General features: G+C 69.6%; 45 protein-coding genes, 1 tRNA gene and 1 pseudogene. 30 read left to right on the forward strand and 17 right to left on the reverse strand.

Translation table 11 applies throughout. The features are described 5' to 3' along the window. Positions 1 to 185 (reverse strand): aldehyde ferredoxin oxidoreductase N-terminal domain-containing protein (locus U4E84_RS08015; RefSeq protein ID WP_322531579.1); only part of this gene is annotated, 185 nt, incomplete at its 3' end. A 160-nt stretch (positions 186 to 345) separates the two neighbouring features. On the opposite strand from U4E84_RS08015, the gene U4E84_RS08020 reads away from it, so the two are divergent. Next, positions 346 to 1,224, forward strand: coding sequence for a hypothetical protein (locus U4E84_RS08020; protein WP_322531580.1), 879 nt, complete (start codon positions 346 to 348; stop codon positions 1,222 to 1,224). Between the two features lie 559 nt (positions 1,225 to 1,783). Here U4E84_RS08020 and rdfA read toward each other — a convergent pair. Beyond that, the gene (rdfA, locus tag U4E84_RS08025) at positions 1,784 to 2,401 is read right to left on the reverse strand and encodes a rod-determining factor RdfA (RefSeq protein ID WP_322531581.1); all 618 of its coding nucleotides are present in this window, start codon (positions 2,399 to 2,401) and stop codon (positions 1,784 to 1,786) included. 100 nt (positions 2,402 to 2,501) lie between these two features. Further along, positions 2,502 to 4,445, reverse strand: coding sequence for an archaea-specific SMC-related protein (locus tag U4E84_RS08030; protein WP_322531582.1), 1,944 nt, complete (start codon positions 4,443 to 4,445; stop codon positions 2,502 to 2,504). Positions 4,446 to 5,173: 728 nt separating this feature from the next. On the opposite strand from U4E84_RS08030, the gene U4E84_RS08035 reads away from it, so the two are divergent. Then, positions 5,174 to 5,626 carry a hypothetical protein gene (locus tag U4E84_RS08035; protein ID WP_322531583.1) on the forward strand — a complete coding sequence of 151 codons (453 nt, stop codon included), beginning with the start codon at positions 5,174 to 5,176 and terminating at the stop codon, positions 5,624 to 5,626. Between the two features lie 66 nt (positions 5,627 to 5,692). On the opposite strand, the gene U4E84_RS08040 is transcribed toward U4E84_RS08035, so the two are convergent. Beyond that, on the reverse strand, positions 5,693 to 6,568 hold the full coding sequence (locus U4E84_RS08040) for a hypothetical protein (RefSeq protein WP_322531584.1): 876 nt from the start codon (positions 6,566 to 6,568) through the stop codon (positions 5,693 to 5,695). A gap of 148 nt (positions 6,569 to 6,716) precedes the next feature. Here U4E84_RS08040 and U4E84_RS08045 point away from each other — a divergent pair, with 148 nt between their 5' ends. Continuing rightward, complete coding sequence (locus U4E84_RS08045; RefSeq protein WP_322531585.1) at positions 6,717 to 7,310, forward strand: class I SAM-dependent methyltransferase; 594 nt, start codon at positions 6,717 to 6,719, stop codon at positions 7,308 to 7,310. Positions 7,311 to 7,331: 21 nt separating this feature from the next. Here the strand turns inward: U4E84_RS08045 and U4E84_RS08050 are convergent, their stop codons facing one another. Continuing rightward, entirely contained in the window at positions 7,332 to 7,838 is a 507-nt protein-coding gene (locus U4E84_RS08050; protein ID WP_322531586.1) for an OsmC family protein, read from the reverse strand. A 166-nt stretch (positions 7,839 to 8,004) separates the two neighbouring features. Here U4E84_RS08050 and U4E84_RS08055 point away from each other — a divergent pair, with 166 nt between their 5' ends. From U4E84_RS08055 to U4E84_RS08130, 16 genes are all read left to right on the forward strand, one after another. Further along, on the forward strand, positions 8,005 to 8,328 hold the full coding sequence (locus U4E84_RS08055) for a BolA family protein (protein WP_322531587.1): 324 nt from the start codon (positions 8,005 to 8,007) through the stop codon (positions 8,326 to 8,328). Between the two features lie 10 nt (positions 8,329 to 8,338). Continuing rightward, positions 8,339 to 8,752 (forward strand): EamA family transporter, encoded by a 414-nt coding sequence (locus tag U4E84_RS08060; RefSeq protein ID WP_322531588.1) that lies wholly within the window; start codon positions 8,339 to 8,341, stop codon positions 8,750 to 8,752. A 122-nt stretch (positions 8,753 to 8,874) separates the two neighbouring features. Then, entirely contained in the window at positions 8,875 to 10,284 is a 1,410-nt protein-coding gene (locus U4E84_RS08065) for a class II fumarate hydratase (protein WP_322531589.1), read from the forward strand. Positions 10,285 to 10,498: 214 nt separating this feature from the next. Then, on the forward strand, positions 10,499 to 11,158 hold the full coding sequence (locus tag U4E84_RS08070) for an NAD(P)H-binding protein (RefSeq protein ID WP_322531590.1): 660 nt from the start codon (positions 10,499 to 10,501) through the stop codon (positions 11,156 to 11,158). Next, positions 11,155 to 11,565 (forward strand): DUF6069 family protein, encoded by a 411-nt coding sequence (locus U4E84_RS08075; protein WP_322531591.1) that lies wholly within the window; start codon positions 11,155 to 11,157, stop codon positions 11,563 to 11,565. Before U4E84_RS08070 ends, U4E84_RS08075 begins: the two co-directional genes overlap by 4 nt. Continuing rightward, on the forward strand, positions 11,562 to 12,467 hold the full coding sequence (locus U4E84_RS08080) for an SDR family oxidoreductase (RefSeq protein ID WP_322531592.1): 906 nt from the start codon (positions 11,562 to 11,564) through the stop codon (positions 12,465 to 12,467). The genes U4E84_RS08075 and U4E84_RS08080 overlap by 4 nt, the downstream gene beginning before the upstream one ends. A 76-nt stretch (positions 12,468 to 12,543) precedes the next feature. Next, positions 12,544 to 13,161 carry a class I SAM-dependent methyltransferase gene (locus U4E84_RS08085; protein WP_322531593.1) on the forward strand — a complete coding sequence of 206 codons (618 nt, stop codon included), beginning with the start codon at positions 12,544 to 12,546 and terminating at the stop codon, positions 13,159 to 13,161. A 73-nt stretch (positions 13,162 to 13,234) separates the two neighbouring features. Then, positions 13,235 to 14,380, forward strand: a complete 1,146-nt coding sequence (gene sucC, locus U4E84_RS08090; RefSeq protein WP_322531594.1) for an ADP-forming succinate--CoA ligase subunit beta — start codon at positions 13,235 to 13,237, stop codon at positions 14,378 to 14,380. Beyond that, a complete protein-coding gene (sucD, locus tag U4E84_RS08095; protein ID WP_322531595.1) occupies positions 14,377 to 15,246 on the forward strand; it encodes a succinate--CoA ligase subunit alpha in 870 nt (289 codons plus the stop codon). The genes sucC and sucD overlap by 4 nt, the downstream gene beginning before the upstream one ends. A 105-nt stretch (positions 15,247 to 15,351) precedes the next feature. Continuing rightward, on the forward strand, positions 15,352 to 17,910 hold the full coding sequence (locus tag U4E84_RS08100) for a GAF domain-containing protein (RefSeq protein WP_322531596.1): 2,559 nt from the start codon (positions 15,352 to 15,354) through the stop codon (positions 17,908 to 17,910). A gap of 117 nt (positions 17,911 to 18,027) precedes the next feature. Then, positions 18,028 to 18,345, forward strand: a complete 318-nt coding sequence (locus U4E84_RS08105) for an ArsR family transcriptional regulator (RefSeq protein WP_322531597.1) — start codon at positions 18,028 to 18,030, stop codon at positions 18,343 to 18,345. Between the two features lie 172 nt (positions 18,346 to 18,517). Next, positions 18,518 to 19,189: a deoxyribose-phosphate aldolase gene (gene deoC, locus U4E84_RS08110; RefSeq protein ID WP_322531598.1), complete on the forward strand. Its 672-nt coding sequence runs from the start codon at positions 18,518 to 18,520 to the stop codon at positions 19,187 to 19,189. Positions 19,190 to 19,327: 138 nt separating this feature from the next. After that, entirely contained in the window at positions 19,328 to 19,735 is a 408-nt protein-coding gene (locus U4E84_RS08115; RefSeq protein WP_322531599.1) for a DUF2267 domain-containing protein, read from the forward strand. 82 nt (positions 19,736 to 19,817) lie between these two features. Beyond that, positions 19,818 to 19,902 (forward strand) — tRNA-Ser (locus U4E84_RS08120). A gap of 169 nt (positions 19,903 to 20,071) precedes the next feature. Beyond that, complete coding sequence (locus U4E84_RS08125; protein ID WP_322531600.1) at positions 20,072 to 21,379, forward strand: tRNA (N(6)-L-threonylcarbamoyladenosine(37)-C(2))-methylthiotransferase; 1,308 nt, start codon at positions 20,072 to 20,074, stop codon at positions 21,377 to 21,379. Positions 21,380 to 21,437: 58 nt separating this feature from the next. Further along, entirely contained in the window at positions 21,438 to 22,652 is a 1,215-nt protein-coding gene (locus U4E84_RS08130) for a threonine synthase (protein WP_322531601.1), read from the forward strand. A gap of 81 nt (positions 22,653 to 22,733) precedes the next feature. On the opposite strand, the gene U4E84_RS08135 is transcribed toward U4E84_RS08130, so the two are convergent. Next, entirely contained in the window at positions 22,734 to 24,812 is a 2,079-nt protein-coding gene (locus U4E84_RS08135; RefSeq protein WP_322531602.1) for a long-chain fatty acid--CoA ligase, read from the reverse strand. Positions 24,813 to 24,920: 108 nt separating this feature from the next. Between U4E84_RS08135 and U4E84_RS08140 the strand changes: the two genes are divergently transcribed. After that, the gene (locus U4E84_RS08140) at positions 24,921 to 26,828 is read left to right on the forward strand and encodes an ATP-dependent DNA helicase (protein WP_322531603.1); all 1,908 of its coding nucleotides are present in this window, start codon (positions 24,921 to 24,923) and stop codon (positions 26,826 to 26,828) included. Between the two features lie 277 nt (positions 26,829 to 27,105). Next, positions 27,106 to 27,297, forward strand: a complete 192-nt coding sequence (locus U4E84_RS08145) for a UPF0175 family protein (protein WP_322531604.1) — start codon at positions 27,106 to 27,108, stop codon at positions 27,295 to 27,297. A 91-nt stretch (positions 27,298 to 27,388) separates the two neighbouring features. Here U4E84_RS08145 and U4E84_RS08150 read toward each other — a convergent pair whose 3' ends face one another. Next, entirely contained in the window at positions 27,389 to 28,495 is a 1,107-nt protein-coding gene (locus U4E84_RS08150) for a 60S ribosomal export protein NMD3 (protein WP_322531605.1), read from the reverse strand. A gap of 147 nt (positions 28,496 to 28,642) precedes the next feature. Between U4E84_RS08150 and U4E84_RS08155 the strand changes: the two genes are divergently transcribed. The 5 genes from U4E84_RS08155 (at position 28,643) to U4E84_RS08175 (ending at position 32,681) form a co-directional block, all read left to right on the forward strand. After that, positions 28,643 to 28,993 (forward strand): DNA-binding protein, encoded by a 351-nt coding sequence (locus tag U4E84_RS08155; protein ID WP_322531606.1) that lies wholly within the window; start codon positions 28,643 to 28,645, stop codon positions 28,991 to 28,993. Beyond that, positions 28,994 to 29,587, forward strand: coding sequence for an asparagine synthase-related protein (locus U4E84_RS08160; protein WP_322531607.1), 594 nt, complete (start codon positions 28,994 to 28,996; stop codon positions 29,585 to 29,587). Positions 29,588 to 29,679: 92 nt separating this feature from the next. Then, the gene (locus U4E84_RS08165; protein WP_322531608.1) at positions 29,680 to 30,135 is read left to right on the forward strand and encodes a ferritin-like domain-containing protein; all 456 of its coding nucleotides are present in this window, start codon (positions 29,680 to 29,682) and stop codon (positions 30,133 to 30,135) included. Between the two features lie 83 nt (positions 30,136 to 30,218). Next, on the forward strand, positions 30,219 to 31,541 hold the full coding sequence (hisS, locus tag U4E84_RS08170) for a histidine--tRNA ligase (RefSeq protein WP_322531609.1): 1,323 nt from the start codon (positions 30,219 to 30,221) through the stop codon (positions 31,539 to 31,541). Positions 31,542 to 31,604: 63 nt separating this feature from the next. Then, entirely contained in the window at positions 31,605 to 32,681 is a 1,077-nt protein-coding gene (locus U4E84_RS08175; RefSeq protein WP_322531610.1) for a hemolysin family protein, read from the forward strand. Between the two features lie 30 nt (positions 32,682 to 32,711). Here the strand turns inward: U4E84_RS08175 and U4E84_RS08180 are convergent, their stop codons facing one another. Both U4E84_RS08180 and U4E84_RS08185 read right to left on the reverse strand, forming a co-directional pair. Beyond that, complete coding sequence (locus U4E84_RS08180; RefSeq protein ID WP_322531611.1) at positions 32,712 to 33,119, reverse strand: DoxX family protein; 408 nt, start codon at positions 33,117 to 33,119, stop codon at positions 32,712 to 32,714. Positions 33,120 to 33,161: 42 nt separating this feature from the next. After that, positions 33,162 to 33,755: a DJ-1/PfpI family protein gene (locus U4E84_RS08185; RefSeq protein WP_322531612.1), complete on the reverse strand. Its 594-nt coding sequence runs from the start codon at positions 33,753 to 33,755 to the stop codon at positions 33,162 to 33,164. A 171-nt stretch (positions 33,756 to 33,926) separates the two neighbouring features. On the opposite strand from U4E84_RS08185, the gene U4E84_RS08190 reads away from it, so the two are divergent. Next, complete coding sequence (locus tag U4E84_RS08190; protein WP_322531613.1) at positions 33,927 to 34,973, forward strand: AI-2E family transporter; 1,047 nt, start codon at positions 33,927 to 33,929, stop codon at positions 34,971 to 34,973. A 37-nt stretch (positions 34,974 to 35,010) separates the two neighbouring features. On the opposite strand, the gene U4E84_RS08195 is transcribed toward U4E84_RS08190, so the two are convergent. Further along, a complete protein-coding gene (locus tag U4E84_RS08195) occupies positions 35,011 to 35,913 on the reverse strand; it encodes an acyltransferase (RefSeq protein ID WP_322531614.1) in 903 nt (300 codons plus the stop codon). 160 nt (positions 35,914 to 36,073) lie between these two features. Between U4E84_RS08195 and U4E84_RS08200 the strand changes: the two genes are divergently transcribed. Beyond that, positions 36,074 to 37,147 (forward strand): aldo/keto reductase, encoded by a 1,074-nt coding sequence (locus tag U4E84_RS08200; protein WP_322531615.1) that lies wholly within the window; start codon positions 36,074 to 36,076, stop codon positions 37,145 to 37,147. Positions 37,148 to 37,440: 293 nt separating this feature from the next. Here the strand turns inward: U4E84_RS08200 and U4E84_RS08205 are convergent, their stop codons facing one another. Continuing rightward, positions 37,441 to 37,596: a hypothetical protein gene (locus tag U4E84_RS08205; protein ID WP_322531616.1), complete on the reverse strand. Its 156-nt coding sequence runs from the start codon at positions 37,594 to 37,596 to the stop codon at positions 37,441 to 37,443. 173 nt (positions 37,597 to 37,769) lie between these two features. On the opposite strand from U4E84_RS08205, the gene U4E84_RS08210 reads away from it, so the two are divergent. Then, a complete protein-coding gene (locus U4E84_RS08210) occupies positions 37,770 to 38,402 on the forward strand; it encodes a hypothetical protein (protein ID WP_322531617.1) in 633 nt (210 codons plus the stop codon). A gap of 110 nt (positions 38,403 to 38,512) precedes the next feature. Here the strand turns inward: U4E84_RS08210 and U4E84_RS08215 are convergent, their stop codons facing one another. From U4E84_RS08215 to U4E84_RS08230, 4 genes are all read right to left on the reverse strand, one after another. After that, positions 38,513 to 39,463 carry a hypothetical protein gene (locus U4E84_RS08215; RefSeq protein ID WP_322531618.1) on the reverse strand — a complete coding sequence of 317 codons (951 nt, stop codon included), beginning with the start codon at positions 39,461 to 39,463 and terminating at the stop codon, positions 38,513 to 38,515. Positions 39,464 to 39,555: 92 nt separating this feature from the next. After that, on the reverse strand, positions 39,556 to 40,398 hold the full coding sequence (locus U4E84_RS08220) for a translation initiation factor eIF-2B (protein ID WP_322531619.1): 843 nt from the start codon (positions 40,396 to 40,398) through the stop codon (positions 39,556 to 39,558). A gap of 207 nt (positions 40,399 to 40,605) precedes the next feature. Continuing rightward, entirely contained in the window at positions 40,606 to 40,962 is a 357-nt protein-coding gene (locus tag U4E84_RS08225; protein ID WP_322531620.1) for an RNA polymerase Rpb4 family protein, read from the reverse strand. Position 40,963: 1 nt separating this feature from the next. Beyond that, the gene (locus U4E84_RS08230; RefSeq protein ID WP_322531621.1) at positions 40,964 to 41,257 is read right to left on the reverse strand and encodes a 50S ribosomal protein L21e; all 294 of its coding nucleotides are present in this window, start codon (positions 41,255 to 41,257) and stop codon (positions 40,964 to 40,966) included. A 188-nt stretch (positions 41,258 to 41,445) separates the two neighbouring features. On the opposite strand from U4E84_RS08230, the gene mptA reads away from it, so the two are divergent. Further along, positions 41,446 to 42,375: a GTP cyclohydrolase MptA gene (mptA, locus tag U4E84_RS08235; protein WP_322531622.1), complete on the forward strand. Its 930-nt coding sequence runs from the start codon at positions 41,446 to 41,448 to the stop codon at positions 42,373 to 42,375. 30 nt (positions 42,376 to 42,405) lie between these two features. On the opposite strand, the gene U4E84_RS08240 is transcribed toward mptA, so the two are convergent. After that, positions 42,406 to 43,212, reverse strand: coding sequence for a TrmB family transcriptional regulator (locus tag U4E84_RS08240; protein ID WP_322531623.1), 807 nt, complete (start codon positions 43,210 to 43,212; stop codon positions 42,406 to 42,408). A 143-nt stretch (positions 43,213 to 43,355) separates the two neighbouring features. After that, positions 43,356 to 44,121 (reverse strand): annotated as a pseudogene (locus U4E84_RS08245) (thioredoxin domain-containing protein); the annotation flags it as partial.

The following is a 44,121-nucleotide window of genomic DNA, read 5'->3' on the forward strand; positions in this document are numbered from 1 at the left end:
GCGAGCCGGTTGTCCGGTCCCAGCGGGTCGACGTCCGGCCCGGCGTCGAAGAGATACCTCACGCCGAGCCCGCGCGCCCCGATGTATTTCTGCGCATCCTCGTCGTCGATCCCCTGATAGTTGACCGCTCCGTCCCCGAGATCGACCTGTGCGACTCGGTCTCTGTATCCGCCCATTTCAGTCATGGCAGTGTACGGTGCCGTGTTAGCGCTTCTGTATGTTAATTGTTGGCATCACGTGACCGCCTCATCGACGCTGTTGGGTCGAGAGACGCCCGCCGAGGCGCTGCGAGTCGTCGCGGGCCACGCGCCGTACGTTTATCACGCTCGGCGGGTATCTCCGGACATGAACGACTCGAACGCCGTGGTGGACCGGCTTCGGCGGCCGGAGTACACGGGCGAGAATCGGTGTGTGCCGTGCACGGTGCTGAACGTCGCGCTCGCAGTCGTCGCCGCGGTCGCGGCCGCGATCGGCGGGCTCGCCGCGGGTGGACCCTTCGTCGCCGCCGGCACCGGCGGCGGCGTGTTCGCCGTCTCCCTCGGGGCGATTGCGTTGCGCGGCTACCTGGTCCCCGGGACGCCCGCGATCACGCGCCGCTACTTCCCCGACCGGGTTCTCGAAGCGTTCGGCAAGGCCGACTCCGCGCGTCCTGTGCTCGAGTCGGTCGACGACGAGGCGATCGTGTCGACGCTGTCGCGGGCGGGCGTCCTGGCCGAGGCGGGCGACGCCGTCGTGCTCACCGACGAGTTCCGGACGGAGGTTCACGACCGCATCGAGACGGACGGGCCGGACGCGGACGACGTTCGCGGGGCGCTGCACGCGGACGACGTCGAGCCGCTCGGACCGACGTCGTTCGAGGTCGACGGCGAGGGGATCGAGCGCTGGGTCTCGCCCGAGGCGGTCGCCGTGGACGTGGCGCTCGCGGCCGAGCTCGACGACCGTCTCGACGGCTGGACCGACGTCGACTCCGGCGACCGACGTGACGTCTTGGCCGGACTCCGGCTGCGAATCGAGCGCTGTCCCGCGTGCGACTCGCCCACCGAAACCACGGTCGAGCACCTCGACCACTGCTGCCGTCGCCCGCACGTCGCCGTCCAGGCGTCGTGTCTGGAGTGTGATACCCTGCTCGGGGACCACGTGGTGGCCGAGTCCGCAGCGCACACGTGGGTCGAGCGCGTGGACGACGGCGCACCCGCCGACCGGTCAGCGCCGCCATCGCCCTGAGACCACGGGAGAGCGACGCGACCCGCGCCGTCGCCCTCTCCCTACGCGTGACAGAACGAAAGTAATAGTACTCTGATTAGTATTCGTATCTTTGTGTAATATGACACATATACTGACGTGGGGATCTGCAGAAGAGACCACTAAATACAGGTGAATAGAACATAATGTTTGAATTATGATCCGATAATAACGACGGATTGTGTGTAGATCGGCAGATACTAACAAAACACGAGACCCGTCGTCGCCGCGGGCGGTTCAGTTTCGGGTAATACGTCGCGAGTTCGGCAATAGCTACGGTTCGGGACGGTTCTCGCCCGTCTAGACACGGAGTACCGTCGAAGCCGCTCCGCCGAGTACCGGCTGTCGCGCATAACACATCATTTTAACGCACAATATCGTTTTTCGACATATTTGGCGTGTCGAGCTCGATTCACCGATCACAGTCGGGCGACGAGCGACCGACGGCTTGGGAGTGACGGCCACACGTCTTCCTCGACGCGCCCGGATCCCGGAGACGAGTTCGAATCGGGCGCCCGCCTGAGAGGGAGACGCGCTCGAGTCAGTCGTCCGCCGACGTCTCCGACGCACAGCCGCAGCCGCCTCGGCGGATGAGTTCCCCGACCGGCGCGTCCGCTCCGCAGCTGGGACAGACGGCGCGGACGTCGACGAGCACGTCGTAGTCGTCCCGGTCCAGCTCGTCGGCGTTCGCGAGCGACGCGAGCGACGACTCGGTGACCGCGGAGATCCGCCCCTGCAGCTTCTCGATCGTCTCGACCTTTCGGTCGGCGAGCCCCTCGTCGTCGGGGAGACTCGCCCCGCGGTCCCGCGTGAGGTACGTGTGGATCGCCTGGTGAGTGACGAAGTCCCCGGTCAGTCCGTCGACGTCGACTCCCTCGCGTTCGAGGCGACGCCGCGCCCGCGTCGCCTCCGACCCGGCGTCGCTCCGGAGCGCCTCGTACGTACTCGGCACCTCCACGGCGAGCGACGCGACGCCGGCGTCTCGAAGCGCCGCCTCCAACACCGCCTCGTTGAACTCGTCGGCTAGGTCCCGCAGGCTCGTTCGTTCGCCCGTCTCGCCGGTCCACGCGGCCTCCAGCGTCGCGCCCATTCCGCCGAGGCCGCGCTCGTCGATCACCCGCGCGACCTTCGTGTTCGAACCCCCGCGCTCGTCGGCCATACCCGACGTTCGGGAGCTTCCATTACAAATGTAACGATGTAACGTTCTGTAGCGTTCGAAGGGGGAGCGAGCCGCAGTCGACCCGGGGGCCCAGGGCCGGTCAGTCTATCTGCTCGACGTACGCGTACTTCTCGGGCAGCGCGGCGGCGTCCTCGGGCAGCAGCGCGGCGACGAGGTACTCCGCGTGTTCGCGGAAGTAGTCGACCACCCGCGCGATCCGGTCCGAGTCGATCGCTTCGAGCGAGTCGAGGATCACGAACGGCACCGTCTCGTGGACGTCGTGAACCAGGTACCCCGCGAGCGCGAACACCAGCCCCGTCACCTCTCGCTCGCTCTCCGACAGGTGCTCGACCGCGTCCTCGTAGCCCGTCCCGTCCGACGACGAGCGCACGATGTGTAACTCGAATTTGGTGCGCGTCACTTTCCGGCGCCCCTCGCGGACCTCCGTCTCCCGACGCTCGATCCAGATCCGATCGAGGTTCTCGTACTGCAGGATGTCGAGCACCGTCGCCATGTGCTGGTTGAACGCCTCGACCGCCTCCTCCTCGATCCGGTCGACCCGCGTGCGCAGCTCCGTCAGCCGCTCTGCGAGCTCCTCGCGGTCGGCCGCTAGCTCCTCCCGCTCGTCGATCGCCGCCTCCCGCTCGTCGATCGCTTCGTCGAGCTCGTCGAGCTCGTCCTCGAGCCGTTCGATCCGCAGCTCGATCCCGTTCGCCTCGCGGTACAGCTCCAGCGTCTCGTCGTACCCCTCCGTCTCGATCGACTCGGCGTCCGCCTCCAGTTCCGCGATCTCCTCGCGTTTCGCCTCGATCCGCTCTTCGAACTCCGCGATGCGCGACTCGGTCTCGCCGATCTCCGACTCGACCGCGTCGAGCCGCTCTTCGGCGCGCTCGATCTCGCGGTGCGTCTCGCGGATCGCGGACTGCTCGTCGGTGAGCTCCTGGATCTCGGTGCGGACCTCGTTGCGCTCGTCGAGCTTGTCCGACCGAAGCCCCCGAAGCCGGTCGATGGTCGCCTCGATCTGGTCGGTCTCGACCTCGGAGCCGCAGGTCCAACACACCGTCCGGTCGCCGGCGGTCAGGGCGTCCGTCGGGTCGTCGACGACCGTGTCCGCCGCGACTCGATCCCCGTCGACGGCCGGGGGCGATCCCTCCAGTATCTCCTCGTTGAAGCTGATGACGCTGCCGAGCTCGTTGATCGTGTCGTCGAGCGCGCGCTGACGGCGGCGCAGCTCCTCGATACGACCGGCGAGCCGGTCCGGGTTCTCGTCGGGCTCGTCCGCCGACTCGATCGTCTCCTGGAGCTCCTCGCGTTCCGCCTCCAGCTCCGCGAGCGTCGAGCGCTCCGTCTCGAGGTCGAACTCGAGGTCATCGAGGTCGGAGCGCGCGTCACGGACCCGCTGGAACGCCTCCTCCAGCTCCCGCTTGCGCGTCCGACTCTCTTCCACGCCGGAGTCGAGCTCGTCGAGCTCCGCTCGCACCGACTCCAGCTCCGATTCGGCCGCCTCCAGCTCGTCGGCCGTCTCGCGGCGCTCGGCCTCCAGGTCGGAGAGCTCGCGCTCGAGGCCGTCGAGCCGCTCGATCTCGTCCTCGAGCTCGTCGCGTTTTCGCCTGCACTCGCGGATCTCCGCGTCGATCGCGTCGGTGTCGATGGGCCGCATGATGATCTCCCGGAGGTCGTCCCCGCGGGCGACCGCGCGGCGCGCCTCGTTGTTCTCCAGGAGGAACGCGAACAGGTCCGCGAGCTCGGGGTCGTCGAGGTAGGGATCGCCGCCGAACGCGACCGAGTCGCCGCGACGGGTCAGCGTCCGCGTGTACGTCTCGCCGTCGAGTTCGAGCGTGACGGCGCCCTCCTCTGCGTCCGCCTTCAGCGAGCTCCGGCGGCTGCCGAGCCCGGCCATCAACGCCTGAAGGAAGGATGTCCGGTTCGTCGCGTTTCGCCCGGTCAGGATCGAGACGCCCTTCGAGAGGTCGACCGACGCCTCGTCGATCCCGCCGACGTTCCGCACGTCGACGTGGACGACCGGTTTCGTGACTTGATCCATCAATATGTTCCGGTAACGACACTCACGATGTTAAATCTATCTTTTATCCACGTGAGATGCGCGCGTGACCTCGGACCCGTCATCACGGTACTCGGCGATCACGGGCGTCTCGCGAGCGCCCCGGCCCGCCGTCGCTGAGAGAGACGCGTCGCGAGACGGCGCTGTCGGGACGCTCTCGAGACTACCTTATAAATAAATATTACTGATATGAAACCGGAATCATAGTAAATAGTATATGAAATCGAGTGGGAGAGCGCCAGGGTCATCTCTGCGGTGTCGCATCTGACGAAGCCTCCATTCGCCCACTAGATCGAGCGGAAGTGAAGTCGTACCGGACGGGAATCGTTATCGCAGCGACTACACCAGATCGGTGAGGGTAACCTCAGATGTGTACGGAAGATACGACTATGCCTTACATAAAACGTATTATAAACTAAAAATGTCCTTATTTTATGGAGAATTAGGCAGAAAAAATGAAATGGTCGAAAAACACATCCGGCTGTGGAACGACGGCACGCCGCTCGCCGGAGAGCCGCGTCTCTTCCAAAGTATAATTTATATATTATAACTTGGATATTGATATATAGCAACGATCCGTTGTCCGTCGTCCGTCGGTCCGTACGACGGGTACACCGTAATCCGCCCGCCGAACGTCGTTTCCGAGAGGCGACGATTCGATTCGAGCGTCTGACAAAAATGTAATACGGATGGGGGTGTCTCGTGAACGCATGGTGAAGAGTACGGTTCGGTTTCCCGAGGCGGTGATCGGCGAGATCGAATCGCTCGTCGAGAGCGGGCAGTTCGAGAGCAAATCCGAGTTCTACCGGTTCTCGACGGACTACGTGCTGAATCAGGTGCTCGACGACTACGAGCCGGAGACGATCGATTACGAGGACATCAAAGCGGAGGTGATGCCGCGCGCGGAGCGAGAGCTCGGGGGCGACGCCGACGCAGACCACCCGCCCTTCTTCGAGTCCGTGTCGTTCGTCAGGAAGCTCGCGCTCCGCGGGAACGTCAGCGACGCCGAGGACTTCATCGACCACCAGTACGTCCCGAGCGACCGCCACGCGATCGTGCTCGAGGAGCTGCTCCGGCTGTATCGCGCCGAGGCGGCCGCCTTGCCGAGAGGGGTCGCCCCGGAACGCGAGCCGCGTGGCGCGCCGGAGGATCCGCAACGGTGACCGCGCCCCGTCGGTGACCGGCGACAGGCGCGCGCTGTTCGCGAGTCAGTCGCGTCGAATCGATAGTCAGTCGCGTCGCATCGAGATCCCGGAGTAGCCGCAGGCGTCACACGAGAGTGTCTCGCTGGCGCCGAACCGGTAGGTCGACAGCGACGCGCCACAGCGCGGACAGGGATCGCCCGCCGCGAGGGGCGGGGCGTGACGGACGCCGGCGACGACGAGCCGGACGGCGAGCGCGTCGGCGGCCGTCTCGTCGACCGTACCACCCCAGATCACGTTGGCGTCGTCGCCGATCCGCTCGCGCACCGCCGCGATCACGTCGGTCGCGGCGGCGATGCTCGTGGCCGGGTCCACGACGACGTCGACGAGCACCGCGCTCGCGTCGGTCGCGTCGATGCCGGCGGGGAGCCCGTCGAAGGCCCTCGAGACCGCGCTCGCCGGCGCATCGCGGTCGGCGGTCCCCGTTCCCAGCGCCGCGACGCCCGAAGAGAGTACCGTCTCCGCGTCGGTGAGGTCGAGGTTGACGAAGCCGGGCTCCTGGACCGTCGCGAGGAACGAGCCGATCGCCGCCTCGACGTCGGCGCCCTCGGCGAGCAACACCGCGTCGACGGCCTCGCGAACCGCCGACAGCGCGTCGGCGCCGGTCCCCGATGGGACGACGGCGACCGTGAAGGCGTCGAGCCCGGCGAGCGCGCGGAGGCTCTCGGTCGACTCGCCGAGACCCTCGGGATCGAGGGCGACGACGACCGCCGCGGTCGGAGACGCGGTGGACCCTTCGGTCGACGCACCGGTCGGTTCGGCGAGGAGCTCCGCCACCGGCGCGTACCGCGCGTTTCGAAACGTCGAGCCGGCGAGCCGGTCGGCGTAGGCTCCGAGGCCGCAGACGACGACGGAGCCGCCGAGGGCGTCGGCCGCCTCGCGCAGGTCGTCCCGGTGGGACATCTGGGAGGGTCGTTTCGGCTCCGACGACAAACCCCTTCCCACTCGCGCGTCGAGCGAGCCGGGCGGCTCTCGGGTTCGGCGTCGCGCGGACCCAGACCGCTAAGCGCAGGACCCCAATCGCTAAGCCCGGCCGATCGCTACGCTCCGCATGGACCGCTTCCGGAACACGGGACAGCCGGACTGGGACTGGTGGGGACGGATCTGGCCGACGCCGGGCGACACCCTCAGGCGGCTCGGCGTGACACCGGGCGACCGCGTCGCCGAGATCGGCTGCGGGAACGGCTACTTCGCCCTGCCGGCCGCGCGCATCGCCGGTCCGGCGACGGTCTACGCCGTCGACCTCGACGAGTCGCTGCTCGCGGAACTGGCGGGGCTCGCGGAGGCGCAGGGGATCGAGAACGTCGTCCCGATCCGCGGCGACGCCAGAGAGCTCGACGTCCTCCTCCCCGAGCCGGTCGACCTCGCGCTGCTCGCGAACGCCTTCCACGGGATCGACGACCGGGCCGCGTTCGTCGCGGGCGTCGCCGCCGCGCTCGCCCCCGACGGGCGGTTCGTCGTCGTCAACTGGCGCGACCGGCCGCGCGAGGAGACGAGGGTCGGCGGCGAGCCGCGGGGACCGCCGACCGAGCTGCGGACGGGTCCCGACGAGACGCGGCGCGCGGTCGAGGACGCGAGCGACCTGCGGCTCGCCCGCGAGGTCGACCTCCCGCCGTTCCACTACGGGCTCGTCTTCGAGCGGTGAGGCGGGTCGGATCGCGGCACCCTACGAGAACTCCCACGTGGTCTCCGGCTCGGGCGCGTCCGCGAGCGTCTGGTGCACCACGCAGTACCGCTCGGTGTACTTCTGAAGCGCCGCGCGGGTGTCCTCGTCGAGGTCGCCGTCGACGGTGACGTCGAGGCGTATCTCCTCGAAGCCGACCCGGACGTCGTCGTCGATGCCGAGCGTCCCGCGGAGGTCGAGGTCGCCGCTCGCCTCCACGCTGACGTCGACGTCGACGCCGAAGTTCTCCGCGACGGCCTGCGCGGTCAGCTGCGAGCAGGCCGCCAGCGCGCCCAACAGGAGGTCGCCCGAGCACGCCGCCGCGCCGGGACCGCCCGCGCCCTCGTGGAGCTCCGCCTCGTAGATCGCGCGGCCGATGTCGACGCTGCAGGATCGCACGTCGTCCTGCTCCGCTCCCGTCGCGGTCAGGGTGATCTTGGCCGCGTCCGGGTTCTCTTCGTACTCGCGTTTCAGGGGCTCCTGCTCCTCTCGTAAGTTAACGTCTGACATGCTCGTCTCCCGATACCGGGACCGGCGAAAAGAAGCTTGCGCCGCCACCTCCCGGGCGGTGACCGCCCGCGGCGGCCAGGCGACCGCTCGGGGCCGCCACGCGAGGGTCCGTCGCCGCCACGCGACCATGCGGTCGCTTTTTGCCGCGCCGGGCCCGAGTCGGAGTATGACAATCGAGCCGGCCGAAGTCGAAGCGCTCGTCGAAGCGGGGATCCCTGACGCCGTCGCCCGCGTGACGGCGCCGCGCGTGCACGACGACGAGGAGGAAGACGCGCACTTCGCGGCGGTCGTGGTCTCGCCCGTCTTCGCGGGCGAGTCACTCGTCGACCAGCACCGACGCGTGTACGACGCCGTCGGCGATCACATGACTCGATCGGTTCACGCGCTGGAGATCAAGACGTACACGCCCGAGGAGTACGCCGAGTACGGCGACGGACGCCTCGCGTCGGACCTGCGCGAGGCCGGGCTGTTCCCGATCGAGGGGGAGTGAGGTCCGACCGGTGAACCACGTCGTCGGACTCGCGCTCATCGGCGCGGTCGCGTGGGGGTTCTGGGCGGTACTGGCGGACGTGGCGACGCGGTCGATGGCGCCGGAGGCGGCGATGGTCGTCTCGTACACGGTCGGCATCGGCGTCGCCGGTCTGTACATCCTCTACCGGGGGACGACCGTCCTCGGGACCGACCCGACCGCGATCGGGATCGCGGCGATCGCGGGCGTCGCCTCCGGGATCGGCGCGATCGCGTACTACGCCGCGCTGGAGGCCGGCGCCGCGGGCATCGCGACGACGATCACGGCGCTGTACTTCGTCGTCGCCGCCGTCCTCGGCGTCGTCTTCCTCGGGGACTCGGTCGCCGCGAGCGACGTCGCCGGCGTCGGCGCCGCCGTCGCCGCGGTCGTGCTGATCGCGTACTGACCGGCGGCCGCGACCGCGGTCGCGCACTGACCGGACACGGCACCGCGGTCGCGTCTTCCGCCGTCCCGGCGGGGCAACCCGCATTCAATACCTTTTACACCGTCTCGCGGGAAGCGTCGCGCATGGGCGAGGACTACCGCACGGAGGAGGACAGCCTCGGCGAGATGCAGGTGCCGGCCGACGCCTACTGGGGCGCACAGACCCAGCGCGCCGTCGAGAACTTCCCGATCTCGGGGATCCCGATGAGTCGGCGGTTCATCCGCGCGCTCGGCGTCGTCAAGAAGGCGGCCGCGCAGGCGAACCGCGACCTCGACCTGCTGGAGGCGGACACCGCGGAGGCGATCGTCGCCGCCGCCGACGAGGTGATCGCCGGCGACCACGACGACCAGTTCCCGGTCGACGTGTTCCAGACCGGCTCGGGCACCTCCTCGAACATGAACGCCAACGAGGTGATCGCCAACCGCGCCGCCGAGATCGCCGGCGCGGAGATCGGCGACCGCGTCGTCCACCCGAACGACCACGTCAACTACGGGCAGTCGAGCAACGACGTGATCCCGACCGCGATGCACGTCGCCGCGCTCGAGGCGGTCGAGAAGGACCTGGTGCCCGCGCTCGAGACGCTCCACGCCGAGCTGGAGGCGAAGGAGGCCGCGTTCGACGGCGTGGTCAAGACGGGCCGCACGCACCTCCAGGACGCGACCCCGATCCGGCTCGGCCAGGAGTTCGGCGGCTACCGGACGCAGGTCGCGAAGGGGATCGACCGCGCGACCGACGTGCAGTCGAACCTGCGCGAGCTCGCGCTGGGCGGCACCGCAGTCGGGACCGGCCTCAACACCCACCCCGACTTTCCGGCGCTCGCGGCGGAGTACATCTCCGACGAGACGAACACGGCGTTCCGCGAGGCCGACAACCACTTCGAGGCGCAGGCGGCGCACGACGCGATGGCGGAGGCGCACGGCGCGCTCCGGACGGTCGCCGGCAGCCTCAACAAGATGGCCAACGACCTACGGCTCCTGGCCTCGGGCCCCCGCAACGGGCTCGGCGAGGTCGAGCAGCCCGAGAACCAGCCCGGCTCGTCGATCATGCCCGGGAAGATCAACCCGGTCGTCGCCGAGTCGGTGAACCAGGTCCACAAGCAGGTCGTCGGCAACGACGCCGCGATCGCCGCCGGCGCCGCCCGCGGCGAGATCGACCTGAACCTCTACAAGCCCGTCATCGCGCACAACTTCCTCGAGTCCGCCGAGCTGCTCTCGAACGCCGCGGCGACGTTCGGCGAGCGCTTCGTCGCGAAGCTGGAGGCCAACGAGGAGCACTGCGAGACGCGCGTCGAGCAGTCGATGGCGCTGGCGACTGCGCTGAACCCCGCGATCGGCTACGACAAGGCCTCGAAGGTGGCGAAGAAGGCGCTCGCGGAAGGCAAGAGCGTCAGGGAGGTCGCCGTCGCCGAGGGGTACCTCACCGAGGAGGAGGCCGACGAGGTGCTCGATCCCGAGGCGATGACGCACCGCGTCATCCTCGGGGACGACGACTGAGATCGGCGACGGCTGAGACCGGCGACGACTGAGATCGGCGACGGCTGAGACCGGCGACGACTGAGACCGGCGACGGCTGAGACCGGCAACGGCTGAGACCGGCAACGGCTGAGACTGGCGGGGCCGATTCCGCCGAACACGAGGCACCGGCGCGGGCTCGGAACTCCCGCTATCGGAGTCGCACGTATTTACTCTCGGAGTCCGTACCGGCGGTATGCGCATCGCAGTCTTCGGCGCGACCGGTCGAACCGGGCGCCCGCTGGTCGAACAGGCGCTCGAACGCGGACACGAGGTCGTCGCCCTCGCCCGGGACCCGAGCGGGCTCCCGGCGACGGTTCGAGACGACGGCCGAGTCACCGTGATCGAGGGCGACGTCACCGACGCCGCGGACGTCGACCGGGCCGTCGGCGGCGACGGGGATCCGGTCGACGCCGTCGCCAGCGTCCTCGGGCAGACGCCGGACGGCCCCGACGACCTGCTGACGGTCGCCGGCCGCCACCTGCTCGCCGCGATGGACGACCACGGCGTCGACCGGCTCGTGACGCTGGTCGGGGCGGGCGTCCGCGAGGAGGGCGAGTCGGTGTCGCTCGGCGGGCGGGTCATGGAGTCGCTGTTGAAGCTGCTGGCCCGCGCGGCGCTCGAGGACGCCCGCGACCACGTCGAACTGGTCCGCGACAGCGACGTCAGGTGGACCGTCGTCCGCGCCCCGCGGCTCACCGAGGGCGCTCACACGGGCGAGTTCGAACACGGGACCGAGCTCCGGTTGGGGATGGGCGACACCGCCGCTCGCGCGAACGTCGCGGAGTTCGTGCTCGACTGCCTCGAGGACGACCGATACGTCGGCCAGATGCCGAAGATCGCGGACGCGCGATGAACGCCGCACCCGCCGCTTCCCGGTCGCCGTCCCTCACGGTGCGGGGCGCGCTCGCCGTCGCGCTCGCCGTCCTCGCAAACGTGGCGCTCGTATTCGTCGCGGAGGCGTTGGCTGTCGCCCCCGACTTCCGCGCGCTGACTGTCCCGCCCGTCGCGTTCCTGTCGGCGGTCGGGGCGGGCGGAGCGACCGTCGTCTACTGGCTCTTCGGTCGGTTCTTCGGTGACGCCGAACGGGTGTTCGTCCGGGTGGCCGCCGGCGTCCTGCTCGTCTCGTTCGTTCCCGACCTCGCGCTGCTCGCGGTCGATCCGACCGCGACCCCGCTCGCCGTCGTCCTTCTCATGGCGATGCACGTGGTCGTCGCCGCGGCGGCGGTCGGCGCGCTCGTCTACTGGAGGGCCGACCGGTGACGAAGTCGATACTCGTCACCGGCGCGACCGGGACCGTCGGCGGACACGTCGCGCGGGAACTCGTAGAGGCCGACGCGGCGACCGACGCCGACGTCGCGGTCCGCGCCGGAGTGCGGTCCGTCGACCGGGCCCGCGGGTCGCTGCCCGCGGCGGTGGAGCCGGTCGCGTTCGACTTCGAGAAGCCCGAGACGTGGGGCGCGGCCTTCGAGGGCGTCGACGCGCTCTTCCTGGTCCGACCGCCGGAGATGGCCCGCGTCCACCGGCACGTCACGCCGGCCGTCGACGCGGCCGAGCGGGTCGGCGTCGAGCACGCGGTCTTCCTCTCGGTGCTCGGCGCGGAGAAGAACCCGCTCTTGCCCCACCGTCGCATCGAACGACACCTCGAGGAGGGCGGGCTCTCGTACGCGTTCCTCAGGGCCTCCTTCTTCATGCAGAACTTCTCCGAGGTCCACCGGTCGGACGTCGCCGAGCGCGACGAACTGTTCGTTCCGGCCGGCGACGGCGAGACCAGTTTCGTCGACGCCAGGGACGTCGCCGCGGTCGGCGTCGAGGCGCTCGTCGACCCGGCACACCGGAACCGCGCGTACGACGTGACCGGTCCCGAGGCGCTCACCTACGACGAGGCCGCGGCGGTCTTCTCGGACGCGCTGGGCCGAGAGATCGCGTACGCCGACCCGGGGCTCGTCGAGTTCCTCGTCTCGTCTGTCCGCCGCGGCGTCTCGCCGTCGTTCGCGCTCGCGCAGGCGGTGATCTACACGACCGCGCGCCTCGGCCTCGCCGGTCGGGTCAGCGACGACGCCGAGCGGGTGCTCGGGCGCCCGCCGCGCTCGCTCTCGGAGTTCGTCCGCGACCACGCCGCGGCGTTCGATCCGAACGTAGCGTCCGGGTCGAAACCTCGTTGATGTCGGTCGGAAACGCGTCCCTCGTGAACGCCGGGCCGTATCACCGCTCGGGGCCGAACGGGCGACGGGCCGAGGGATGAGCGGATCCGTCACGCCGCCCGAGCGACCGCTGGTCCACGTGTACGACGCGGCCTACGCCGGCGTTCCGAACTGGGACATCGGCCGACCGCAGCGGGCCTTCGTCCGGCTTCTCGACGCCGGACTCGTTCGGAGTCCGGTCCTCGATGTCGGGTGCGGGACGGGCGAACTGTCGCTGCTACTCGCCCGGCAAGGCTACGACGTTCTCGGCGTCGACCTCTCGCCGCTGGCGATCCGACAGGCCACTGAGAAGGCTCGCTGGCGGCGGATCTCCGCGCAGTTCCTCGTCTGGGACGCGTTGGACCTCTCGCGGTTCCGAGCGGCCGGTCTCTCGTTCCAGACCGTCGTCGACTCCGCGATGTTCCACGTCCTCGGAGACCATGAGCGCGATCTGTTCGTCGCCGGCCTCGGCGACGTCGTACGACCCGGCGGACTCTACTGCGTCCTCGGCGACGCCCGAGCCGGCGAGGGGGAGATCTACGGCCTCACGCCGGACGAACTGCGGACCCGGTTCGAGAACGCCGGCGGCTGGGAGGTCGCCTTCGAGTTTCGAACCGTCTTCGAGCGACGCTGGAGCAGCAACCCCGCTTACTTCGTCGGCGTCCAGCGACAGTGAGTTGTCGACCGGAGCGCGGTCGCTCGCGCGGATCGGCACCATTTAAGCCGCCGTCGGTCGGCAATTAACACGGATGAAGTTACACGAACATCAGGCGAAGACCATCTTCGCGGACGCCGGGATCCCGGTGCCGGACTCCCGGCTCGCGACGACCGTCGAGGGTGTGCTCGACGCCGTCGACGAGATCGGCTACCCGGCCGCGATCAAGGCGCAGGTCCACGTCGGTGGGCGCGGAAAGGCCGGCGGGATCAAGATCGCGACCGACCGCGACGAGGCCGAACAGTACGCCGATGAGATCCTCGGGATGGACCTGAAGGGGTACACCGTCGACTCGGTGCTCGTCGAGGAGGGCGTCGACTTCGTGGACGAGCTGTACGTCGGCGTCACGATGGACCGCGGCGAGGGCCGGCCGGTCCTGATGGTGTCGACCGAGGGCGGCGTGAACATCGAGGAGGTCGCCGCGGAGAGCCCCGACGCGATCGCGCGCGAGCACGTCGACCCCGCGTTCGGACTCCACCCGTACCAGGCCCGCAAGGTCGTGTACGACGCCGGCGTCGACGCCGACGTCGCCCTCGACGTCGCGTCGATCCTCTCGACGCTGTACGACCTCTACGAGGCGAACGACGCCTCCGAGATCGAGGTCAACCCCGTCATGATCACGAGCGACCGCGACGTCGTCGCCGCCGACGCCGTGATGAACATCGACGAGGACGCGCTGTTCCGTCAGCCCGAGCTCGCCGAGCTCGCCGAGGAGTCCTACGAGGACGACTTAGAGCGGAAGGCCGGCGAGTACGGCTTCGACTACGTCCGGCTCTCGGGCAACGTCGGCATCATCGGCAACGGCGCCGGACTCGTGATGACGACGCTCGACCTGGTCGACTACTACGGCGGCGAGCCCGCCAACTTCCTCGACATCGGCGGCGGCGCGAAGGCCGAGCGCGTCACGCAGGCGCTCGACATGGTCTTTTCCGACCCCAACGTCGACAGCGTCGTGTTCAACATCTTCGGCGGGATCACCCGCGGCGACGAGGTCGCGAAGGGGATCAACGAGGCGCTCGCGGAGTTCGACGAGATCCCGAAGCCGGTCGTCGTCCGGCTCGCGGGGACCAACGCCGAGGAGGGGATGGAGATCCTGAACACCGACCTGATCGAGGTCGAGGAGACGCTGGAGGACGCGGTCCAGCGCGCGGTGCAGAACGCGGAGGAGGTGACCCAATGAGTATTTTCGTCGACGATGACACCAGAGTGGTGGTGCAGGGTATCACCGGCGGGGAAGGGAAGTTCCACGCCGGCCAGATGATCGAGTACGGCACCAACGTCGTCGCCGGCGCGGTGCCCGGCAAGGGCGGCCAGGAGGTCGACGGCGTCCCCGTCTACGACACCGTCGACGAGGCCGTCGAGGCGGAGGACGCCGACGCCTCCGTGGTCTTCGTGCCGCCGGCGTTCGCCGCCGACGCGGTCTTCGAGGCGCTCGACACCGACCTCGACCTCGTCGTCGCGATCACCGAGGGGATCCCGACCCAGGACATGGCGAAGGTGAACAAGCGACTGAGCGAGACCGACACCCGACTCATCGGCCCGAACTGTCCCGGGATCATCACGCCCGGCGAGGCGAAGCTCGGCATCCTCCCCGGCAACATCTTCGCGGACGGCAACGTCGGGCTCGTCTCCCGCTCGGGCACCCTCACCTACCAGGTCGTCGACAACCTCACCGAGCGCGGGATCGGGCAGACGACTGCCATCGGCATCGGCGGCGACCCGATCATCGGCACCTCCTTCATCGACGCCCTGGAGGCGTTCGAGGCCGATCCGGAGACCGACGCCGTCGTGATGTGCGGGGAGATCGGCGGCGAGGACGAAGAGCAGGCGGCGAAGTTCATCGGCGAGCACATGGACACGCCGGTCGCCGGCTTCATCGCCGGGCGAACGGCCCCGCCGGGCAAGCGGATGGGTCACGCGGGCGCCATCGTCTCCGGCTCCGGCACGGGCACGGCGCAGTCGAAGATCGACGCCCTCAACGACGCGGGCGTCCCCGTCGGCGACACCCCCGAGGAGGTCGCCGACCACGTCGAGGACTTCCTGTAGGGCGTCCGTCGGGGGGACGGGGGCGGCCCCGCCGGCGTCGACCGCGGTTCTCACGTCTGACTATCGGAGCGAAAAGTAAATCTTCCTGAGATGTGTGGTGTGTCCATGGATCACGGTACCGGGGACGCCCGCGGGGGGTCGAGGGGCGGGCTCTTCCGTGGGTCAGAGCCGGCCGGCGGCGGTCCGCGGCGGGTGTTGTTCGTCGACGACGAGCCCGGCGCCGCCGACCTCGCGGCGACGCACGTCGCGCGGCTGGTGGACGGGGTCGAGACCCTCACGCGGACGTCGCCCGAGGACGCGCTCGCGGCGGTGGAGTCGGAGCGCGTCGACTGCGTCGTCAGCGACTTCGACATGCCCGGCCGCGACGGGCTCGAACTGCTCACCCGGGTCCGCGCGGTCGATCCCGGGATCCCCTTCGTGCTGTTCACGGGGAAGGGGTCGGAGGAGATCGCGAGCGAGGCGATCTCCGCCGGGGTGACGGACTACCTCCAGAAGGGAGCCGGGCGGGACCGGTACGAGATGCTCGCGAACAGCGTCGAGAACGCCCTCGACCGGCGGCGGGCCGAGCGAGACCTCCGGGAGGTGAACGCGAAGGTCACCGCGATCCACGAGTTCGCGGCCGAGGTCTCGGCCGCCGAGACGGTCGACGAGGTGTTCGACCGCGTCGTCGACGCGGCACAGGAGATCCTCGCGTTCGACCGCTGCGTGAGCGCAAGACGGCGCGGCGACCGTCTCGTGCCCGCCTCCCTCTCCGAGAGCGTCACCGAAGACGAGGTGCGGGAGTTCGCCCTCGGCGAGGGGGTGGTCGGGACCACGGCCGCCGAGGAGCGGACGATGGTGATCGACAACCTCAGCGTCGACCCGGCCGACCCGAACGAGCTGGAGGACCCGGAGAACTGCGGCGGACCAGCGCCCGGCGATCGCAGCGCCGACCGGGCGGCGGTCACCGAGGAGCACGAGGTGGCGGACCCTGTCGCCGACGACATCCGCTCCGCGATCAGCGTTCCGATCGGTTCGTTCGGGGTGTTCCAGGCGGTCTCCGACGGGTACGCCGCGTTCGACGGCGGCGACGTGGAGTTCGCGGAGCTGCTCGCCGCGCACGCGGCGGACGCGATCGAGCGGATCGAGACGGAGAACGCGCTCCGCGCGGAGCGCGATCGGCTGGCGGCGCTGTTCGAGGACCTGCCCCTGCCGGCCGCGCGGACGGAGGCCGTGGACGGCGGCGACCGCCGCCTCGACGCCACGAACGACGCGTTCAGGGAGACGTTCGGGTACGCCGAGGCGGAACACGGGTACGACGAGGTCCGCGCGGCCATCGTTCCCGACGGCGACGCGGCCGTGAGCCCGGAGGCCGTCCTCGACGCGGACGAGCCGCTTCGAACCGAGGTCCGCCGCCGGACGACCGACGGAGTCCGCGATTTCATCCTCAACGTGATCCCCGTCGACGGGTCCGGGGAGACGGTCATCTACAACGTGTACGCCGACATCGGCGAACAGAAGCGGATCGAGCGGACGCTCCGGCGGCTCCACGAGACGACCCGCGAGATGTTCCGGGGCGAGGACCGCGAGGAGATCGCCGCGCTCGCGGCCCGTACGGCCATCGACATCCTGAAGTTCCCGAACAGCGCCGTCCGCCTGTACGACCCCGACGCGGAGGAGCTGTCGCCGACCGCGATCAGCAAGGAGGCGACCGCCGCGCTCGGCGAACGTCCGGCGTTCGGCCCCGGTGACGGTCGGATATGGGAGACGTTCGAGACCGGCGAGCCGATCGTCGTCGACGACCTCGACGCAGTCGACACCGCCGTCGGCTACGGGGACCTGCGGAGCCTGCTCGTCGTCCCGCTCGGCGACCACGGCGTGATGCCGTTCGGCTCGCGCGAACCGGGGTTTTTCGACGAGACCGCCGTCCAGCTGGCGCGGGTGCTCGGCGCGAACGTCACGGTTGCGCTGGACGGCGCCGAGCGCACGGCGCAGCTCCGCGACCGCGACGCCGCCCTGAAACGGGAGATAGACAGGCTGGAGAAGTTCGCGGGGCTCGTCTCTCACGACCTCCGAAACCCGCTCAACGTCGCGAGCGGCCGGCTCGAACTGGCCCGCGAGCGGGTCGGCGGCGAGAGCGCCGACGCAGATCGCGCGCACGAGGAGCTCGACCGCGTCGAAGACGCGCACGACCGGATGGCCGAGCTCATCGACGACCTCCTCGCGCTGGCCCGACAGGGCCGGACCGTCGACGAGCGCGAGCCCGTCGACCTCGGCGACGCCGCGAGGCGCGCGTGGGCGACCGTCGACACCGAGACCGCCGCGCTCGACGTGCTAGACGAGTCGGTCACGGTGGAGGCGGACCCGGAGCGCCTCCGGACGCTGCTGGAGAACCTGTTCACGAACAGCGTGGAACACGGTTCCAGTGACAGCCGGGCGACGCCCGCCGATCCCCCGGCGATCACCGTCACCGTCGGCGCGCTCCCGGACGGCTTCTACGTCGCGGACGACGGGACCGGGTTCGACGTCGACCCCGAGGAGGCGATCGAGTACGGGACCTCCGGCGACCCCCACGGAACCGGGTTCGGCCTCGCGATCGTCCGCGAGGTCGCGGCCGCACACGGCTGGACGCTCGCGATCGACGACGGCGACGGGGCGCGGTTCGAGTTCCGGACCGACGACTGACGGGGCGAGACGGAGCCTTGGTCCGGGCTGTAACGGTACATAAAACGACGGGGTCACGTGCGTGGGTCGCGCACACCCGGGCCACGGTTATGCCCGGCTCGCCCGTCTCCGTGAGACATGGACGAAGGTACCCGCGAGCTGCTCGCGCCGCTCCCGCCGAGCGCCAAACTGGTGTACTACGTCCTCGACGAGGAGGGCCGGTTCGACCAGACCGGACTCGCCGAGGAGACCCGCCTCTCCACCAGAACCGTCCGGTTCGCGGTGGAGAAGCTCACCGAAGTGGGACTCGTCGAGGAAGGGCTGTGCCCCCGCGATGCCCGCCGGTCGGTGTACGCGCCGGTCCCCGAGTCCGAGCGCCCGACGGAGTCCGATCCCGAGGCCGCCGCTGAGCCCGACGCAGACGCGCCCACGGCGGCCGCGGTCGCCGAGGACTGAGGCCGGGCGAACGGCCGCAACGCGGGTCTCGTCGAGACCGCTGCCGAGGTCGTCACGGCGGGATCACGCGTGACGGGACACCTCATCGATTCCGAGCTCTCCGCGGCCGGCGAGGGACCGACACGTTTCGATCGGCCGACATCCTTACCATCTCGGACGCGAGTCGAGAACCATGTCACTAGAAGACACGCTCCGAGACGACCCCGAACGGATCGCGTCGATTCTCGACCACACGAACGTCGATCCGACCGCGACCGAAGCGGCGGTCCGGACCCTCTGTGAGGAGGTCCTCGAGTACGGGTTCTGCTCGGCCGTCGTCGTCCCGTACCACGCGCCGCTCGCGAGCGAGCTGCTCGACGGGGACGCGAACGTCGTCGCCGTGATCGGGTTCCCCTACGGGATACAGAACTCGGCGGCCAAGCGGAGCGAAGTCGAAGCGCTCCGCGGGCACGTCGACGAGTTCGACATGGTGATGAACCGGACCGCGTTCGCGAACGGCGACCGGGAGTCGGTCGTCGACGACGTCGAAGCGGTGAAAGAGGCGGTCGGAGCGAAGACGCTGAAGTGCATCATCGAGTCGCCCGCCCTGACGCGGCCCGAGATACGGCGGGCCGCCGCGCTCGTCGAAGAGGGCGGCGCCGACTTCGTCAAGACCGCCGTCGGGTACGACGGGCCGACGGACGCCGCGGAGATACGGGCGATCCGGGAAGCGACCGGTCCGGACACGCAAATAAAGGCGTCGGGCGGGATATCCACCTTCGAGGAGGCCCTCGAGATGGTGGCCGCGGGGGCGACTCGGATCGGCGCTTCCTCGAGCGTGGAGATCTACGAATCGACGCAGTGACGCGGCGGCGGTCGGTCTGAGGACCCGCCGGGGCCGGCCGTTCCTAGTCCCCCGACGACGAGAACGGGCCGGTCGCTCGTTTCCAGACGGTGGGAACGTTCAAGTCTATTGACAACCTCTCGGCGAGTGGACACGCTCATGAACTTCGACGAATTCACCGGCGAAGTACAGCACAGGCTCGAACTGCCCGGGACGGGCGAGACGGTTCGGGCGATCCGAGCGACGCTCATGACGCTCGGGCAGCGGATTCCCGAGGGGAACGCGGAGGACCTCGCCGCCTCGCTGCCCCTCGAGATCAAGTGGTACCTGACCGGCGCGGTCCACGAGCACGGCCAGCGCTTCGACTGGCAGGAGTTCGTCGAGCGAGTGAGCGAGATAGAGGGGGCGGACCCGGCCGACGCGGCCTATCACGCCCGGGTGATCGTGGACGTCGTTCAGTCGCAGGTCCCCGAGTCGGACTTCTACCAGCTCCGAGACCTGCTTCCCGAGAGCGAAGACACCGAGAACTGGGGGAGCCTCTTCGAGCTCGTCGACGACGAGAACTGAGGCGAGTCGGCGCTCGCTTCGCCGGTCAGGAAACGTCGTCACGCGTTCGCGGCCCGCCGCGGTCGGTCGGGACCGCTCGCTCGGTGGGATGACGGAGCGGACGAACGTGCCTGCCTGGAACGCAGGTGGCCGGAAGGCCTCGTGGGTTCGAATCCCAGCACCCATCGCACGCGCGCGGCGCACGCCGCGCCGCGGGCGTCTCGTGCGTGGTTCGAATCAGAGAGCGACCGGTCGGGAGCGACCGTGGTTCGAATCCCACAGCCACCGTGCGCGCGTGGCGCATTCGACCCCGATCCGTCGTCCTTTTGCCCGCGGGTCGGTTACTACACACACTCGATGGCGACGTATCACATCGAAACCTACGGCTGTAGTTCGAACCGGGGCGAGAGCCGAGCGATCGAGCGCGCGCTCCGCGACGGCGGGCACCGGCCTGCCGACGGACCCGAGGACGCCGACGTCGCCATCCTCAACACCTGCACGGTCGTCGAGAAGACGGAGCGGAACATGCTCCGACGCGCCGAGGAGCTCCAGGAGACGGCGGCCGACCTCGTCGTCACCGGCTGCATGGCGCTCGCGCAGGGCGACGCCTTCCGCGAGGCCGGGATCGACGCCGAGATCCTCCACTGGGACGAGGTGCCGACGTACGCGCTCAACGGCGAGTGCCCGACGACCACGCCCGACGCCGAGCCGGTCCTCGACGGCGTGATCGGTATCCTCCCCATCGCCCGCGGCTGCATGAGCAACTGCTCGTACTGCATCACGAAGTTCGCGACCGGCCGTGTCGACTCCCCGTCCGTCGAGGAGAACGTCGAGAAGGCCCGCGCGCTGGTCCACGCGGGCGCGAAGGAGATCCGCGTCACGGGACAGGACACCGGCGTCTACGGCTGGGACGACGGCGAACGAAAGCTCCCGGAGCTGCTCGACCGCATCTGCGACATCGACGGCGAGTTCCGGGTGCGGCTCGGGATGGCGAACCCCGGCGGGGTCCACGGGATCCGCGAGGCGCTCGCGGACGTGTTCGCCGAGAACGAGGAGCTGTACGACTTCGTCCACGCGCCGGTCCAGTCCGGCTCCGACGACGTGCTCGCGGACATGCGCCGGCAGCACCGCGTCGAGGAGTTCCGCGAGGTCGTGGCGGCCTTCGACGACCGGCTCGACCACTGGACGCTCTCGACCGACTTCATCGTCGGCTTCCCCACGGAGAGCGAGGCCGACCACGAGCGGTCGATGGACCTCCTCGCGGAGGTCCGCCCGGAGAAGATCAACGTCACCCGCTTCTCGAAGCGCCCCGGCACCGACGCCGCCGACATGAAGGGGCTCGGCGGGACCGTCAAGAAGGAGCGCTCGAAGGCGATGTCGGAGCTGAAGATGACGGTCGTCGGTGAGGCGTACGAGTCGATGGTCGGCGAACGGTACGAGGTGCTCGTCGTCGAGGAGGGGACCGGCGACTCCGTGAAGTGCCGCGACTCCGCGTACCGACAGGTGATCGTCCAGAACGCGACCGACCGCGGGGTCGCCGTGGGCGACTTCCTGGAGGTCGAGGTGACCGGACACAACACCGTGTACGCGTTCGGCGAGCCGACCGGAGCGCGCGGCGCCGTGGAGGGCGACGACGGCGCGGAGTCGACGCCGTCGTCGGCGTGAGACGCCCCGCGCCGGAGAGACGAGAACGTATACCCGTCTGGGCGTCGCAGGGGTCGTCATGTCACTCTCCGTGAGCTGTTACCGGTGCGGTGAGCGGTACGAGGACGACGCCCGCGTCCGGTGCGCGTGCGGGGAACCGCTCTGGGTCGACGCGCGGCCGGCGGGGTTCACGTGGGACGACTGCCGCGACCGCGGCGGCATGTGGCGCTACGAGGCGTTGCTTCCCGTCGACCGACCGGACGGGGTCGCTCGCGCCGCGGGCGGGACGCCGCTCGTCAGGAGCGCCGGTCTCGACGAGGCGGCCGGCTGTCGGGTGTACGTCAAAGACGAGGGCGAGAACCCGACCGGCGCGTACAAGGACCGGGGGAGCGCCGTGGCGGTCCCACACGCGGTCGCGACCGGCGACGACGTCGTCGGCACGGTGTCGTACGGGAACATGGCGATCAGCACCGCCGCCCACGCGACCAGCCTCGACCGGGAGTGTATCGTGCTCGTTCCGCGCGATATCGCGCCGGAGCGGCTGGCGCTCATCGCTCAGTACGAGCCGACGGTCGTGCGGGTCGGCGGCGAGTACGGCGCCCTCTACGGGGACGCGCTCGACCTGTCCGAGCGGCTCCCGATCGAGATCCTCCTCAGCGACGCACCGACTCGGGTCAGCGGGTACGAGACGGCCCTGTTCGAGATATGCGAGGCGTTCGCTCCCGAGACGCCCGACGTGATCGCGGTGCCGGCGAGCTCCGGCGGGTTCGCCTCGGGGATCTGGCGCGGGATCCGCGACCTGGAGGCCGCGGGGCTGCTCGCGGAGCGACCGCGCCTGTGTCTCGTCCAGACCGCCGCCGCCGACCCGATCACGCGGGCGTTCGAGGACGGCTCGACGGACCCGACGTCGATGTCGCCCGACGAGACCGGCGAGACGATCGCTCACTCGATCGGGAACCCGAACCCGCCGAGCGGCGCCCGCGCGCTCGCCGGCGTGCGGGAGACCGACGGCGCCGTGGTGTCCGTCACGGACGACGAGATCCGGACCGCGAAGCGCCAGTTCGCCGTCGAGGGCGGCTTCTGTGTCGAGCCGGCGTCCGCGGCGACCCTCGCGGGCGTGGCACGCCTCGCGGAGCGGGGGGAGATCGCCCCCGACGAGTCGGTCGTCCTCGTACCGACCGGAACGGGCTTCAAGGAGCTCGGAACCGACGGCGCGTCGGTCGAGACCGAGACGACGCGCCGGGAGGACCTGTCGGAGCTGCTCGAGTCGCTGCTCCCGCCGCAGAGCGGCTGACCGGTTCGCTCCACTCGCCGACGTCGGCGAGCCCGACGGCACCGGCGCGGAGCCCGGCGGCACCGCCACGCTGCCCGACGGTTACTCCTCGTATATCAGGTCTATCTCGTCGGCGAACCGGTCGAGGATGTTCCGCCGCTTCTTCTTCATCGTCGGCGTGAGGAGGTCGTTCTGCTCGGTGAACTCTTCGGGGACCAGCCGGAACCGCTTGATCCGCTCGTACGGCTCGAACGCCTCGTTCACGCGGTCGACCTCCGCCCGGATCCGCTCGCGGACGCGGTCGTCCCGGCAGATCGCCGTCCGGTCGTCCGGGAGGTCGACGCCGCGCGCGTCCGCCCACGCGTCGACGCGCTCGAAGTTGGGGACGATCAGCGCGGAGACGAACTTTCGCCCGTCGCCGAGCACGACGCACTGCTCGACGAACTCGTTGGCGGCGAACCGGTCTTCGATCGGCCCGGGCGCGACGTTCTTCCCGGTCGAGAGCACGAGCAGCTGCTTCGCGCGCTCGCGGAACGCGAGGTACCCGTCGGGGCGGAGCTGGACGATGTCCCCCGTGCGGAACCACGGCTCGTCGGGGTCGCCGCCGCGGTCGGCGGGGGGCGCGCCCGCGACGGTCGCGTCCGCGGGGAGCCGGTCGGGCTCGGTGAACGCCTCGGCGGTCGCCTCCGGCCGGTTCCAGTAGCCGTCGGTCACCTGCGGGCCGCGCACGAGCAGCTCTCCCACGTCGCCGGAGACGCCCGCGACCTCCTCGCCGACGACCGTCCCGTCGACCGCGACCTCGGTGTCGACCACCGGCGGGCCGATGGTGCCGACCGCCGGCTCCTCGGGCGGGTTGACGCTGATCACGGGCGAGGTCTCCGTGAGCCCGTACCCCTCCAGGATGGGCAGGTCCATGCCGTGGTACAGCGCGCACAGCTCCGCGGACAGCGACCCGCCGCCGGAGATGAAGAAGTCCACGTCGCCGCCGAGCGCCTCCCGGACCGACGAGAAGACGAGCCTGTCGGCGACCGCCCGCTTCGCGTCGAGCAGCGCGCCCGGGTCGTCGGCCTCGTGGTGGGCCCGTCCCACTCCGACCGCCCACTCGAAGACGCGCTCTCTCACCGACGACTCGCTCGCCTGCTCGCGGATCGCGTCGTACAGCTTCTCGTAGACGCGCGGGACGCTGGTGGTCGTCGTGGGCCGCACGAGCCCGAAGTCCTCGCGGAGGGTGTCCGGGCTCTCGGCGTACCCGACCGTCGCGCCCGCGGCGAACATCATGTAGTGGCCGGCCATCCGCTCGAAGACGTGCGCGAGCGGGAGGAAGGACAGGGTGGTCGACTCGGCCGAGATCCCCGGCACGCCCGGGTCGCGGTCCGGGCGGTCGGCGAAGCGGCGGTAACACTGCGAGACGTTGTCGCGGAAGTTCGCGTGGGTGAGCCGGACGCCCTTCGGCTTCCCGGTCGTCCCGGAGGTGTAGATGAGGCTCGCGAGGTCGTCCACGTCGACCGCGTCGATCCAGCCCTCGTAGGCGTCCGCGTCGAAGGCGTCGGCGCCCAGCTCGTGAACCTCGCCGAGGGTGTACACGTCGTCGGCGCCGAGGGCGAGGCCGTCGCCGCCTGCCGCGTCCTCGCCGCCAACCGCGTCGCCGAAGTCGATCCCGCCCGCGTCCACGTCGTCGAACGAGACGATCGCGTCGAGGTCGTGCGAGAGGTCGCCGGCGACGGCGAGCACCTCCTCGAGGAGGTCTCGGTCCTCGACGACGACGACGGTCGCGCCCGGGTCCTCCAGCAGGTACCTGACCTGGTCGGACGACGAGGAGGCGTACACGGTCGTCACGACCGCGCCGGCGGCCAGCGCCGCGAAGTCGGTCTGGGCCCACTCCATCCGCGTCTCCGCGTACAGGGCGACTCGGGTGTCGTCGGCGACGCCGATCTCGCGCAGGCCCGCGGCGAGGTTCCGGACGACGCCGCGCATCTCGGCGTAGGTGATGCCGGCGTACTCGCCGTCGGGCGCGGGCTGGACGACGCCATCCGAGACGAGCGAGCGGTCGTAGACACCGCCCTTGTACCGCTGAGCGGTCCGGTCGGCGTTTCTCTCGGCCGACCGCTCGAAGGTGCGCGGGAGCGTCTCGCGGGCGACGACGTCGTCCGCGAACGCCCGCTCCGCCTCCTGCCAGTACATGCCACGACGGTCCCGCCGGACCCTCATAAACAGTCCGGTGGTTTCGAGTTCATTTCGGGCAGATGCGGAACGCGAGGGTTTAATCCCGGGAGGGCGCGAGAGTCCCCTGTGGACCCCGACCGGATCCCCGCCGAGTTTCCCGCCCCGAGCTTCCGCGGCGCGCAGGAGCGGGCGCTCGCCGACATCCGCGACGCGTTCGCCGCCGGCAACGAGGTCGTCCTCGTGCGCGCGCCGACGGGCAGCGGCAAGTCGCTGCTCGCGCGGGCGGTGATGGGCGCGGCCGCGACGGTCGACGAGACGGCGCCGAGCGAGGCGACGGGCGCCTACTACACGACGCCGCAGGTGTCGCAGATCGACGACGTCGAGGCGGACGACCTGCTCGACGACCTGGCGGTCATTCGAGGAAAATCGAACTACGACTGCATCCTCCCCGGCGAGCACGACACGCCCGTCAACCGCGCTCCCTGCGTCCGTCAGCGGGGGTTCGACTGCTCCGTGAAACACCGCTGTCCGTACTTCTCCGACCGAGCGATCGCCTCCGGAAACCGGTACGCCGCGTTGACGTTGGCGTACTTCATGCGCACAGCGGGCTCCGAGGTGTTCCGGAAACGGGATGTCGTCGTGATCGACGAGGCCCACGGGCTCGCCGAGTGGGCGGAGATGTACGCGACGATCGAGCTCTCGCCCGACCGCGTCCCCGTCTGGGACGACGTGAGCGTCCCCGACGTCGAGACCGACGCCGGTCCCGAAGAAGACGCGCTCGACCGCACCGCCCGATTCGTCGCCTCGCTGCGCGACGTGGCGAAGCGGGCGAAAGACGAGCTGACGGGCCGGCCCGAGCTCGACCGCGAGGAGGTGGCCCGCCGAGACCGACTGGGAGAGCTGATAAGCGAGCTGGGGTGGTTCTTAGAGGACTACCGCGACCCGGAGTCGCCCACGACGTGGGTCGTCGACCAGCCCGACGGGGCGGGATCGTCGCTGGCGATCAAGCCGCTGGACCCCGCCCGCTACCTCCGACACACGGTGTGGGACCGCGGGAACCGGTTCGCCCTGCTTTCGGCCACCATCCTCTCGAAGGAGGCGTTCTGTCGCGGTGTCGGGCTCGACCCGGCCGACGTCGCCCTCGTCGACGTTCCGCACACGTTCCCGCTCGAACATCGGCCGCTGTACGACGTGACGCGGGGACCGATGACCTACGAGCACCGCGACGAGACGGTGCCGAAGATCGCCCGCCTGATCGTCCGGCTCATGGCCGAACACCCCGACGAGAAGGGGCTGATCCACGCGCACTCGTACGACATCGCCGGGCGGCTCACCGAGCTGCTGGGCGAGTTCGGCGTCGCCGCACGGGTTCGACGGCACGGGCGCGCCGACAGGGACGCGGAGCTCTCGGCGTGGCGCGCGAGCGACGACCCCGAGGTGTTCGTCTCCGTGAAGATGGAGGAGGCGCTGGACCTGAAGGGCGACCGCTGCCGCTGGCAGGTGGTGTGTAAGGCGCCGTACCGGAACACGAACGACTCGCGCGTCGCCCGCCGGCTCGCCGACGACCAGTGGGCGTGGTACCACCGGACCGCGCTGCGGACCGTGATCCAGGCGTGCGGCCGCGTCGTCCGCGCGCCCGACGACTACGGCGCGACGTACCTCGCGGACGACTCGCTCCTGGACCTCTTCGACCGCGCGGAGTCGGACACGCCGCCGTGGTTCCGCGACCAGATCGACGCGATGACGACCCCCGAACTCCCCGAGTTCGACCCCGCCGCCGCGCTCGCCGGGATCGACGCGGCGCCGGCCGGTCCGTCTCGGGCGAGGCGGGAGCGGAGAACCGGCGGGGCGGGGCGCTCCGCGAACCGCGGCGGCGCCGGCGGTGACGGAGCCGACGCGTCCGACGCCGGCCGCTCCGGAGCCGACGACCGAACGGGCGCGCGTGGCGGCGAGGCCGCGACCCGGACCCGATCGGAGGCCGACGCCGACCGGCGCGAGAACCACCCGCTCTCGGACGTCTGGGGCGACGGCTGAGCGACGCGTCGAGCCGGCCGGACGTTCCGTCGGTTACAGTACCGAGATGCCCCAGGCGGCCATGGAGCTCACCATGAGGAACGCGAAAAACAGCGCGAAGAGCTGTTGTCTGTTCATACCTCCCGTGCGCCGTAGAGCGGCATAATTCCTGCGGGCCGTCCTCGGTAGTGGTTATACGCCGCCGGACTGATCACGCGTCAATATATATCGTATAAGGTGTATCAGGAACCTCAATCAATTAGCAACCTTCATAAACCTTCACGATCCTATTGGTGATATGGCAACGAAGGGGCTGGCGACTGCGCTGACGCTGTACGGTGCCCGAACGCTGACACTCCCGCAGGCGGCCGCACAGGCCGGACTCAGCGAGGCGGAGTTCGTCGATCAGCTCGAGCGCCGCGGCATCGAGGTGACCGACTCCGAGCGCGCCGCCGCGCTGGGCGGCGAGCAGACCGCCCTCTCCGACTGACCGCGACGGCCCTCCGACAGTTCTCTCCGCGGTTCCGACACAGTCGAGCGGCGCGACCGCTCCGGGTGGCCCAGAACGACCGCGAGCGGCGCTACTCCTCGGGGACCAGGTGAACGCGTCCCCCGTGCTCGAACGCGAGCACGCTGTCGGCGTCGTCGTCGACGAAGTCGGGGTTCGGCACCGTCTTCGCCTCGTAGGTGACCGGGTCGAGCACCTGGATGGCGTTCTCGTCTTCCACCGTCACCACCGTCGTCTCCGCCGCGTCGCTCCTCGTTCCGAGCCGGGTCGCGTCCGGGGCCTCCCCCTCCTCGAAGTCGGAGGTGTACGCCTCGCCGGTCGCGAGCCGGACGCCCTGCAGCCGTCCGGAGACGCCGGTGACGAGCACGGGACCGTCGCCGTCCTCCGGGTCGACGATCTCGCCCTCCGCGTAGCGGGGGAGCCGGACCGCGAACGTCACCCGGTACACCTCGTTGCCGTCGCCGTCCTCGGTGACGAGCGTCGGGTACGACTCGAAGCTCCCGCCCAGCGCGTCGGTGATCCGGGTCGCGACGTTCTGCGCGAGCCGGTTCGAGGAGAGCTTGACGTCCGGACCGTCGTCCGTCTCTTTCACCTCCGTGATGAACGCCTCGCGGTCGCCGTCGGCCTCCTGATCCGCGACGTACGACTCGGCGATGTCGAGCGCCTCGGCGCGCTCTTCGGGCGTCAGCTCGCGGTCGTCCGCCCGAACCTGCACGATCCCGGCGTAGTAGCCGCCGGCGATCCGCCCGCACCGGTCGCAGGTCCCCCGCGATATCTTCACCGGAACGGTGGCCTCGGCGGAGCGGAGCGTCCCCCGGACGACCCCCGAGAAGCGGCAGTGCATCCGGACGTTGTTCTCGTCGACCTGCTCGGGCTCGACGCCCCACTCGACGTCGGTCGCGTCGACGTGCACGCCGAGCGCCGCCGCGACCTCGTCGACGGCGACGTCGGTGTAATCGCGCGCGCCGACGTCACGCCACGACTCGCCGCGGCGGACCGCGCCGCAGCCGGAACAGACCAGCACCTCGATCCGGTCGGGGGCGTCGACGAGATCGAAGTCCTCGAAGTAGCAGTCGTCACACAGCAGCGCGTCCCGTCCGCGCGGCTCGCCGGGAAGCGGCTCGCGCCGCTCCGGCACCGGATCGCCGCACCGCGGACAGAACTCCCGCGACTCGCTCATTGGCCGCGGCTACGCCGAGGAGCCGTTTAAGCGACGCGGACCGCCGGCCATCGCTCCGGCCGTCGCGGCCCATCGGAGCGCTTGTCCCCCCGGGTCGTCGCCGACCCCTCCGAAATCGTTTTTCGCGCGGACCGTGAAGGCGTCCGTATGAGCGAGAACCCCGACGACGAACGGCTGGAGGAACTGCGAGAAAAGAAGATGGAGGAGCTCCGCGACCGCCAGCAGGGCGGCGGCGACGCCGAGGCCCAACAGGAGGCCCAGGAACGCGCCGAGGCCCAACAGGAGGCCGTGCTCAAGCAGTACCTGACCGACGGCGCGCGCCAGCGGCTCAACGCGGTCGCGATGTCGAAGCCGGAGTTCGGCGAGAAGGTGAAACAGCAGGTGGCGGCGCTCGCCCAGAGCGGTCGGATCCAAGGGCGTATCGACGAAGCGCAGATGCGCGACCTCCTGAAGGAACTCCAGCCCGACAAGAAGAGCTTCGACATCCGGCGGCGATAGATGGAGCTCGCGCTGCTGTACAGCGGGGGGAAAGACTCCTCGCTCGCCGCCCACCTGCTCGACCGGTTCTACGACGTTCGTTGTGTCACCGGCAGCTTCGGGTTCACCGACGACTGGGAGCACGCCGAGCGCGCGGCCACGGAGCTGGGGTTCCCCTTCGAGCGCGTCGACCTCGACCCGGCCGTCGCCGAGGACGCGGCCGAGACGATGCTCGCGGACGGCTACCCGCGAAACGGGATCCAGCGCGTCCACGAGCACGCGTTAGAGACGATCGCGAGCCGCGACGTCGACGCGATTGCCGACGGCACGCGCCGGGACGACCGCGTGCCGACGGTGTCGCGCGCGCAGGCCCAGAGCCTCGAGGACCGCCACGGCGTCGACTACATCTCCCCGCTGTCGGGATTCGGTCGCCACGCCGTCGACCGGCTGGTCGAGGCGACGTTCGACGTCCAGCAGGGCCCCAGCGAGGAGGTTCCGAAGGCCGACTACGAGGACGAGCTCCGGACGCTGATCGCGGACGAACACGGCGAAGAGACCGTCAGAGAGGTGTTTCCCGATCACGACCAGACGTACGTCCACGGTCGGAACGACTGACCGACCGGCGCGTCGCTCCGCACGCGCTCGCCGGCCTCTCGTCGGGCCGGATCGCCGGAACAGCTTTTGACGCCGCGCCCGTACGCCAGCACATGTCATCTGAACAAGTGATCGGGCTGCTCCGGACGGCGTACGCGGACGAGATCGAGACGGTGATGAACTACCAGACGAACGCCATCGTCCTCGACGGCGTCCGCGCCGAGGAGATCAAAGAGAGCCTCAAACAGGACGTCCAAGAGGAGCTCGGCCACGCCGAACAGCTCGGGCAGCGGCTCAAACAGCTCGACGCGCGCCCGCCGGGGTCGGCGGAGTTCACGGCCAAGCAGGACTCCCTGCAGCCGCCCGAGGACTCGACCGACGTACTGGCGGTCATCAACGGCGTGCTCGACGCGGAGGAGGACGCGATCGCGACGTACCGCGACATGATCGACGCCGCCGAGGAGGCGGACGATCCGGTCACCGAGGACCTCGCCGTGACGCTCCTCTCCGACGAGGAGGCCCACCGGACCGAGTTCCGCGGGTTCCAGAAGGAGTACCAACGCGACTAGACAGGCCGAACCGAAGCTCGTCGGCCGCGGGCACCGCGCCCCGAAAGGATGCTTTCAAGCGGGCGCTCGCCGAACTCGGGTCCATGTACGACGGACTCAAGGGATTCCGCGATTTCTACCCCGACGAGCAGTCGGCCCGCCGCGAGGTGACGGACGCGATCGAGGGCGCCGCGAGCCGGTACGGCTTCCGCGAGATCGCCACCCCCGCGCTCGAACGGACGGAGATGTACGTCGACAAGTCGGGCGCGGAGATCGTCGAGGAGCTGTACGCCTTCGAGGACAAGGGGGGCCGCGGTGTCTCCATGACGCCGGAGCTCACACCCACCGTCGCGCGGATGGTCGTCGCGAAGGGACAGGAGCTCTCGAAGCCGATCAAGTGGGTGTCCACCCGCCCGTTCTGGCGCTACGAGCAGGTCCAGCAGGGCCGCTTCCGCGAGTTCTACCAGACGAACATCGACGTGTTCGGCTCGTCGGCGCCCGAGGCCGACGCCGAGGTGCTCGCGGTCGCCGCCGACGCGCTCACGGACCTGGGACTCACCGGCGACGACTTCGAGTTCCGCGTCTCGCACCGCGACGTCCTCGGCGGGCTCGTCCGGGCGCTCGCGGACGACCCCGACGCGGTCGACACCGCGGCCGCGATCCGCGCGGTCGACAAGCGCGCGAAGGTCGACGACGGCGAGTACCTCGGGCTCCTCTCGGCCGCCGGGCTCGACCGCGCGACCGCCCGCGAGTTCGACGACCTGATCTGTGACGTCGACGGCCCCGACGACCTCGACGAGGTCGCCGAGGCCGGCGGCGAGGAGGTCGAGGCGGCCGTCTCGAACCTCCGGAGCGTGCTCGCGGCGGCCGACGACTTCGGCGCGGGCGAGTTCTGCGAGGTCTCCCTGACGACCGCCCGCGGGCTCGACTACTACACCGGCGTCGTCTTCGAGTGCTTCGACTCCACCGGGGAGGTGTCCCGCTCCGTCTTCGGCGGCGGGCGCTACGACGACCTCATCGAGAGCTTCGGCGGCCAGCCCACCCCCGCGGTCGGCGTCGCGCCCGGCCACGCCACCCTCAAGCTCCTCTGTCAGCGCGCCGGCGTCTGGCCCGACGAGGAGCTGTCGACCGACTACTACGTCCTGTCGGTGGGCGACACGCGCGCCGAGGCGGCCGCGGTCGCCCGCGACCTGCGCGCGCTCGGCGACGACGTTGTCGTCGAGGGGGACGTCTCCGACCGCTCGTTCGGCGCCCAGCTGGGCTACGCCGACTCGATCAACGCCGAGACGGTCGTGGTCGTCGGCGAGCGCGACCTCGCGAACGGCGAGTACACGGTGAAGGACATGGCGAGCGGCGACGAGACGACGGTTCCCGTCGAGGAGTTCCCCCCGGAGTCCGGTCGGCCGACGTACGAGGACTACGAGTAGCGCCCGATCGGACGTGGGACGACTCCTGAACGCTTTTTTCGCTCGGGCCGAGACCGGGAGACGATGATCCCGCTCGCCATCGCGATGCCCCCCGGCGAGGTCGCGTTCCGCGTGGCAGCCGGTGTCGCGCTCATCCTGATCAACGCGTACTTCGTCGCCGTCGAGTTCGGCCTGACCCGGCTCAGACAGTACCCCGAATCGGAGATGGACACGCCCGGGCTGCGGCGCGCCTGGGAGATGACCGACGACCTGGAGTTCTACCTGACGACCTGTCAGGTGTGGATCTCCGGGACGAGCATCGCCCTCGGCATCGTCGCCGAACCGGGGCTCGCGGCGCTGTTCGCGCCGCTGTTCGAGAACACGGCGCTCGCGTCCGCCGGCGCGGGCTCGCTTCTGGGCTTTTTCCTCATCAACATGGTCCACCTCACGCACGGCGAGCAGACCCCGACGTACCTCGGCGTCGAGCGCTCGAAGCAGGTCGCCGAGTACGGCGCCCGCCCGCTGTACTGGTTCGCGTGGTTCATCTCTCCGCTGATCAAGGTCGGCGACTGGGTCGCGAAGGCGACGCTCGGGCTGTTCGGCGTCGAGATGACCGGGTCGTGGATCGAGGCCGAAGAGGACGTCTTGGAGACGCGCGCACAGCTCCGCAACCGGCTCGGCTCGATGATGGAGGAGGTCGAGCTCCCGGAGGAGCGTCGGGAGGAGGTCCTCAACGCGCTCGACGTCGACGAGCTCGCGGTGCGGGAAGTGATGACGCCGGCCGACGAGATTGTCTCGCTGTCGACGGCGGCGTCGGTCGAGGAGAACCTCGACCGGATCCGTGACACCCCGCACAGCCGCTTCCCGCTCGTCGGGAACGGCCCCAGCGACTTCGAGGGGATCGTGTACGCCCCGTCGATCGTGAGCCGGTTCGAGGAGCTCCGAAACGGCGATCTGACGTTCGGGGAGGTCGCCGCGCCGCCGATGACGGTTTCGGCGGACGTGAGCGTCAGCGACGCTTACGACCAGTTTCAGGCGGAGTCGCAGGAGCTAGCGCTCGTCGTCGAGGACGGCGAGGTGACCGGACTGCTCACCGCGACCGACGCCATGGAGGCGGTGATGGGGCAGCTGGAGGACCCGCTGGACGCCGGAAATCTGTAGCACCGAGCTAATCGGGGACTCCGGCGGTCTCTACTTGTACGCCTCCCGCAGGAACACCAGCGCGCCGCCGAGCATCGCGAGGTTCCCGAAGAAGGCGAGCCGCTCGCCGCTCTCGTCGTCCTCGTCGTCGTTCCAGAAGTCGTGCATCGTCGCGGTCACCACCGCGAGGAACGTGACGGCCGCGCCGGTCGCGAGCCGCGGCGCCCGCCCCAGCGCGATTCCGGTTCCCGCGACGACCATCATCCCGGACGCGACGGGGGCGGCGAGGTCGGGCGCGGGCACCCCAGCCGACTCCGCGTACTCGATCGTGTCCTCCATGTCCCGGAAGTCCTCGGAGGCCTGCGCCGCGAGGCCGATCCCGAGGAGGACGCGGCCGAGTCGGGACGGTGCGCCAGCGCGTCGTCCCGCCGTGTCGGAGTGAGTGTCGTCGTCGCTCATACACCGTCTAACGGTAGCATGCCATATAAATGACCGCGCGGATCAGTCCGCCGCGGCGGCGGGCGCGTCGTGGTCGATCTCGGTGCCGAGCAGGTCGAGGAACGCCGCGATCCACTCGGGGTGGTCGGGCCACGCCTGACCGGTCACGAGGTTCCCGTCGGTCGTCACGCCGTCGACCCACGAGCAGCCGGCGGCCTCCACCTCCGGCCTGACCGCGGGGTACGCGGTCATCTCGTAGCCGTCGAGCACGCCCGCTGCCGCGAGGATCTGCGGGCCGTGACAGATCGACGCGACCGGCTTGTCGGCCTCGAAGAAGTGTCGCACCGCGTCGAGCACCTCGTCGTAGCCGCGGAGGTACTCGGGCGCGCGCCCGCCGGGGACGACGAGGGCGTCGTAGTCGCTCGGGTCGACCTCGTCGAACCCGTGGGTGAGCTCGAAGTCGTGACCGCGCTCCTCTAGGTACGTCTGGTCGCCGCGGAAGTCGTGGACCGCGGTCTTGACGCGCTCGCCCGCCTCCTTCTCCGGGCAGACCGCGTGGACCTCGTGGCCGACCGCCTGAAGCGCCTGGAACGGGACCATGATCTCGTAGTCTTCCCCGAAATCGCCGACGATCATCAGGATTTGTTTTCCTGTCATGTGTACAACACCACACGGGAGTACGCGCTGCTGTCCAATAACGGTACTGACGCGTAATAGGCTGTCACACGAGGCTCGCCGTAATCTGCGACGCGACGGTAGGCATCGAGAGGTATCGAGGGAAAGCACTCGGCCCAAAGGCTGATCCTCTTAGAGATTCAATTGGTTCGTATGGCGTCCCCTCTAACGGGAAATCACAAATCGACCGCCTGGATCCTCGTCGGGGTCCTGATCACGGTCGTGGTGGCGTTCGTCCTCTACTCGTTCGTCGGGGCGATCGCTATCGGTATCTTCCTCTACTACGCGACGCGATCGATCTACCGATGGGTGGATCAGCGGACCGGTCGACCGAACGTCAGCGCGACGCTCACCCTCCTGACGATCGGTCTTCCGATTCTGCTCGTCCTGGCGTACGCCGCGTTCACCGGGGTCCAAGAGGCCGACCGGTTTTTCGCGGCCACGGACCTCGAGTATTTCAGGACGGCACTGGAGCCCTACGTCGACCTCGTGTCGGGAAGCGACGATCAGGGGTTACTCGGCATTTTCCGTAACAACATCTCCAGGGTGAGGGGGTTCGCCACCGGGACCTTAACCTGGATGTTGCGTCTCTTCGTGGCGTTCACGCTCGCGTTCTACCTCCTGCGCGACGATCACAAGTTGGCACGCTGGTTCCGGCGCACCTTCGAGAACCAGCCGTCCGCCGTGGCCTTCATGGAGCGGGTCGACGACGATCTCACGACCATCTACACGGGGAACCTCATCACGATCGGCGTGAGCGGTCTCCTCGCCGTGGTCGTCTACTACGGCCTGGACGTCGTCGCTCCGGCCGGGGTCGGCATCCAGTTCCCGATCCTCCTCGGCCTCCTGACCGGCGTGGCCACGCTCATTCCGTCCGTCGGTATGAAGCTCGTGTACGTCCCGTACACCGCCTATCTCGTCTGGCAAAGCGTGTCAGGTGCCGGGACTCCGCTCTGGTTCCCGGTCGTCTTCTTCGTCGTGACGGCGGTCGTCGTCGACTTCGTCCCCGACATCTTCATCCGGTCGTACGTCTCGAAGGGAGAACTCAACATGGGCCTGATACTGCTGATGTACGTCCTCGGCGCGGTGGCGTTCGGCTGGTACGGGGTGTTCTTGGCCCCCGTTATTCTGGTCGTATTCGTCCACTTCGCTCGGGACATCCTCCCGACGCTCCTCGGGTCGGACGCCGCAACGGGCTGAAAGAAAGCGGTGTGCCGGTCGACAGCGCCGATCCACGCTACTTCGGCGGTCGGAGGTTTCGCTGGAACTCGTCGAACCGGTCGAGGTCGTCGGGGAGCTCGTACGCGATCTCGCGTTCGTCCTGGTTGTCGGGGAGTCGGCCGTCCTCCAGCTCGTCGGCGACCACCTCCCAGCCCGGCTTCACGCGGACGCTGCGGGCGGGCGAGCCGACGACGACGTGGTGGTCCGGGACGTCCCCCTGAACGACAGAGCGCGCGCCGACGATGCTGTTCTCGCCAATCCGACAGCCGGCGCGCACCATCGCGTCGTAGGTGACGCGGGCGTCGTCCGCGACGATCGTGTGGAAGTTCCGGACCTCGGTCTGGTCGACGAGGTCGTGGTCGTGGCTGTAGAGGTGGACGCCGTCCGAGATCGACGCGCGGTCGCCGATCGTCAGCTTCCCGCGGTCGTCGAGGTGCACGTCGTCGTGGATCACGACGTTGTCGCCGACCTCGATGTTGTGGCCGTAGGTGACGGAGATCCCCTTGAAGAAGCGGCAGTCGTCCCCGCACTCCGCGAACAGGTGCTTCCCGAGCATCTGACGGAACCGGAGCGCGAACTCGACGTTGTCGGCCATCGGCGTGGCGTCGAACTGCCGCCAGAGCCACTGGAGGTGTTTCGAGCGCTGGAACTTCGCCTCGTCCTTCTCGGCGTAGTACTCCGACTCCAGGGTGGCGTTACAGGGATCGTATCCCTGTAGGCGCACGCGCTCGGCGCGCGACACCGACTCGCCGTCCTGCCACGCCTCCCACGCCTCGCGGTCGCCGTGGAGGTCCACGAGGACGTCGCGGACGACCTCGCAGGTGTCCTCGTCCGAGGAGAGCCGATCGTCCACCTCGTCGATGAACCCTCGGACCCCGGCCTCCGCGCCGTCGGGCAGGGACACGTGTCGCTTTGTCATCGCCTCACCTTCGTCGGCGTCCCTCAAAGGGGTTCGGTTGTGCGACGATCGCGCTCCGACGACCGTCGGTCGTGCTCGTGCTCCGTTATAAATCCCGGCCTCGGTCCCGCGACGTGGGCGAGACCGCACCCGCTAAGTGTCCCGATCCCCAACGCGGGGTATGCAGCACCGCGAACTCGGGAACTCCGGCGTCGAGGTCTCTGAGATCGGCTTCGGCGCGTGGGTCGTCGGCACCGACTGGTGGGGCGACCGCTCGGACGAACAGGCGGTCGAGATGGTGGAAGACGCGCTCGACGCGGGCGTCACCTACGTCGACACCGGCGACGTGTACGGCCACGGCGACAGCGAGGAGATCGTCGGGCGCGCGATCGACGGCCGACGCGACGAGGTGACGCTCGCGACGAAGATCGGCTACGATTTTTATAATAATCCGCAGGCGGGCCACGGCGAGCTCCCGAAGGCGCTCGACCGCGAGTATCTCGAGACCGCGTTCGAGCGCTCGCTCGACCGGCTCGACACCGACCACGTCGACCTGCTCCAACTCCACAACGCGAACGTGGACGACGTCACCCCCGAGGTGCGCGACCTCCTGCGCGAGTGGAAGGCCGACGGTCGGGTCCGCGCGCTCGGGTGGGCGCTCGGTCCCTCCATCGGCTGGCTCGCCGAGGGCGACGCCGCCGTCGAGTACGAGGAGTTCGACGCGGTCCAGACCGTCTTCAACCTCTTCGAGCAGGAGCCCGGCCGCCACTTCGTCGAGACGATCCGCGAGACCGGCTCGGACACGTCCGTCATCGCGCGGGTGCCGCACTCCTCCGGGCTGCTCAACGAGCAGGTAACGCCCGACACGGTGCTGGAGGAGGGCGACCACCGTTCGCACCGTCCGAAAGAGTGGTACGAGACCGGCTGGGAGAAGGTGGAGGCGATCCGCTTCCTCGAGGACCCCGATCACGCCGAGGGCACCCGAACGATGGCGCAGGCGGCGATCCGCTGGCTGCTCGCGCACGACGAGGTGGCGTCCGTCACGCCCACCTTCCGCGACGGCGACGACGTCGCGGCGTGGAGCGCCGCGAGCGACGTCCCTCCCCTCTCCGACGACGAGTACGAGCGCGTGGCGGAGCTGTACGCGCGCAACTTCGGCGTCGACCGCGACGATGGGATGGACGTCCTCCGCACGTCCGTCGACGGCGAGGACATCGAGGCCGCCGGCCTCGACAAGCGCGCCGCGTCGTACTGACGCCGAACCGCCTCGAAGCTGAACCCACCTCTTTCGCGTCGAAACCGCACGAATGCGGAGCGATATCCTCGATCTCGACCACTTTCACTGCGACCGATACCCGCGGAGTCGACCCGGCGTGACCTCGTCCGAGGCGAGAGCCGTCGCTCGGCGGTCGGAACGTGGTGGCTCGGTGGAAAGGCGTCGTCACAAGGGGCTCAGAGGGGGTAACGTGTCGTCATGGCCACCACACGCGGCGTTGATCGCCGACCGATATAAACGGACCGTGATTCGCCCCGCGCCGGTCGGGGAGCTCAGGCGTCGGCCCCACACTGAACGAGGACGGTCTCCTCGTCCTCCGGGTCCGGGGTCGCCGGCTCGCCGTTCGGGTCCTCACCGTTCGAGCCGGTACACCCCGCCGTGAGCACCCCGGCGAGGATCGGGAGCGCCGTCCGTCGGTCCGTCCTCATACGGTACCGACAGAGCCCTCTCGGAACGGAGTCTTGCGGTTCGTTACCAAACGCGAGAGCGAACGTTCGCTCCGGGAGAGTGCTCTCGATGCCGGGCGTCGAAGTGGGCCACCGTGTCACTCCAGACGCGTCGACGCGCGATTATAAGTGTACGTGTATTGTGAACCACCTTCATGCGACGGAGAACGTATCTCAAGCTCGGCGCGGCGGCCGGCGCGGCGACCGTTGCGGGCTGTGCCGACGGATCGAGCGAGACGGCGTTCGAGGAGGGGTTCGAGGACGGTCTCGGCGAGTGGGAGAGCGGCGCGGCCATCGGCCCAGAGGTCGAGCTCGAAGAGTTCGAATGGGAGTTCGACGTCTCTGGAGAGGAGGCGGCGTCCGGGGAGCGCTCGCTGCGGATCTGGAACGAGGGCGACTACGACGACGGCGTGACGTGGGGCGTCCACCCCGTTCCGGTCGAGCCTGAACAGGCGTACGAGGCAACGGTGTCGGTCGACATCTGGAGCGAGTCGGAGTCGTTCAACACGCTCCGGGACGCGGTGATGCGGCTCGGCCCCGAACCCCCCGTGGCCGAGGAGGACTTCCCCCACCCCGGCGTCAACACGACCGAACTCGGCGAGACGCCGTACGGCGGACTCCGGGAGCCGCTGTGGCTGGCGGACGGCTGGCGGGGATACACCTTCGAGTGGACGACTCCGGACCTCTCGACCGACACACTCCACGTCGCGGTCGGCCACGCCGTGATCTGGGAGGGCGAAGCCACCCATTACGTCGACGACGTCAGCGTCGAGCTCGAACCTCGATGACGACGCGGCTCGGCGGCTCACTCGGAGAGCCGGTCGGCCCCACACTCGCAGACCGGCTCGTCTCCGGGATCGAATTCGGCGCTCGGACGCGATCGGCTCGAACTCCGCGGCTACCGACCGTTCGCCAGCCGGCTCGCGACCCGGTCGCGGTCGGTACGGATCCGCTCGGCGAGCTCCGACACCTCAGCCAGCACGGGGTACCGCGGGCCGTCGGTCGGGCCGTAGAGGTACTCGTAGAACGCGCGTCCGTCGTCGACGCCGATCGTCGGATCGGGTGCCATGGGCGGGTCGTCGAGCGACCGCTGGCGGTCGGCGGCGATCGCGTCGCACTCGCGTTCGAGCTCGTCGAGCCGCTCCCAGACGTCGAGCGCCGCGTCGGTCCCGTTCCCGGTGACGCCGTCGAGGTGTTCGAGGAGCCGGCGGCGGCGGCGGTCGACCCCCGTCAGGTCGTTCTCGAACCGCGTCAGTGCGTCGAGCTCCGCGCCGATGGCGTCGGCGAGCGACGACCGGGCCTCGGCCGCCCGGCGGCCGCGCCTGACGAGCGCCGTCTGCGCGCCCGCGGAGAGCGTGCCGTTCGACGCCAGCGCGGTCGCGGTGTCCGGGCCCAGCTCGGCGGCGAGGCTCTCGGGGATCGTCTCGTCGTACTCCTCCCTGTAGTGGGGCAGCGACATCACCGTGTCGCGGTACGCGGCCAGCACGCGCCTGAGCCTGACGTCGTCGCCGCCGCCACCGACGGTGCGAACGGCGGCCATCGAGCCGTCGAACGCCGGGGCGGTCCCCCCGGTCGGCGCCGGATCGAGCGCGTCGACGCGGTCCGCGAACTCCTCGAAGGCGTCTCGCTCGTCGAGGACGCGGCGGCGCTCGCGACGGCCGGCCTCGGTCGCGTCGCGGACGTACGCGAACGTGAGGAACACCGCGAGAGCGGCGATGATCGCCGCCGTGATCGCGCCGGGCTCGGTCGCCACCGCACCGATCTCACACGAGAGGGTCGTACACTCCGCCGCCGTCGGATCCGAACTGGGGATCCGGAATGCGGTCGCGGAGCCCGAATGAGCGCTCATTGTGTCCGTTAACACGGTGCACACACAAAGCAGTTGCGTCCGATCTCACCCGCTGAACCGACGCCGCGCGGCACTCGAAACGGTAACACGCGTCACTCGACGACGCCGTCGTCGGTGATCACGGTGTCGACCATGCCGATGGGGGTCGCGTCGTAGCTCGGGTTCTCGATCGTGACGCCCTCGACCGGCTCGCGCATCACCTCGACGGCGTCGCGGAACTCGTTCTCGAAGCGGAACTCCTCGATCGTCTTCGCGCCCGAGCCGACCGCCGTGACGGGGACCCCCAGCTCGCGGGCGGTGACGACGACGGGGAACGTCCCGATCCGGTTGTAGTAGGTCCCGCCGGTGATGCAGGTGATCCCGAGGAGGACGCGGTCGCAGTCGCGGAGGGCGTACCCCATCGCGCTGTCGACGACCATGCGGACGTCGACGCGAGATATCCCGGCGAGCACGCGGGCGGTCTTCCGGCCGAGCGTCCGCGGGCGCGCCTCCGTGACGTAGACCGTCAGGTGGGCTCCGTCGCGCGCGGCGTTCTCGATCGACTCCAGCACCGTCGTCGAGTAGTCGTGGACGAGCAGCGTGTCGCCGTCCTCGATGTGCTCGGCGGCGTTGGCGGCGGCCTCGCCCTTCGCGGTCTCGATGTCGTCGACGACGCGGTCGATCGTCTCTTCGAGGAGCTGTTTGGCCCCCTCGACGCTCGTCGGTTCGCCGATGATGGAGCGCTCGACGTCGCGCAGCGCGTTGTGGAGCGCGGCGTGCGAGGGGTTCGACCGGCGCAACACGCCGGCGTTGTGCTCCAAGTCGCGCTCGAACTCGTCGACCGTCACGTACTCGCGGTCGAGCAGCTCCGCGAGCGCCCGCGTCGCCTTCACGGCCACCGCCGACGTGCTGTGGGTCTGCATCGCTCGGATCTCGGCGACGGTCTCGTCGATCATACCGGTAGGTCGTCGCCGCGATTCAAATGGGTTCCGGGGTCTCGCCGATCGAACCGAAAATGCGGTGATGCGCGTCTGTGAGCGGCCGGCAGGGCGCGAACAGCGCGTGCGAGAGACGCCGCGAGCGTGCGCGCCCTCGCGACTGGGGCTTTGGAGCTGTTCCGACGATCAAAGAGAGTCGCAGCCGAAACGATGCGCTCCGTGGTTTCAGGCGTACTTCGCGACGACGTCGAGCACGTCGTCGAGCTCGTCGCCGTCGAGCGAGTAGCGCTCCTGGGCGAACACCGAGCGCAGCTCGGTGCGGTCCTCGGGGAGGAGGTCGGCGATCTTCACGGCGGTGGGCAGGTCGATCGACTCCAGCTCCGTCAGCTCCTCGACGAGCTCGCGGGACTCCTCGGCGTCGAGTCGGGCGAACCGGTTGACGTGCTCGATGGCGCGGGCGAGCTCGTAGCGGAGGTCGCGGTCCTCGTCCTCGGCGCGCTCCGCCTCGATGTCGACGAGGACCTCCTTCGCCTCGGAGATGGTGACGTACTCCTCGTCGAGCGTCTCTTTGAAGATCGTCATCTCAGTTCTGCTGGGCGCTCATGTGGGCGGCGCGGACGATGAGCGTCTTCGTCTTCCCGCCGTCCGGGACCTCGACTTTGAACGCGGCGCCCTGCTTGCCCACGACGGTGCCGGTCCGACCGTCGAAGCGCGGGTGGAACCGACCCTCCTGGACGCTGGGGTCGATCTTGAGGTGGACCCGCGAGTCCGTCTCGAACTCCTGGATGGCCCGCTGCGGCGGCGACGTGCCGCGGTCGCGCGGTTTGTTCGAGAGCTTGTCGCGGGTCGCCTTCTGGGGCCCATTGGAACTCGGCATGGTCTTGGGCTACGTTCCGCTGCCGCAGGTATAAATGGTGCGTTACGGGCGTCGCCCGAGAGCGGGTACCACACTGCAGATCGACGGTGGTCCGACGCGGTCCGAACCCCTGGACTGACGCCAACACTACCCCACGAGAGGCCCCCCATCGAAAGTGCTAATCCCGGGAGGTCCCTACCCCGTTCGTAATGAGTCATCAGCTGCCGGACGTACAGGCGTCCGCGCCCGACGTCACCGTCGGGCTCTCGCAGGTCGGCGTCACCGGCGTGGAGAAGCTCGTCAAGCTCGCCCGCGGGGACAAGCGTCCCATCGTTCTCATGGCCGAGTTCGAGGTGTTCGTCGACCTCCCGAGCGGGCGCAAGGGGATCGACATGTCGCGAAACCTCGCGACGATCGACGAGATCTTAGAGGAGATCACCCGCGAGGAGGCGTACCGCGTCGAGGACGTCTGCGGGGACGCCGCCGAGCGGCTCCTGGAGAAACACGACTACACCACCACCGCCGAGGTGTCGATGACCGCGGAGCTCGTCACCCGCGAGGACACGCCGGCGTCCGGGATCGAGACGCAGAGCACGGCGACGATCCTCGCCGGCGCGACCGCGACCGAGGCCGGCACCCGCGAGGAGATAGGCGCGGAGGTCACGGGAATGACCGTCTGCCCCTGCTCGCAGGGGATGAGCGAGTCCCGCGCCCGCGAGAAGCTCGCCGAACTGGGCGTCGACGAGGAGACGACGGAGGCGTTCCTCGAGGCCGTCCCGCAGCCGGGCCACTCCCAGCGCGGTCACGCAACGCTCACCGTCACGACCGACGGCCATCCCGACATCGACCTCCGCGACCTGATCGACGTCGCTCGCGACTCGATGAGCGCCCGGATCTACAACATGGCGAAGCGGCCCGACGAGGACCACATGACCTACGAGGCCCACGCCGACGCGAAGTTCGTCGAGGACTGCGTCCGCGCGCTCGCGGAGGGCACGGTCGAGGAGTTCGACCACCTCCCGGACGACGCCGTGATCCGCATGAAACAGTCGAACGACGAGTCGATACACCAGCACAACGCCCACGCCGAGCGCGAGGTCACGATGGGCGATCTGCGGACCGAGCTGAACGTTCGCTAGTCGGTATCCCGACCCCCTCTCCGGCGAGTCCTACCCGAACGACAGCGGCTCCGCCTCCGCCCACCGCGGCTCGAACTCCTCGCTCACGCTCGACGCGAACTCCGCGTCCTTCACGTCGATCATCGCGAACGGCTCGTCGCCCGAGAGCGGGTGCGGCACCTCGATGCACACCTCGATTCCGTCGAACACGTTGAACGTCCCGTCGACGCCCGCGGTCGTTCGGACCTCGAACCCCTCCATGTCGGAGAGCCCCGCGGTGTACCGCTGACCGACGCTCCGCGGGAGCGCGTCGACCGTTCCCGGAGACAGCAACACCCGGATCTCGACGCCGCGTTCGAGGGCCGCCTCCAGCTCCGCGGTGACCTGTTCGCCGATCGTCCCGAGGTCGAAGCCGGTCGCGGGCGCACCGACGACGACGATCATCCGACGCTCGGCGGCCGCGATCCGCTCTAAGAGGAGGTCCGTCGCCTCCTCCGCGCCCACGGCCGCGGTCCAGAACTGGCCGTCGACCGGCTCTCCCGCGTCGAGCTCCGTCGAGAGGTCGGCGACCACCTCCTCGTACTGCTCCGCCCGCGTCTGCAGCTCCCGCTTCTTCTCGTCGAGCAGGCGGTCGAGCGCGGCGTCGGGCTCCACCGCGGCGTACTTCTTCGGCCGACTGGCGGCCTGGCTCCGGACGAGGTTGTGCTGCTCTAAGCTGTTGAGCACGTCGTACACCCGCCCCATGGGGACCTCGCTGGCCCGCGAGAGGTCCTTCGCCGTCGTCGGTCCGGTCCGCAGCAGCGCGCGGTAGGCGCGCGCCTCGTACTCGGAGAGCCCCAGGTCCCGGAGAGATGCCATACCCTCCGATCGCGCGGCGCCGACATAAACACGTCGCCCGTTTACACGCGGGTGCGGTGGTGAGACGCGAGACGGCGAACACGGTCGACCGTCCGAACCGCCACAGGCGACCGTATCCGGCCAATATGGCCGAATACCGCGTCTTACTCCGCGGTCTCGGTGACCCGCCGCATCAACTCGTCCGGCGTTTCCGCGGGCTCGGAGACCGCGTCGCCTGCGAGTACGACGGCCGATCCCGCGGGGACCGACCGGGGGGCCGGCGACCCCTCCAGGTGGGCGTTCGGGGCGACGACCTTCTCGTGGTCGGCGACCCGCCACGCCGCGCGGTGGAGGTCGCTGCCCGGCGCGTCGCCGACCGCGACGACGGTGGTGCCGCGGCGGAGCCGCCCGACGAGGCTCCCGTAGTCGGCGACCTGCACGCCGAGCCGCTCCGTGGCGCCCGCGAACGACTCCGCGGTCTCGCGGGCGACCGCGCGGTAGCGGTCCTCGCCGGTCAGCGCCGCCAGGTCGAGCAGCGCGGTCGCCATCTCGACGTTGCCGTCGAGCGGGCGGAACGGGCGGTCGAGCAGCCCCGGCCCCGACCGCGGCCCGTCGACGAAGGAGCCGTCCGCGTGGAGCCGGTCGATCGCCCGGTCCGCGACCGCGCGGGCGACTCCGGTCCCCTCGCCGAGGACTCCCGCGGCTCGCACGAACGCGCCCACAACGCGGGCGGCGTCCTCCAGCAGGTCCGACTCGCCGACCGCGTCGCTCCCGCGGTAGTGGGTCACTTCGCCGGAGTCGGCGTCGATCAGGTCGCGTTCGAGCCCGTCGAGGATCCGACGGGCGTACTCGCGAGCGCGCTCGTCGTCGGTGTACGCGGCGACCGCGAGCAGCGCGTCGGCCGCGAGCGCGTTCCCGCCCGCGAAGACG

It is taken from the genome of Halorubrum sp. AD140, from assembly GCF_034497445.1.
Lineage (GTDB): Archaea > Halobacteriota > Halobacteria > Halobacteriales > Haloferacaceae > Halorubrum.

What these genes read in the sequence shown, in the direction of transcription:
- U4E84_RS08020 (WP_322531580.1), top strand. Translation starts at nt 346, where the DNA reads ATGAACGACTCGAACGCCGTGGTGGACCGGCTTCGGCGGCCGGAGTAC.
- rdfA (WP_322531581.1), bottom strand. Translation starts at nt 2,401, where the DNA reads ATGGCCGACGAGCGCGGGGGTTCGAACACGAAGGTCGCGCGGGTGATC.
- U4E84_RS08030 (WP_322531582.1), bottom strand. Translation starts at nt 4,445, where the DNA reads ATGGATCAAGTCACGAAACCGGTCGTCCACGTCGACGTGCGGAACGTC.
- U4E84_RS08035 (WP_322531583.1), top strand. Translation starts at nt 5,174, where the DNA reads ATGGTGAAGAGTACGGTTCGGTTTCCCGAGGCGGTGATCGGCGAGATC.
- U4E84_RS08040 (WP_322531584.1), bottom strand. Translation starts at nt 6,568, where the DNA reads ATGTCCCACCGGGACGACCTGCGCGAGGCGGCCGACGCCCTCGGCGGC.
- U4E84_RS08045 (WP_322531585.1), top strand. Translation starts at nt 6,717, where the DNA reads ATGGACCGCTTCCGGAACACGGGACAGCCGGACTGGGACTGGTGGGGA.
- U4E84_RS08050 (WP_322531586.1), bottom strand. Translation starts at nt 7,838, where the DNA reads ATGTCAGACGTTAACTTACGAGAGGAGCAGGAGCCCCTGAAACGCGAG.
- U4E84_RS08055 (WP_322531587.1), top strand. Translation starts at nt 8,005, where the DNA reads ATGACAATCGAGCCGGCCGAAGTCGAAGCGCTCGTCGAAGCGGGGATC.
- U4E84_RS08065 (WP_322531589.1), top strand. Translation starts at nt 8,875, where the DNA reads ATGGGCGAGGACTACCGCACGGAGGAGGACAGCCTCGGCGAGATGCAG.
- U4E84_RS08070 (WP_322531590.1), top strand. Translation starts at nt 10,499, where the DNA reads ATGCGCATCGCAGTCTTCGGCGCGACCGGTCGAACCGGGCGCCCGCTG.
- U4E84_RS08075 (WP_322531591.1), top strand. Translation starts at nt 11,155, where the DNA reads ATGAACGCCGCACCCGCCGCTTCCCGGTCGCCGTCCCTCACGGTGCGG.
- U4E84_RS08085 (WP_322531593.1), top strand. Translation starts at nt 12,544, where the DNA reads ATGAGCGGATCCGTCACGCCGCCCGAGCGACCGCTGGTCCACGTGTAC.
- sucC (WP_322531594.1), top strand. Translation starts at nt 13,235, where the DNA reads ATGAAGTTACACGAACATCAGGCGAAGACCATCTTCGCGGACGCCGGG.
- sucD (WP_322531595.1), top strand. Translation starts at nt 14,377, where the DNA reads ATGAGTATTTTCGTCGACGATGACACCAGAGTGGTGGTGCAGGGTATC.
- U4E84_RS08100 (WP_322531596.1), top strand. Translation starts at nt 15,352, where the DNA reads ATGGATCACGGTACCGGGGACGCCCGCGGGGGGTCGAGGGGCGGGCTC.
- U4E84_RS08105 (WP_322531597.1), top strand. Translation starts at nt 18,028, where the DNA reads ATGGACGAAGGTACCCGCGAGCTGCTCGCGCCGCTCCCGCCGAGCGCC.
- deoC (WP_322531598.1), top strand. Translation starts at nt 18,518, where the DNA reads ATGTCACTAGAAGACACGCTCCGAGACGACCCCGAACGGATCGCGTCG.
- U4E84_RS08115 (WP_322531599.1), top strand. Translation starts at nt 19,328, where the DNA reads ATGAACTTCGACGAATTCACCGGCGAAGTACAGCACAGGCTCGAACTG.
- U4E84_RS08125 (WP_322531600.1), top strand. Translation starts at nt 20,072, where the DNA reads ATGGCGACGTATCACATCGAAACCTACGGCTGTAGTTCGAACCGGGGC.
- U4E84_RS08130 (WP_322531601.1), top strand. Translation starts at nt 21,438, where the DNA reads ATGTCACTCTCCGTGAGCTGTTACCGGTGCGGTGAGCGGTACGAGGAC.
- U4E84_RS08135 (WP_322531602.1), bottom strand. Translation starts at nt 24,812, where the DNA reads ATGTACTGGCAGGAGGCGGAGCGGGCGTTCGCGGACGACGTCGTCGCC.
- U4E84_RS08145 (WP_322531604.1), top strand. Translation starts at nt 27,106, where the DNA reads ATGGCAACGAAGGGGCTGGCGACTGCGCTGACGCTGTACGGTGCCCGA.
- U4E84_RS08150 (WP_322531605.1), bottom strand. Translation starts at nt 28,495, where the DNA reads ATGAGCGAGTCGCGGGAGTTCTGTCCGCGGTGCGGCGATCCGGTGCCG.
- U4E84_RS08155 (WP_322531606.1), top strand. Translation starts at nt 28,643, where the DNA reads ATGAGCGAGAACCCCGACGACGAACGGCTGGAGGAACTGCGAGAAAAG.
- U4E84_RS08160 (WP_322531607.1), top strand. Translation starts at nt 28,994, where the DNA reads ATGGAGCTCGCGCTGCTGTACAGCGGGGGGAAAGACTCCTCGCTCGCC.
- U4E84_RS08165 (WP_322531608.1), top strand. Translation starts at nt 29,680, where the DNA reads ATGTCATCTGAACAAGTGATCGGGCTGCTCCGGACGGCGTACGCGGAC.
- hisS (WP_322531609.1), top strand. Translation starts at nt 30,219, where the DNA reads ATGTACGACGGACTCAAGGGATTCCGCGATTTCTACCCCGACGAGCAG.
- U4E84_RS08175 (WP_322531610.1), top strand. Translation starts at nt 31,605, where the DNA reads ATGATCCCGCTCGCCATCGCGATGCCCCCCGGCGAGGTCGCGTTCCGC.
- U4E84_RS08180 (WP_322531611.1), bottom strand. Translation starts at nt 33,119, where the DNA reads ATGAGCGACGACGACACTCACTCCGACACGGCGGGACGACGCGCTGGC.
- U4E84_RS08185 (WP_322531612.1), bottom strand. Translation starts at nt 33,755, where the DNA reads ATGACAGGAAAACAAATCCTGATGATCGTCGGCGATTTCGGGGAAGAC.
- U4E84_RS08190 (WP_322531613.1), top strand. Translation starts at nt 33,927, where the DNA reads ATGGCGTCCCCTCTAACGGGAAATCACAAATCGACCGCCTGGATCCTC.
- U4E84_RS08195 (WP_322531614.1), bottom strand. Translation starts at nt 35,913, where the DNA reads ATGACAAAGCGACACGTGTCCCTGCCCGACGGCGCGGAGGCCGGGGTC.
- U4E84_RS08200 (WP_322531615.1), top strand. Translation starts at nt 36,074, where the DNA reads ATGCAGCACCGCGAACTCGGGAACTCCGGCGTCGAGGTCTCTGAGATC.
- U4E84_RS08205 (WP_322531616.1), bottom strand. Translation starts at nt 37,596, where the DNA reads ATGAGGACGGACCGACGGACGGCGCTCCCGATCCTCGCCGGGGTGCTC.
- U4E84_RS08210 (WP_322531617.1), top strand. Translation starts at nt 37,770, where the DNA reads ATGCGACGGAGAACGTATCTCAAGCTCGGCGCGGCGGCCGGCGCGGCG.
- U4E84_RS08215 (WP_322531618.1), bottom strand. Translation starts at nt 39,463, where the DNA reads ATGAGCGCTCATTCGGGCTCCGCGACCGCATTCCGGATCCCCAGTTCG.
- U4E84_RS08220 (WP_322531619.1), bottom strand. Translation starts at nt 40,398, where the DNA reads ATGATCGACGAGACCGTCGCCGAGATCCGAGCGATGCAGACCCACAGC.
- U4E84_RS08225 (WP_322531620.1), bottom strand. Translation starts at nt 40,962, where the DNA reads ATGACGATCTTCAAAGAGACGCTCGACGAGGAGTACGTCACCATCTCC.
- U4E84_RS08230 (WP_322531621.1), bottom strand. Translation starts at nt 41,257, where the DNA reads ATGCCGAGTTCCAATGGGCCCCAGAAGGCGACCCGCGACAAGCTCTCG.
- mptA (WP_322531622.1), top strand. Translation starts at nt 41,446, where the DNA reads ATGAGTCATCAGCTGCCGGACGTACAGGCGTCCGCGCCCGACGTCACC.
- U4E84_RS08240 (WP_322531623.1), bottom strand. Translation starts at nt 43,212, where the DNA reads ATGGCATCTCTCCGGGACCTGGGGCTCTCCGAGTACGAGGCGCGCGCC.